This window comes from Streptomyces sp. NPDC012637 (assembly GCF_042954805.1).
Classification (GTDB): domain Bacteria; phylum Actinomycetota; class Actinomycetes; order Streptomycetales; family Streptomycetaceae; genus Streptomyces.
This window is the reverse complement of record NZ_JBIBDS010000014.1, coordinates 1-57,671: the sequence shown is the minus strand read 5'-3', so window position 1 is coordinate 57,671 and position 57,671 is coordinate 1. Positions and strand designations below refer to the sequence as shown.

Below are 57,671 nucleotides of genomic sequence, written 5' to 3'. Positions count from 1 at the left end.
TTCTGGTACTCGACGCCCTTGTGGACGAGGAGGGTGGCGTCGCCGCCGTCGTCGAGGATCATGTTGGGGCCTTCGCCGCCGGGCCAGGTCAGCGCCTGCTCCGTGCACCACCAGTACTCCTCCAGGGTCTCGCCCTTCCAGGCGAAGACCGGGATGCCGGCCGCGGCGATCGCGGCGGCCGCGTGGTCCTGGGTGGAGAAGATGTTGCAGGACACCCAGCGGACCTCGGCGCCGAGCGCGACGAGGGTCTCGATGAGGACGGCGGTCTGCACGGTCATGTGCAGCGAGCCGGTGATCCGGGCGCCGGCCAGCGGCTGGGCCTCCGCGTACTCCTTGCGGATCGACATAAGGCCCGGCATCTCGTGCTCGGCGAGGGTGATCTCCTTGCGGCCGAACGCGGCCAGCGAGATGTCCGCGACCTTGTAATCGTGGTTGTGGTGGTCGGGAGACGGCATGTCAACTCCAGTCGTCAGGCGGCGGTGAGCAGGGAAGAGGTCCGTCCGGGAACGAGGTTGCGGTGGATCTCCACCGCGGCGGACGAACTGTTGAGCGTGATGTAGTGCAGTCCCGGCGCGCCCTCGGCGAGCAGCCGCTCGCCCATCGCGGTCGCGTGGTCGACGCCGATCCGGTGCCCCTCCTCGGGGCGGCCGCGGGCCGCCTCCAGGCGCCGGGCGAGCTCGGGCGGGAAGGCGGCGTTGCTCAGCTCGGCGAAGCGCCGGATCTGGTCGTAACCGGTCGCCGGCATGATCTCCGGGATGATCGGGGTGTCGCAGCCGGCCGCGGCGACCCGGTCGCGCAGCCGCAGGTAGTCCTCCGGGTCGAAGAACATCTGGGTGACGGCGAAGTCCGCCCCGGCCCGGCACTTGGCGACGAAGTGCTTGATGTCGCTCTCCCAGGAGGACGAACGCGGATGGCGCTCCGGGAAGGCGGCCACGCCGACGGTGAACGAGCCGACGCTCTTGAGGAGTTCGACCAGCTCGGCCGCGTACGTGAGCCCCTCGGGATGCGGCACCCACTCGCCCTGTGGGTCGCCCGGAGGGTCGCCGCGCAGCGCGAGCACGTCACGGATCCCGGCGTCGGCGTAGCGGCCGACGATCCGCCGGAGCTCGGTCACCGAGTGGCCGACGGCGGTCAGATGGGCGATCGGCCGGAGCGTGGTGTCGGTCAGGATCCGCTCGGTGATGGAGACCGTGCGGTCGCGCGAGGAGCCGCCCGCGCCGTACGTCACGGAGACGAAGTCCGGCGCGAGCGCCTCCACGCGCCGGATCGCGTCCCACAGCGTCCGCTCGCCCTTCGCCGTCTTCGGAGGGAAGAACTCGAACGAGAACGACCGCCGTCCGCCGGCGAGCAGTTCGCCCAGCGAGGTCATCGGCCGCCTCCCGCGTTGAAGTAGGTCGCCTCGGGGTGGTGGACGACGAAGGCGTCGGTGGACTGCTCGGGGTGCAGCTGGTACTCCTCCGACAGCTCCACCCCGATGCGTGCGGGGTCGAGGAGGGCGGCGATCTTGGCGCGGTCCTCCAGGTCGGGGCAGGCGGGGTAGCCCAGCGAGTAGCGGCAGCCCTGGTACTCGGTGCGGAACATGGCGGCCATCGACGCCGGGTCGGCCCCGGCGATGCCCCACTCCGCGCGGACGCGGGAGTGCCAGTACTCGGCCAGGGCCTCGGCCAGCTGGACGGACAGGCCGTGGAGTTCGAGGTAGTCGCGGTAGGAGTCGGCGGCGAACAGCCTGGCCGTCTCCTCGCCGATCCTCGACCCGACGGTGACGACCTGGAGCGCGACCACGTCGACCTCGCCGGAGTCCTCGGCGCGGAAGTAGTCGGCCAGGCAGAGACGGCGGCCCCGCTGCTGACGGGGGAAGGAGAAGCGGGTCCGCTCGCCCCCGTCCTCGTCCAGGACGATCAGGTCCTCGCCCTTGGACACGCAGGGGAAGTAGCCGTAGACCACGGCCGCTTCGAGGAGCTGCTCGGTCTGCAGCCGGTCCAGCCAGCCCCGCAGCCGCGGCCGGCCCTCCGACCCGATCGTCTCCTTGTCCTTCAGACCCCACTGCCCCTTGAACAGCGCATCCTCGTCCAGCCAGCTCGCGTACTCCGCCAGCTGGATGCCCTTCACCACGCGGGTGCCCTGGAACGGCGGCGCCGGGACCGGATTGTCGGCGGCCACGTCCGAACGGCCGGCAGGTTCGGGCGCTTCGGCCCGCGGTACGGCCGTGGCCTGGGCGGCCACCCGCCGTCCGCGCAGCTCGGGCAGTGCGGCACCGGGGACGCCGCGCTTGACGGAGACCAGGGCGTCCATGAGCCGGAGGCCCTCGAAGGCGTCGCGGGCGTAGCGGACCTCGCCGTCGTACAGCTCGTGCAGGTCCTGCTCGACGTACGCCCTGGTCAGCGCCGCCCCGCCCAGGATCACCGGGAAGCGCCCGGCCAGTCCGCGGCCGTTCAGCTCCTCCAGGTTCTCCTTCATGATCACCGTGGACTTCACCAGCAGACCCGACATCCCGATGACGTCCGCCTGATGCTCCTCGGCGGCCTCCAGGATCGCCGACACCGGCTGCTTGATCCCGATGTTGACCACGTTGTAGCCGTTGTTGGACAGGATGATGTCGACGAGGTTCTTGCCGATGTCATGGACGTCGCCGCGCACGGTGGCGAGCACGATCGTGCCCTTGCCCTCGGCGTCGGACTTCTCCATGTGCGGCTCCAGGTACGCCACCGCGGTCTTCATCACCTCGGCCGACTGCAGCACGAACGGCAGCTGCATCCGACCCGAGCCGAACAGCTCACCGACCGTCTTCATGCCGTCCAGCAGCACGTCGTTGACGATCTCCAGAGCGGGACGCCCGGACAGCGCCTCGTCGAGGTCGGCCTCCAGGCCCGCGCGCTCGCCGTCGACGATCCGCCGCTTGAGCCGCTCCTCCAGCGGGAGCGCGAGCAGCTCCTCCGCCTTGGACGCCTTCACGGAGGCGGAACTGACGCCCTCGAAGAGATCGAGCAGCCGCTGGAGCGGGTCGTAACCCTCCCGCCGCCGGTCGTAGACGAGGTCCAGCGCCGCCTCGCGCTGCTCCTCCGGGATCCGTGCCACCGGCAGGATCTTCGACGCGTGGACGATCGCCGAGTCCAGGCCCGCCCTCACGCACTCGTCCAGGAAGACGGAGTTCAGTACGGCGCGGGCGGCCGGACTGAGACCGAAGGAGATGTTCGACAGGCCCAGGGTCGTCTGCACGTCCGGGTGGCGCCGCTTCAGCTCGCGGATCGCCTCGATCGTCTCGACGCCGTCCCTGCGCGACTCCTCCTGGCCGGTGCCCAGCGTGAACGTCAGGCAGTCGACCAGGATCGCGGACTCCGCGATCCCGTAGTCCGTGGTGAGCTGTGCGATCAGCCGCTCGGCGATCTCGACCTTCTTCTCCGCCGTCCGCGCCTGGCCCTCCTCGTCGATCGTCAGCGCGATCAGCGCGGCACCGTGCTCACGGGCCAGCCCGGCGATCCGGCCGAAGCGGCTCTCGGGGCCGTCGCCGTCCTCGTAGTTGACCGAGTTGAGCACCGCACGGCCGCCCAGCTGCTCCAGACCGGCCCGCAGCACCTCCGGTTCGGTGGAGTCGAGGACGATCGGCAGCGTGGAGGCGGTCGCCAGCCGGCCCGCGATCTCCCGCATGTCCGCCGCGCCGTCCCGGCCCACGTAGTCCACGCACAGGTCCAGCAGATGGGAGCCGTCGCGGATCTGGTCGCGGGCGATCTCCACGCACGCCTGCCAGTCGCCGGCCAGCATGGCCTCGCGGAACCTCTTCGAGCCGTTGGCGTTGGTCCGCTCGCCGATCGCCAGGTACGAGGTGTCCTGGCGGAACGGCACCGCCTGGTACAGCGACGCCGCCGCGGCTTCCGGGCGCGGCGCGCGCGGCGCCAGGGCCCGGCCCCGTACCCGCTCCACCACCGCGCGCAGGTGCTCCGGCGTCGTGCCGCAGCAGCCGCCCACGAGCGACAGGCCGTACTCCCGGGTGAAGGTGTCGTGGGCGTCGGCCAGTTCCTCCGGCGACAGCGGGTAGTGGGCGCCGTCCCTGCCGAGCACCGGAAGGCCGGCGTTCGGCATGCAGGACAGGCCCACCTGGGCGTGCCGGGCCAGATGACGCAGGTGCTCGCTCATCTCGGCCGGCCCGGTGGCGCAGTTCAGGCCGATGAAGTCGATGCCGAGCGGTTCCAGGGCGGTCAGCGCCGCCCCGATCTCCGAGCCGAGCAGCATCGTGCCGGTGGCCTCCACCGTCACCTGGGCGAAGACCGGCAGGTCGAGCCCGGCCTCGGCCAGGGCCTGCTTGCAGCCGAGGATCGCGGCCTTGGCCTGGAGCAGGTCCTGGCTGGTCTCCACGAGCAGCGCGTCCGCGCCGCCCGCGACCAGTCCGGCCGCGTTCTGCCGGTAGCCCTCGCGGACCACGTCGAACGTCGTGTGGCCGAGGGTCGGCAGCTTGGTGCCGGGGCCGATCGAGCCGAGCACCCAGCGGGTCCGCCCGTCCCGCGCCGCGAACGCGTCCGCGGTCTCACGGGCGATGCGGGCGCCGGCCTCGGACAGTTCGTGGATCCGCTCGGTGATCCCGTACTCGCCGAGCGCCGCGTGGTTGGCGCCGAAGGTGTTGGTCTCCACGCAGTCGACGCCGACCGCGAAGTAGGCCTCGTGCACCGACCGGACGATGTCCGGGCGGGTCACGTTCAGGATCTCGTTGCAGCCCTCCAGGTGCTGGAAGTCCGCCGCGCTCGGGTCCTGCGCCTGGAGCATGGTGCCCATGGCGCCGTCGGCCACCACGACCCGGGTGGCCAGGGCCTCGCGCAGCGCCTCCGGTGCGCGTGCCATCAGCCGGCCACCTCCGCGAGTCCCGTCGGGCCCGGGAGTCCCGGGGCGATCTCCTCGGCCGCCTCCGTGCCGTACGCGGCGGCGACGCGGTCGAGCAGGGCCCGCGCGGACAGCGCGTACTCCTGCGTGCCGACCGACTCCAGGACCGTGGTGGCCAGGGCGCAGCCCAGGCGCGCGGAGCGCTCGAGCGGCCAGTCGCGGGAGATCCCGGCGAGGAATCCGGCCCGGAAGGCGTCGCCGACGCCGGTCGGGTCGGCGACCTCGTCCGCGGGCACGGCCGGCACGGTGAGCGCGGGCTGCCCGGCGCGCCGGACGGCGACGCCGTCGGCGGCGAGCGTGGTGACCCAGGTGCCGACGCGGGCCAGGACCTCGGCCTCGCTCCAGCCGGTCTTCTCCAGGAGCAGGGCGGTCTCGTACTCGTTGGTGAACAGGAAGCGGGCGCCGTCCACCAGTTCCCGCACCTGTCCGCCGTCCAGCCGCGCCAGCTGCTGCGACGGGTCGGCGGCGAAGGGGACCTGGAGCTCGCGGCAGGTACGGGCGTGCCGCAGCATGGTCTCCGGGTCGTCCGGCGACACCAGGACGAGGTCGAGCCGCCCCGTCCGGGCCAGGACCTCCCGCAGGTCGATCTCCCGGGCCTCCGCCATCGCCCCGGCGTAGAAGGTGGCGATCTGGTTCTGGGCGAGGTCCGTGGTGCAGACGAAGCGGGCGGTGTGGAGGGTGTCGCTGATGCGCACGTGATCGACGATCACGCCGTGCTGCTTCAGCCACACCTGGTAGTCGGCGAAGTCGAGGCCGGCCGCGCCGACCAGGACGGGCGCGAGCCCGAGCCTGGCCAGCCCGAAGGCGATGTTGGCGGCGACGCCGCCGCGCCGTACCTCCATGCCGTCCGCGAGAAAGGACAGCGAGACGCTCTCCAGACGGTCGGCGAGCAGCTGGTCGGCGAACCGGCCGGGGAAGGTCAGCAGATGGTCGGTGGCGATCGAGCCGGTGACAGCGATACGCACCGGGTACCTCCTCGGGTCCTTGGGGGAGTCGGGAGTCGGAGTGGGGTGGTCAGACGGCACGCGCCGCGGCGGCCAGCTTCTGCGCGCGGTCGGTGCGCTCCCAGGTGAACTCCGGCAGCTCGCGGCCGAAGTGCCCGTAGGCGGCGGTCTTCGCGTAGACCGGACGCTTCAGGTCCAGGTCGCGGATGATCGCGGCCGGACGGAGGTCGAAGACCTCGAGGACCGCGTGCTGGATCCGGTCGAGCGGGACGCTCTCGGTGCCGAAGGTCTCCACGAACAGGCCCACGGGCTCGGCCTTGCCGATCGCGTACGCGACCTGCACCTCGCACCGCTTGGCCAGCCCGGCGGCGACCACGTTCTTGGCGACCCAGCGCATCGCGTACGCGGCCGAGCGGTCCACCTTCGACGGGTCCTTGCCGGAGAAGGCACCGCCGCCGTGACGGGCCATGCCGCCGTACGTGTCGACGATGATCTTCCGGCCGGTCAGGCCGGCGTCGCCCATCGGGCCGCCGATCTCGAAGCGCCCCGTCGGGTTGACCAGGAGCCGGTAGCCCTCGGTCGCGATCGACAGCTCCCGGAGCACCGGCTCCACCACCAGCTCGCGGACGTCCGGGGCGAGCAGCGAGTCCAGGCCGATGCCCGGCGCGTGCTGGGAGGAGACCACCACGGTGTCCAGGCGCACGGCCCGGTCGCCGTCGTACTCGATGGTGACCTGCGTCTTCCCGTCGGGGCGCAGGTACGGCAGCGTGCCGTCGTGCCGGACCTCGGCGAGGCGGCGGGACAGCCGGTGCGCGAGGGAGATCGGCAGCGGCATCAGTTCGGGCGTGTCGTCGCAGGCGTAGCCGAACATCAGGCCCTGGTCGCCGGCGCCCTGCCGGTCCAGGTCGTCCACCTCGTCGCCCTGGCGGGCCTCGTAGGCGGTGTCGACGCCCTGCGCGATGTCCGGCGACTGCGCGCCGATGGACACCGACACGCCGCAGGAGGCGCCGTCGAAGCCCTTCGCGGAGGAGTCGTAGCCGATGTCCAGGACGGTCTCGCGGACCAGGGTCGCGATGTCGGCGTACGCCGCGGTGGTGACCTCGCCGGCGACGTGCACCTGGCCGGTGGTGATCAGGGTCTCCACGGCGACGCGGGAGGACGGGTCCTGGGCGAGCAGCGCGTCGAGGACCGTGTCGCTGATCCGGTCGGCGATCTTGTCGGGGTGGCCCTCGGTGACCGACTCCGAGGTGAACAGACGACGTGTCACGGGAGATGCTCCTTGGGTGTCGGGGAGGTGCGGGAGGAGGACGCGCCGCCGCTCACTGGGCGGGAGCTCCGGCGGCCGGTTCGAGTCGGTGCACGACCTGGGTGAGGCGCATCTCGCCGCCGGTACGGAAGGGCTGGAGACGACGTCGGTTGTCGACGTGCGCCGCGCTCGTCTCGAAGACGCGGAAGGCGGGCTCGTCGGTCCAGTCGGTGATGACCCAGTAGACCCCGCCGTCCTCGACGTCCCGGATCAGGGTCTGGCCGAGGTTGGCGGGCTCGGCGGCGATGCGGGTGCCGATCTCGAGCCAGGTGCGCTCGAACTCCCGCTCCGTGCCGGGGCGGATCTCCATCCTGAGCAGCACCCGGAAGGGCGGGCGCGGCCCGGCGCCGTGGTCCATGGCGAAACTCCTCGCTCGGTTCGGTGACTCGGTCGTGGCACCGTGCCGACACCGCATCGAGGAGTGCTCAAGACCCGAGCCAGCCCGTCACGGGTCACCGGCCCTCCGGCCGCCCCCGTGCCCGCACCCGCCGAGCCGCCCCCGTACCCTCACCAGCCGAGGACCTGGTCGCCCCGCCGGAAGGTGCCGCTGGGGCCGTCGTCCGGCAGCAGCGCGGCGTCCACGACGTCCACCGCGGCCTCCTCGGCGCTGCGCCGGCCGCCCGGCATCATGCGGGTCCGGGTCGGCCCCGGGTTGACGGCGTTCACCAGGACTCCCGTCCCCTCGGTGGCGGTCGCCAGCATCTGCGTCAGACCGTTCAGACCGGCCTTCGACACCGCGTAGCCGGGGCTGCCGGCGAACAGGCCGTTGCTGAACGAGCCGGTGCCACTGGACACGAACACCACCCGGCCCCAGCCGCGTTCGACCATGGCGGGCACGAACGCCTGCGCCACCCGCCAGGAGCCCAGCAGGTTCACCTCGAGGGTCCGCTCCACCACGTCCACCGGCACCGACAGCGGATCGCCCGTGCCGTCCTCCAGGAGCACGCCCGCGTTGCCGACCAGGACGTCCACCGGACCGACGGCGTCCCTCGCCCGCGTGACGCTCTCCGGGCTCGTCACGTCGAGCACGCGGCCCTCCGCGCCCGGACCCAGTTCACGGGCGGTGGCGGCCGCGGCCCCGGCGTCCCGCGCGGTCACCACCACCCGCAGTCCCCGCGCGAGCAGTTCAGCGGCCACGGCCCGGCCGAGGCCGCGGTTGGCCCCGGTCACGAGCGCCACGCGCCGATCCGACATCACGTCTCTCCCCTCACCGGTGTCATGTCGGCCGGATCGTGCCGTCCGCCCCTCGACTTCCGCTGGTGCCCGAGGAGTTCACGAGGGCGTCCGCGGCGGGCTCCAGCGGGCTTCGAGGCGGGTGCTGAACCATCCACGCGTCCCGTCATCAGGAGAAAGGACTTTGTCGGTGACGACTCACACTTCCGCTTCGGATGCGTCCAGCCCCGAGGGTCTCATCCGGCTCGGTACCGCCTTCTGCGACGCCAAGATCCTGCTCAGCGCGCTGGAGCTGGACGTCTTCTCGACGCTCGCCGCGAAGCCGCTGACGCTGTCGGAGCTCTCCGACGTGATCGGCCTGCACCCGCGCGGAGCCCGCGACTTCGTCACGGCCCTGGTCACGCTCGGCGTCCTGGAGGCCGACGGCGAGCACTACCGCAACAGCCCCTCCGCGGACCGCTTCCTGGACCGCGGCAAGAACTCCTACGCCGGCGGCTTCCTGGAGCGCGCCAACAACATGCTCTACCCGGCGTGGACGAACCTCACCGACGCGCTGCGCACCGGCGAGCCCCAGGTGAAGGGCAAGGACGGCGACATCGTCGCCCAGATGGCCGACAGCCGGGAGCACCTCGACCAGTTCCTCGCCATGATGGACTCCCTCAACAGCCAGGTCGCGCCCAAGCTGGGCAAGGCCTTCGACTGGGCGGGCCGCACCGACTTCGTGGACGTCGGCGGCGCCCGGGGCAACCTCTCCGCGCTGCTGATCGCCCAGCACCCGCACCTCACCGCCAAGGTCTTCGACCTGCCGCACGTCGCGCCCGCCTTCGACGACCACATGAAGCGCCTCGGCACCCAGGACCGGATCTCCTTCACCGGAGGCGACTTCTTCAAGGACCCGATGCCGTCGGGCCAGGTGCTCGTCATGGGCCACGTGCTGCACAACTGGTCCGCCGAGCAGCGCCTCGGCCTGATCCGCAAGGCCTACGAGGCGGTCGAGCCGGGCGGCGCGCTGCTCGTGTACGACCGGATGGTCGACGAGCGGCCCGCGGACCTGGTCAACCTGCTGATCAGCCTGGACATGCTGCTCGTCACCCACGGCGGCTCGGAGTACTCCGTCGAGGAGTGCCGGGGCTGGATGACCGAGGTCGGCTTCAGCCGCACCGAGGCGAAGGTGCTGAGCAACACCGACTCGCTGGTCATCGGCCACAAGGAAGGGTGACCCGGCCATGCGACTGGGGATCAACCTCGTACCCGAGGACTGCGCCCGCACCGCCCAGGAGGCCGAGCGGCTCGGCTTCGACGTCGCCGCGGCTCCCGAGGGCTTCCGCTCCGACGCGATCTCGGTGCTCGGCTGGGTGGCCGCGCGGACCAGCCGGATCGGTCTGCTGTCCACGGTCATCCAGATCCCGGCGCGGACCCCGGTCGCCATGGCCCTGGCGGCGGCGACGCTGGACGGCCTCTCGGGCGGCCGGTTCCGCCTCGGCCTCGGCATCTCCAACAGCCATGTCACCGAGGGCTGGCACGGCACCCCGTTCGCCCGGCCGCTCGCCAGGACCCGGGAGTACGTGGAGGTCGTGCGGCGCACCCTGGCCCAGGAGCCGGTGACGTACGAGGGCCGGCACTTCGCCCTGCCGCTGCCCGGCAGCGACGCCGGCCCGTTCCGGCTGCCGGGCCCGGTCCGCGGCGACCTGCCGGTCTACCTGGCCGCGGTCGGCACCCGCAGCCTGGAGCTGACCGGTGAGATCGCCGACGGCTGGGTGGGCGTCTTCTGCACGCCCGAGCACGCCAAGCGGGCGCTCGACGCGCTCCGCACCGGCCGCCGCAGGGCGGGCAGGGAGATGGACGGCTTCGACGCCTTCCTGTCCGCCCCGGCCGCGGTCGGCGAGGACGTCGCTGCCGCAGCGGCGCCGATCCGGCCGTACGTCGCCCGGTTCATGAGCCTCGGCGACCGGGAGAGCAACTTCTACTTCCGGCTCGCCGCCCAGATGGGCTACGAGGCGGCGGCCGAGGAGGTGCAGGACCGGTTCCGGGCCGGTGACGCGGCGGGCGCCGCCGCGGCGGTGCCGCTGGAGTTCATCGACTCCACCTCGCTCCTCGGTTCGCCGTCCCGGATCGCCCGGCGGCTCACCGAGTACGCGGCGGCCGGGATCACGACGCTCGGCATCTCGCCGTACGCGGACACGACCGAGGCCCGGACCGCGGTCATGGAGACGGTGGCCCGGGCGCACCGCGAGGCCGGTCTGCCGGGACGGGAGGGGTGAGGCGAGCGATGCGGGTGCTGTTCGTCAGCTGGGCCTGGCCGACCCACTTCTATCCCATGGTGCCGCTGGCCTGGGCGCTGCGGGCGGCCGGCCACGAGGTGCGGGTGGCCACGCCGCCCGGTCTCGCGGCGCACGTCACCGCCGCCGGGCTGCCCTTCGTGCCGGTCGGCCGCGACCTGGACGCGGTGGCCCGGATCCGCGAGTACATCCCGGGCCGGGCGGCCGGCACGCCCGGCCGCGGGCCCCGCGCGGTGTCGCTCTTCGCCGACCTGGCCGAGGCCATGGCCGACGACCTGGTGGCGTTCGCCCGGGCCTGGCGCCCGGACCTGGTGGTGCACGAACCCACCGCGTACGCGGGGCCGCTCGCGGCCGCGGCCTGCGGCGCCCGCGCCGTACGGATGCCCTGGGGCGCCGACCTGATGCACCGGCAGGCCACCCTGGACGCCGAGGCACGCGAGCTGGCACCGCTGTTCGCACGCTTCGGCCTGGAAGGACCGGACACCCTCGGCGCGCTCACCGTGGACCTCTGCCCGCCCGCGATGCAGGTGCCCGAGGAGTCCCGGCCCGGCCCGCTGCACCGGCTGCCCATGCGCTACGTGCCGTACAACGGCGCGGGCCGGGTGCCGGTCCCGCTGCCGCCGGCGGAGCGCCGGCGGCCCCGGGTCTGCGTCACCTGGGGCACCACGGTCGGCCGGCTCGACGGGTCGATGTTCCTGGCCGGCGAGGTGGTCGCCGCGCTCGACGCGCTCGACGTCGGAATCGTCGTCGCGGTCGACGGGGCGCAGCGCCGGCTGCTCGGAGACCTGCCCGAGCGGGCCAAGGTCATCGAGTCGGTGCCGCTGCACTGCGTCCTGCCGCACTGCGACCTGGTCGTCGCCCACGGCGGCGCGGGCACCATCCTGACCGGCCTCGCCCAGGGGCTGCCGCAGCTGGTGGTGCCGCAGCTGATCGACCACACCTTCAACGCCCAGCGGTTCACCGCGACCGGCGCCGGGCTCTCGCTCGGCCGGGACGAGGCCCACCCGGAGGGCCTGCGCGCCGCCGTCCTCGAACTCCTCGAACAGCCCGCGTACCGCAAGGCCGCCGAGGAGATCAGGGCGGAGAACGACCGCAGACCGACTCCGGCGCGGGTCGCCGCACAGCTCGCCCGGTTCGCCGGGTCCGCCGAGCCGCTCCACTCCGCCACGTCGGCCGGCTCCGCCCAGTCCGCCGGCTCCGCCACGTCGGCCGGCTCCGCCGAGTCCGTCGCATCCGCCCTGTCCGTCGAAGGAGGCCGGCCGTGCTGATCGGAGTGGGACTGCCCGCCACCGTCCCCGGCGCCGAGGGGGAGCGGATCACCGACTGGGCCCTGCGCGCCGAGGGCCACGGCTTCTCCACCCTCGGGGTGCTCGACCGGCTGGTGTACGACAGCTACGACCCGCTCGTCGCCCTGACCGCGGCCGCGGCCGTCACCCGCCGGATCGGCATCGCCACCACGGTGCTCACCGCCCCGTACCGCAACAACACCCCCCTGCTCGCCAAGCAGGTCGCCTCCCTCGACCGGGTCAGCGGCGGCCGGCTGACCCTGGGTCTCGCCGCGGGTAACCGCGACGACGACTTCACCGTCTCGGGCGTCGACCCCGCCGTACGCGGCAAGCTGCTCGACGCGATGCTCGCCGAACTGCGCGAGACCTGGCGGGGGGACGGCCCCGGCGCCGTCGGCCCGGCCCCGCAGGGCGAGGTGCCGCTGATCCTCGGCGGCACCTCCGCCGCGGCCTTCCGCAGGACGGCGCAGTACGGCCGGGGCTGGATCGCCGGCGGCAGCTCGCCCAGCGGCTACCGGGCCAACGCCGAACGGGTGGAGGCCGCCTGGCTGCGGCACGGCCGCACCGGACGCCCGCACCTGATGACCCTGCTCTACTTCTCGCTCGGCCCCCGGGCCGAGTGGCTGGCCCAGCGCTACCTCATGGACTACTACGCCTTCTCCGGCCGCGCCGAGTCGATCGTCACCATGGCGCTCACCGAACCGTCCCGGCTGCGGGCGGCGGTGACGGCCTACCAGGACGCCGGCTGCGACGAGATCGTCTTCATGCCCTGCGACGCCGGCCCCGACCAGCTCGACCGCCTCGCGGACGCCGTGCTGTAGTCCGCGCCCGTTCCGCCCCGGCTTGCCACCGCCCCACCGGACGCCGTTCCGCTCGCGGAGCGGCGTCCGTCGTGCTGACCACGCTCACAAGGAGGACCCATGACCGCCGAGAGCACCGAGCGGACCTTTCCGCTCCCCGTGCCGGACCCGCTGGAGCCCGCGCCCGCCTACGCCGAGCTGCGCGGCTCCGAGCCCGTCGCGCCGGTGACGCTGCCGACCGGGCACCGGGCCTGGCTGGTGACCCGCTACGAGCACGTACGGCAGGTCCTCGCCGACCCCCGGTTCAGCAAGGCGGCGCTGACCGCTCCCGACGCGCCCCGGCTGCTGCCGGTCGCCAAGGGCTCCAAGTCGCTGTTCACCATGGACCCGCCGGAGCACACCCGGCTGCGCAAGCTGGTCGCCCGCGCCTTCACCGCCCGGCACATCGAGCGGATGCGCCCGCACGTCAAGGAGATCACCGACCGGCTGCTCGACGGGATGGCCGCCGGCGGCGGGCCCGCCGACCTGATCGCCCACCTGGCCCAGCCGCTGCCGATCACCGTCATCTGCGAACTGCTCGGTGTGCCGCTCGCCGACCAGGACCGGTTCCGGGTCTGGTCGGACGTGATGCTCTCGATATCGGCCCACTCGCCGGACGCGGTGATGGAGGCCCGGCGCGGCCTCAACGGCTACCTCGGCGAGCTGATCGCCGCCAAGGCGAAGGAGCCCGCGGACGACCTGCTCACGCTCCTCATCGAGGCCCGCGAGGAGGACGGCGACCGGCTCTCCGAGGAGGAGCTGCTCGCCTTCGGCCACACCCTGCTCGTCGCCGGCTACCACGCCACGACCGGCGAGCTGGTCGGCGCGCTGATCACGCTGCTGCGCGAGCCGGAGCTGTGGGCGCGGCTCGTCGCCGACCGCTCGCTGGTGCCGGGCGCCGTGGAGGAGCTGCTGCGCTTCTCGGTGGCGGGCGGCGGCGCCGGCGCCATGCGCATCGCGACCGAGGACGTCGAGCTCGGCGGGGCGGTGATCCGCAAGGGCGACGCGGTCCTTCCGGCGATCACTTCGGCCAACCGGGACGAGGAGGTCTTCGAAGGGGCGGAGCGGGTCGACCTGGAGCGGCAGAGCAACCCGCACCTGACGTTCGGCCACGGCCTGCACCACTGCCTGGGCGCCCAGCTCGGCCGGATGGAACTCCAGCTGGCCCTGGAGGGCCTGCTCGACCGCTTCCCCGGACTGCACCTCGCGGTCCCGACCCGGGAACTGACCTGGGTGTCCGGGATGGCCTTCCGCCGCCCGGCGCAGCTCCCCGTGGCCTGGTGACGCACGCGGCACCCGCCCGCACCACACGGAAGCTCCCCCGTCCCGGCCGGGACGGGGGAGCTTCCGTGTGCGGACCGGCGCTCAGATGGCCAGGTCGAGCCCGTACGACGAGATCCACTCGTCGAGGTGCAGCGCCATGTCGATCTCGATGCGGGTCAGCCCGGCCGAGGCCGTCGCGTCGCGGCGCACGTCCTCGACGACCGTCGGGTTGAGCAGCGGCAGCACGGCCGAGTCGCCGCCGGCCACCAGCTTGGCGAACCGCTCCTGGACGTAGCGGTCGTAGGCGGCGTCGTTGGAGATCGGGTAGCCCGTCTTGGGACGGTTGAGCACCGCCTCCGGCAGCAGGTCCTTCGCCGCCGCCCGCAGCAGGCTCTTCCACTGGCCGTCGAAGGTCTTGAACTCGAACGGCGCGTTGAAGACGTAGTCCTGCAGCCGGTGGTCGCAGAACGGCACCCGGACTTCCAGACCGACGGCCATGCTGAGCCGGTCCTTGCGGTCGAGCAGGGTGCGCATGAAACGGGTCAGGAAGAAGTACGTCGACTCCCGGAACTGCCGGGCCCGCCCGCTCTCCCCGGGCATCCGCGGCACCGCGGCGGCCGCCTGCCGGTACTGCTCCGCCTGGTAGCCGCGGACGTCGACCCGGGTGGTGACCGGGCCGAACAGGGCCGGCATGCCGAGGTTGTGGGCGAGGCTCCACGGCAGGGTGCCGGGCTGCCCGTACTCGGGGTGGTGGAACCACGGGTAGCCGCCGAACAGCTCGTCCGCCGACTCGCCCGTCAGCGCCACCGTGGAGTGGCCGCGGATCGCCCGGAACAGCAGGTACAGCGAGATGTCCATGGAGCCGGGACCGGCGATGAGCACCGGCCAGTCCAGCGCGTGGACCACCGCGCGGCGGGTCGGGGCGTCGATCATCTCCGCGTTGCCGAGGAGGATGTGCCGGTGGTCGGCGCCGACGTGCTCGACGACCTGCCGGACGTACGGCGAGTCCGCGGTGGGATGGGTCAGGTCCGGCTCGAAGTTGTCCAGGTAGCCGACGAAGTCGACGTCGAACGAGCGGACCTTGCCGCTGCCGTCGCGCTGTTTGGCGAGCGACGCCAGGGCGGTCAGCGTCGAGGAGTCGAGCCCGCCGGACAGCATCGTGCACAGCGGCACGTCGGAGACGATCTGCCGGGTGACGATGTCCTCGAGCAGCTCGCGCACCGTACGGATGGTGGTGGGCAGGTCGTCGGTGTGCTCGTGCGCCTCCAGCTGCCAGTAGCGGCGCAGCCGGTGGCCGTCGCGGGAGACCCGCAGCACGTGCCCCGGGGCGAGCTCGGGCATGCCGGCGATCACGCCCGCGCCCGGTGCCTTCACCCCGCCGAACAGCTCGCGCAGCCCGTCGGCGTCGACCGTGCGGCTCGCCTGCGGATGGGCGAGGATCGCCTTCGGTTCGGAGCCGAACAGCACGCCGCCGCCCGGCAGCAGCTGGTAGTACAGCGGCTTGATGCCGACGCGGTCGCGCACCAGGAGCAGCTCCTCGGTGCGCGCGTCCCAGATCGCGAAGGCGAACATGCCGTTGAGCCGGTCGACGAAGGACTCGCCCCACTCCAGGTAGGACCGCAGCACCACCTCGGTGTCGCTGCGGGTGGTGAAGCGGTGCCCCTTGAGGACGAGTTCCTCCCTCAGCTCGCGGAAGTTGTACACCTCGCCCGCGTACGTCAGGGCGGCCTGGACCCGGCCGCCCTCCTCGGCGACCATGGGCTGCCGTCCGCCCTCCAGGTCGATGATGGCGAGCCTGCGGTGGCCCAGTGCGGCGTGCGGAGCGATCCACACGTCGCCGGCGTCGGGGCCGCGCAGGGTCATGGTCGTCGTCATCTCCCGGACGACGGCGGCCTCCTGACGCAGATCACGTGCGAAGTCCACCCAGCCGGCGATCCCACACATGCGAGCACTCTCCTTTGCTCTGTCCCGGCCGCGGCCGGTCAGCCGTCGACACCGAACCGGGTGCCGACCGCCGTGGACTGGACTTCCATCAGGACGTTCCCGCCGGCGTCGAGGGCCTGGCCCGTGCCGGTCGAGATGAACGTGCCGTCGGCGGCGAACCGCGCCGTGTGCCGGATCCGCAGCTCGCTCAGCAGGCCGCCGTCGGCGTTCGGCCGCAGGCCCCGCGTCACGTACACGAAGCCGTCGTCGGTCCACTCCCAGGTGCCGATGCCGGTGTGCGTGTGCCGGTGGGTCTGCAGGATCAGCTGCCCGTCGGAGCCGAACGAGTAGTGCGCGTGCTCGACGTCGGGCACGCCCTCGATGGTGACGGTCACCGACCAGCTGCCGACCGGTGACGGCCGCCGGTCCTTGCGGCGGCGCCCGCGGCCCTCGTCGTGGGCCACGGCCGGGGCCGCGGTGCCTACGGCGAGCGCCGAGCCGAGGAAGCCGGCCCGTCTGAGCAGGGAACGGCGGGTGCTGCGCTGGGGTGTCATGGTCGTGCCTCTCTCGTCGCGCGTTCCGCGGCCGCCTCCGGGGCGGCCTCGACCGGCCGGCCGGTCGCCAGGTCGGTCAGGGTGATCGCCTCGGCCGGGCAGGCCTCCGCGACGTCGATCAGCTCCGGGTCGGGGGCGACCGGCCCGGCCGCGGGCCGGGTGCGGTGGTCCTCGCCCACGGAGAAGTACCGGGGTGCCGCCGCGGCGCAGATCCCGCTGCGGCGGCAGGACTTGTGCACCGAGATCTGCCACTGCTCGCCCATCGCGGCCCCCCGGCTCACCAGGTCACCGGCAGGTTGACGAGCGCGCGGGCGGTGAGCCCGGTCTTCCAGGTCAGCCAGTCGGACCGCACCGCGAGCCGCAGCGTGTCCGGCACCCGCTCGATGAGCGTGCGCAGCGCGATCTGCATCTCCAGGCGGGCGAGCTGGGCCCCCAGGCAGTGGTGGATGCCGTAGCCGAAGGACAGGTGGACGTTCGGGGCGCGCTCGACGTCGAAACGGTCCGCGTCGGCGAAGACGTCCTCGTCGTGGTTGGCGGAGCCCAGCGAGGCGATCACGGCCTCGCCCTTCCTGATCTCGGTGTCACCTATCGTCAGGTCCTCGGTGGCGACCCGGAGCTGGGTCCCGGTGAAGACGAACGGGTTGAACCGCAGCAGCTCCTCGACCGCGCCGGGGATCAGCTCGGGCTTCTTGCGCAGCAGCTCCAGCTGGTCCGGGTGGTGCAGCAGCGTGAACAGCGCGGTGCCCAGCGAGTTGGCGGTCGACTGGTGCCCGACCGTCATGATGATCATCGCGAAGTCGAGCAGCTCCTCCTCGGACAGCTGCTGCCCCTCGTCCCGGGCGTGCACGAGCACGCTCAGCAGGTCGTCGGCGGGCTCCTCGCGGCGTTGCTCGATCAGTTCGCGGAGGTAGCCGATGATCGAGCCGCGGGCCTCCCTCACCTCCTCGACGCTGTGGCCGCCGAGGCTGAAGATGACCTCGCTCCAGGCGTGCAGCCGGTCCACGTGGTCGTAGGGCACGCCCAGCAGCTCGAAGATCACCTTGATGGGCAGGCTGAGCGCGTAGCAGGACATCAGGTCGACCGGGCGGGGAGCGACCAGGACCAGACGGATCTGCTCCTCGGCGAGCTCCTCGATCCGCGGGCGCAGCGCCTCGACCCGGCGGGCGGTGAACGCCTGCATCACCAGGCGGCGCAGCCGCGAGTGGTCCGGGGCGTCCATGCCCAGGATGGTCTTCGGACCGGGCGTGGTGTTGCCCATCCGCGGCGCCTCGGGCGCCTCGGCGGCGGCCCGGCTGAGCCGCGGGTCGACCAGGGCGGCGCGCACGTCCGCGTAACGGGTCAGGAGCCAGGCCCGGTCGCCGGTGGGAAGCGTCACCCGGGCCACCGGAGCCCGCTCGCGCAGCCGGCGGAACTCCTCCGGCGGCTCGAACGTGTCCGGCGCCGGGAAGGGGAAGGCCGGCGGTGCCTCGTCGATCGACATCGGAATCCCTTCATGTGCGGGGGAGCGAGCAGGGTGGTGCGCGGACAAGCGCGCGGGCAGCCCCTCCGTCGCGAAGACCCGGAGGTGCCGCCCGTCACGCGTGGGGTTACTTCTTGACGCCGACCACGAGGATGTCGTTGGTGTCGAGCAGCTTGGCGGAGGTCTCCGCGAAGCCGGCCTCGGTCATCCAGGAGCGGCAGTCGTCGACCCGGTACTCGGAGCCGCCGTGCGTGACGACCAGCATGGTGAGGCTGGTCAGCAGGTTGTTCAGCGGGCTGAGCTCGTCGTCGAGCATGGGGTCGTAGACCAGCAGCGAGCCGCCCGGCTTCAGGGCGTCGAACGCCGACTTGATGAGCTGCTTGCGGCGCTCGGGCGACCAGTCCTCCAGGACGTGGCCGATGATGACGACGTCCGCCGTCGGGACCGGGTCGGCGAAGAAGTCGCCGCCGTGGAAGGCGATCTTGTCCTTCAGGCCGAGGCCGCCGATGTGGTCCTCGTACGCCGGCTCGACGGCCGGCAGGTCGAAGACCGTGGCCTTCAGGTGCGGGTGGGCGTCGATCAGGGTGGCGGCCAGGTTGCCCCGGGCACCGCCGACGTCCGTGACGGTCTTGACCTTGCTCCAGTCGAAGGCCTTGGCGAGCTCCGGGCCGACGGCCCAGTTGAGCGCGTCCATCATGGCGACGAAGTCCCGCATCTGCTCCTCGGAGCGGTACAGGTGCTTGAACATGTTGTCGTCGCCGTGGCCCTCGATCTGGGACTCACCGGTCTTCAGCGACTCGGTGAAGCCGCCCCAGGCGCCGTACAGCACGCTGTTGGAGCGGCTGAGGAAGCGCCCGACGTACGTCCGCCGGCCCTTGACCAGGTGGGTGTCGGCCGCCTGGGTGTTGCCGTATCGGCCGTTCTCGCGCGACAGCAGGCCCAGCTTGACCAGGGCGTTGAGGAACTCCCGGGCACCGCGCTCGTGGAGGCCGAGCTTGGTCCGGATCTCCTCCTCGGTGGCCGGCCCGCTGTCGCTCAGCACGGTGAACAGGTCGAGCTCGTTCGCGGTGAGCAGGATCTTCGCGCTGCCGAACGCCATGCCGAGCTGGATGATGCCGTTCAGGTCCAGGGATCCCTGCTCTTCACGGGTCTTGGTCATGCGCCGGTTCCTTTCCGGTGGTGTCGTGGCCGCGCCCGGTCTGGTGTGCACGCCCGGTGAACAGTCCGGACGTGGTGAGCACGCCCGGTGAACTATCCGGACGGGACCTCAATCCGAACTGGAATCCCGATGGACCGGCGCTCGCGGCGAATCGCTCGAGCGACACTCCAGTCGCGATCTCCAAGCTGGGGTGCGGTGCCCGCGTGTGCGCGGCGCGGCCCCTGACGTGTCGACACCGGCGCAGCGCCGGAAAGGACGGGAGTTGCCATGGAACTCGGCCTGAAGGACAAGGTCGTACTGATCACCGGCGGCAGCGGCGGCATCGGCCGCCCGCTCGCCCGAGCCTTCGCCGACGAGGGCGCCAAGGTCGCGCTCACCTATCTCAGCCGGGTGGAGAACGCCAAGGCGGTGGCCGCCGAGATAGCGGACGGCGGCGGCCTGGCGCTGCCCGTCCACCTCGACCTGACGGACCCGGCGTCCGTGCGCCGCGCGGTCGCGGAGGTCACCGAGGAGTGGGGCGGCATCGACGTCCTGGTCGTCAACGCCTCGGCCTCCGGCGGCCCCAGCCCGCACGCGCCCGCCTTCGACGAGATCCCGGCCGAGCAGTGGCTGCCGCCGCTGCGGGCCGAGGTGGAGGGCGCGTTCCACACCGTACAGGCGACGCTTCCGGCGATGAAGCCCCGCGGCGGCGGCCGGATCGTCTTCATGTCGGCGGCGATCGTGCAGCGCGGACTGAAGGGCGCGGAGGGCTACGCGGCGAGCAAGTCGGCCCTGCACGGTCTGAGCCGCACGCTCGGCACCGAGCTGTTCGAGCACGGCATCCTCTCCAACGTCGTCGCGCCGGGACCGGTGGTGACGGAGGGCCTCCTGGAGAAGCTGCCCGAGGAGGTACGCGGCCGGGTCGCCGGACTCGACTCCGAAGGGGCCCGGGCCGCGCTCAACAAGGCCATGCCCTTCCTGCACTTCTCCACCGTCGAGGACGTCGTCAACGCCACCCTGTTCCTCGCCTCCCCGGCGAACGGCAACATCACCGGCAACGTGCTCTACGTCGACGGCGGGCACTGATGGCGGGGAACGGACCGGGCACCGCCTTCAGCCCGCTGGGCGCGCTGCAGGAGCTCCGGCCCTTCCAGTGGTCCGCCGGTCTGGTGGCCCGCGGGATGGCCGAACTGCGGATCGCCGACGCGGTCGGTGACGGGCGGCGCACCACCGACGAGATCGCGGAGGCGATCCGCGCGCACCGGCCCAGCCTGGAGCGCTTCCTGCGGGTGTGCGAGCTGCACCGCCTGGTCGCACCCGCCGCCGGCTCCGAGGACGTCCGCCGCTGGGAGCTGACCGCGGCCGGCCACCTGCTGCGCTCGGACGTGCCGAACCTGCGCGGCTTCAGCATCGCCGTCAACGCGCCCGGCATGACCCGCCCCTGGGAGCTGGTCGCCGACGTGGTCCGCACCGGTTGCCCGGCCACCCGCACGGTGTGGGGCGTGGACCACTGGGAGTACTACGCGGCCAACCCCGACGAGGCCCGCAGCTACGCCGAGACCTGCGCCTCGCTCTCCGTCGAGGCGGCGGAGGCGCTGGTCGCCAGCTGCTCACTGGCGGGGGAGCGGGAGATCGTGGACGTCGGCGGCAGCCCCGGCACGGTGCTCGCCCGGCTCCTCCAGGAGGTCCCCGGGGCGCGCGGCGTGCTGCTCGACCTGCCGTGGGCGGTCGGCTTCGCGCGGGAGACCTTCGAGAAGGACGGCCTGGCGGACCGCGTGGAGCTCGTGGCCGGTGACTTCCGGCACGAGGTTCCCGCCGACGGCAGCCTCTACCTGCTCAAGAACGTGCTGTGCGACCTCGACGACGAGTCGGCCGCGCAGCTGCTGGAGAACTGTGCCAAGGCCGCCGGCCAGGGCAGCCGGCTGGTGCTCCTCGACTGGGAGTACACCGATCACTCCTCCCACGTCCACGCCAACGACGTGGAGTTCATGGTGCTCACCGGTGGCCGGGCGCGCACCGAGGAGGAGTACCGCGGGCTGCTCGCGGCCGCGGGCTTCGAGAACTGCCGCCGGCTGCCGCTCGTGGGCCACGAGCGGGCCCCCATCGCACTGATCGAATCCGTCCGGGCCTGACAAGGTCCTTGCTGAATAAGGTGGTTGAGGATGTCAGCTGATCCGGCAGTGGACCGGGTGGACGCCTGCGAGGGCGCACCCGTGATCGGCCCGCCGCCCGCCCAGGCCGTGGCCGAGCTCGGCTGGGGCATGTGGGCCAGCGCGGTGGTGCAGGCGGCGGCCCAGCTGCGGCTCGCGGACGCGGTCGGCGACGAGCCGGCCTCGGTCGAGGAGATCGCCGCCGCGGTCGGCGCGGACGTGCCCGCGCTGACCCGGCTGATGCGGGCCCTGGTGGGCTTCCGCATCTTCCGTCCGGCCGCGCCCGGCCGTTACGCGCACACCGAGATGTCGCGGGCGATGCGCTCGGACGCGCCGGGCTCGGTGACCGACATCATGCTCACCGGCTCGCACTGGGGCTGGGAGATGTGGGGCAAGCTCGCCGAGAGCGTCCGCTCGGGCCGGTGCGCCTTCCAGGAGACGTACGGCAAGGACCTGTTCACGTACTTCCACGAGGACGACAACGCGGCCGGAGAGATGTGCCTGAACGGGTACGCGGCGCAGTCCCGGGCCATGAACCCGGGCGTGGTCGCGGCGCTCGACCTGGCCGGCGTGGACACCCTGTGCGACGTCGGCGGCGGCCACGGCAGCCTGCTGAAGTCGCTGCTCGAAGGCAATCCGCACGTCAAGGGCGTGCTGTTCGACCGGCCGCACGCGATCTCCGCGGCGCTGCCCGAGCTGCGCGAGGGCGGCCCGCTGGGCGGACGGACCGAACTGGTGACCGGTGACTGCTTCCAGAGCGTGCCCGAGGCGGACGTGTACGTGATCCGCCAGGTGCTGCACATGTGGGACGACGACGCCTGCCACACGGTGCTGACCAACTGCCTCAAGGCGGGCCGCCCCGGCGGTCGCGTGGTGCTGCTCGAACAGCTGGTGGCCGATCCGCCGGAGACGCCCTGGGACGCCCTGATGGACCTTCACATGCTGCTCGTCATGGGTGGTTGGGAGCGTACGGCCGAGGAGTACGGCGCGATGTTCGAGCGCGCCGGATTCGAGTTCGCCGGGGTGGTGCCGAGCGGCACTCCGCTGCGTCTGGTGGTCGGCCGAATACCCGGGTGACGGGGCGGCGGCTGGTGCGTACGCTCGTTACGCACCAGCCCGCAACCGCCCGTCCCGGGGCCTCACTTGGCCGCGGCAGCCCGCTTGGAGCCCTTGGCGGCACTCTTGCCGGCCCGGAGCTTCACCGCCTCGTCGTGCGTGATCGGCGCGGCGGACCGGACGAAGTCGAGCACCGTCTCCAGCTCGCTCTCGGTGAACCGCTCGCACAGCTCGGCCAGTGAACTGCCGAGCGATTCGAACAGTGGGAAGACCTTCGCCTCCAGGTTGGGCATCGGCGTGACGAGGACGCGCCGACGGTCCTTGGGATCCCGGTCGCGACGGACGTGACCGGCCGCCTCCAGGCGGTCGATGACCCCGGTGATGGCTCCGGTGGTCACGCCGTTCTCCTCGGCCAGCTGCCCGGCCGCCATCGGGCCGCGGGCCACCAGTGCTCCCAGACAGTTCAGGTCAAGCACGCTCAGCCCCAGCCGGTCGGCGACCGCCTGGTGGAAGAGCACCGAGCGGCTCACCAGGGTGCGCAGTTCCTGGTCCACGGCCGCGGCCAGCTGTGCCCGGTCCACCCGATCCGCATGTTCCGCGCTTGACATACGCCCCGTCCTTCCAGTTACCTTGCCTCATCGTTATCTCAGCAACTAAGATAACGAGTCAGAAAGACTCCTGCCTAGTAAGCATCCGAGTTGCTGATTGTCTGGCCAGTCTAGATCAAAGAGAGGTGCACCATGTCGAACCCGTCCGCGGCGGCCCCGCCCGTCGAGGGGGACCCGAAGCGCAAGGTCGCACTGATCGTGGTGCTCTTCGCCGCGTTCATGGACCTGCTCGACTCCACGATCGTCAACGTCGCCATCCCGTCGATCCAGACCGACCTCGGCACCGGATACGCCACCGTCCAGTGGGTCGTCGCCGGCTACCTGCTGTCCTTCGCCGTCCTGCTGATCCTCGGCGGACGCCTCGGTGACATGTACGGCCGCAAGAAGCTCTTCCTCACCGGCGTCGCGGGCTTCACCATCGCCTCCGCGCTGTGCGGCTTCGCCGGCAGCCCGGGGATGCTGGTCGGCGCCCGCGTGCTCCAGGGCGCCATGGCCGCGCTCATGGTCCCGCAGGTGCTGTCCATCATCACCGCGGCGTTCCCGCCCAAGGAGCGCGGAGCCGCCCTCGGCGCGTTCGGCGGCGTGGCCGGCCTCGCCACCGTCGGCGGCCCGATCATCGGCGCCCTCCTGATCGACGCCGACCTGTTCGAGCAGGGCTGGCGCATGGTCTTCCTCATCAACCTGCCGGTCGGCCTCCTGCTCTTCCTCGCGGCCTCCGCCGTCATCCGCGAGTCCAAGTCGTCCGAGTCGATCAAGCTGGACGTGGTCGGCACCCTGCTGCTCACCGCCGGACTCCTGCTGCTGCTCGTCCCGCTCGTCCAGGGCCGTGAGCTCGGCTGGCCGCTCTGGACCTTCGTCGCCATGATCGCCTCGGTCCCCGTGCTCGCCGTCTTCTGGTCGTACCAGCGGCGACTCGGCGACAAGGGCCGCCCGGGCCTGATCGTGCCCTCCATGTTCCGCAGCCGCTCCTTCACCGCCGGCATCATCGCCAACACGGTGTTCTTCGCGGTCACCATCGGCCACTTCCTGATCTTCATCCTCTTCCTGCAGAACGGCCTCGGCTTCTCCGCCCTGCGGGCCGGCCTCACCGGAGTCCCCTGGTCCTTCGGCGTCAGCTTCGGCGCGGCCTTCTCCGCCACCGTCCTCACCGCCAAGCTCGGCCGCAAGGTCATGGTCATCGGCGCGGTCCTGCTCGCCGCCGGCCTGGCCGCGATCTCCCTCACCATCCAGCTGCGCGGCGAGGAGATCGGCTCCTGGTCGCTGCTCCCGGCGCTGCTCGTCGGCGGCCTCGGAATGGGCATGATCATCGCGCCGATCCTGGACTTCATCCTCACCGACGTCCCGCCGGAGCACGCCGGCTCCGGATCCGGTGTCGTCAACGCCTTCCAGCAGGTCGGCGGCGCCCTCGGCATCGCGGTCATCGGCGCGGTCTTCCTCGGCTTCCTTGGCGGATCCGCCGACACCGCCGCCAAGGACGCCGGCGGGCAGCTGCGCACCGCGCTGGTCCAGACCCAGGTGTCCGAGGACCAGCAGCGACAGCTCACCGACGCCTTCCAGACCTGCTTCACCGAGCGCACCAAGGCCAAGGACCCCACGGTCGAGCCGGCCAGCTGCGCACCGCTGACCCAGGTCACCGACCCGCAGGCCGGCGCCGCCATCGGCGCAGCCGCCCAGGACGCCCGCCGCGAGGTCTTCTCCACCGCCCTGCAGCGCACCATCTACGCCCAGATCGGCCTGACCGCCCTGGTCCTGCTCCTGGTCCTGCTCCTGCCGAAGCAGGCCAGGCACCACGACGAGGCCTGGGAGGAGACGGCGGAGCCCGGCACCGAGCCCTCCGGACCCGGCGTCGCCGAGCCCCGCACCGCCTGACGACCGACCGAGCACGACCCGCCCGAGCACAACCCGGTTCGGCACGACCCGCGAGCGCACCACCCACCGTCCCGGCGGCCGCGCCCCCTCGGCGACCGCCCGGACGGGCCGGGCCCGGCCCCACCGAGCCGGCCCGGCCCCCGGCCTCCCGGGCCCTGGTCCACCGCCCCGCCCAGCCGTCCCACCGGGCCCGGCGCCCTCCCGCACCGCCCCGCTTCCCCCGCACCCGACCGACCGTCCCGAACGGAGAGGTACCCATGACACCCGCTCCCACCGAGCAGACGCCCGTCCTGATCGTCGGCGGCGCCGTGGTCGGCCTGTCGACCGCGCTCTTCCTGGCCCGCCGCGGCATCCGCCCGCTGCTCGTCGAGCGCCACCCCGGCGCCCTGGGCCACCCGCGGGCCCGCGTCATCAACCCGCGCACCGTCGAGGTCTTCCGGTCCGCAGGCCTGGAGGAGGAGATCTTCGCCGACCGCTCGCTCACCTCCGAGCTCAGCGAGAAGCTGATGGTCCGCGCCGAGACCCTGGCCGGCCCGGAGATCTTCTCCGCCCCCATGCAGGACGAGGCGCCCGAGCTGACCTCCGAGGTCACGCCCTGCACCTGGTGCTCCATCGACCAGGACCGCCTCGAACGCCTCGTCGCCCGCCGCGCCGCCGAACTCGGCGCGGAGCTGCGCTGGTCCACCGAACTCGTCGGCTTCGAGCAGGACGAGGACGGCGTCACCGCGACCCTCCGCGACACCGCCACCGGCACCGAGACGACCGTACGGACGCAGTACCTGATCGGCGCCGACGGCGTCCGCAGCACCGTGCGCGAGGCCGCCGGCATCGCCGTCGAGGGCCCCGGCACCCTGATCCACACCGTCAGCGTGGTCTTCAAGGCCGACCTCACCGAACCCCTGCGCGGCCGCGACCTCGGCCTCGGCTACTTCGACCAGCCCGACACCGGCACCCTGCTCATGCCGCTGGACGGCTCCCGCTGGGTCTTCTACACCCCCTACCACCCCGATCGCGGCGAGCGCCTCGAGGACTTCGACGAGGCCCGCTGCGTCGAGGCGATCCGCGCCGCGATCGGCGTCCCGGACCTCGCCGTCGAGGGCCTGGAGGTCCAGGTCGAGAAGACCGGGCAGAAGATCCTCGGCTTCGAGATCTCCGCCGGGCTCGCCGAGCGCTACCGCCAGGGCCGGATCCTCCTGGTCGGCGACGCCGCCCACACCATGCCGCCCACCGGCGCCTTCGGCGCCGCGACCGGCATCCAGGACGCCGACAACCTCGCCTGGAAGCTCGCCTCCGTGCTGCACCGCACGGCCGGGCCCGGGCTCCTCGACTCGTACGAGGCGGAGCGCCGCCCCGTCGCCCGCTTCACCATCGACTACGCCCTCGCCGAACTGCAGGAGCGCTCGCACGACGGAGAATCCGACGGCCGCCCCAGCTACGCGGCGGCCATCCTCGGTCAGCTCTACCCGGGCGGCGCGCTGCTCCCCGAGGACGGCGACGGCGCCGAGGACGGGGCCGCCCTGCCGCCCGCGCTCGACCCGCGCGTGCTCGGCCGGCCCGGCACCCGCGCCCCGCACGTCACCGTGCGCTGCCGTGGCAAGGAACTGTCCGCCCTCGACCTGTTCGGCGAGGCGCCCGTGCTCCTCACCGGCCCCGAGGGCACCGGCTGGGAGCACGCCGCGGGACCGGCCGCGCAGCGGCTCGGCATCGACCTCGACGTGTACCGGATCGGCGGCGAGTTCGTCACCGACCCGGCGGGCGACTGGGCCTCCCGTTACGGCGTGGACGCCGACGGCGCGGTGCTCGTGCGCCCCGACGGCTTCGTGGCCTGGCGCTCGGCCGGCGCGGCCGACGAACCGCAGGCGCGCCTCGAATCGGTCCTCGCGCAGGTCCTCGACCGCGCACCGCGCGCCTGACCCGCGCCCACACCACGTACGGCAACCACAGCACGCACAGCACGACCAGCACGACACGAACGGAAGGAACCGACGATGACCACTCAGGAGAAGACCTTCGACGGCGCGCTCGGCGCGGTCACCACCGGCACGCTCAAGTTCGTCGGCGGCGCGTCCGAACTGACGCTGGCCGCCGAGCCCAAGGACAGCGAGCACCTCTACCAGGGCACCTTCTCCGGCCTCGTACCGGAGATCGACACCACGGCGGGCGTCGTCACGGTCCGCTACCCGCGGCGGCTGCACCCGTTCTCCGTCCGCCGCCACAGCGGCAGCCTCACCCTCCACCCGACCGTGTCCTGGGCGATCGAGGTCGACGGCGGCACCGGACGGCTGACCGCCGACCTCTCCGGCCTCGTCCTGACCCGGCTCGACCTCGGCAGCGGCGCCAGCCACGTGTCCATCTCGCTGCCCCGGCCGCGCGGCACCGTACGCATCCGCGTCGCCGGCGGCGTCAGCAACGTCAGCCTGCGCCGTCCCCAGGACGTCGCGGCCCGGATCGCCGTCAGGGGCGGCGTCTCCCAGCTGACCTTCGACACCCAGCACCTGGGCGCCGCGGGCGGCGGGGCCACCTTCGCCGGACCGACCTACGACACCTCCGAGGACCGCTACGACATCGAGGTGCTCGGCGGAGCCAGCGCCCTCACCGTCGACCGGGCCTGACCACCACCCCACCCGTCGAGGGACCTGCCCGAGGGCCGTGAGCGCCCCCGGGCACGTTCCACTGATCGGAGCAAGGAATGTATCTCGCGATCTCCATTTTCGACTTCATCGTCTCGTTGGTGCTCTTCCCGGTCTGGCTGCTGGCCGCGCTCACCGTCCGGCGACTGGCCACCCGGCCGGACACCAGGCGGCTGCGCCGCGGCGCCCGGATCGCCGTCGTGTTCACCGTGCTCGGCTTACTGCTCGCCGCCGGCCGGCTGCTGACCTTCTCCCAGATGGCCGGCATCAACTGGGACCTGGTCGGTGACCGGCGCGCCGTCACCACGCTGCTGCTGCTCCTGCCCGGCGTGCTCGCCACCCTCGTGCTCAGCCTCCCGAAGGTGTGGTCGGCGGCCCGGCGCCGCGGCCCCGAGGACCCCAAGGCCCTCGTCGCGCCGCGGATCACCGTGCCGCCGCAGCTGGCGGCCTTCGGCGCGCTCGGCGGCTTCTTCGAGAAGTTCCTGCCGCCGGACCGCTCCGCCGCGCTCAACTACCCGGTCTACGGGCTGATCCTGGTGGCCGGCGCGAGCTGGCTGGTCCTCCGCGGCCGCCGCCGGGCGGAGCGGATCGCCGGCGGTACGACCGCCCCGCAGCGCACGCGCGGCCGCCGGGTCGCGGTGCGGCTCGGCACGACCGTCGTGGTCCTCGGCGTCATCGGCACCCTGCTCACCCTCGAGTCCCAGCGCAGCCGCTTCCCCGACACCTTCTCGATGATGAAGGGCACGATGGACTACGGCGGCGGCACCACCTTCGCCGCCGACGGCCACGGCGGACACCACGGCGGCTCCGCAGGCACGAACACCAACGCCCTCGGCGTCCACGGCAACCACGCCGGCCACTCCGCCGGCGCCAAGGCCGCCGCCGTCAGCGTGGACGCGCTCAAGGGTCCCAAGACCGGCACGCCGGACCGCCGGTTCACCCTCACCGCCCAGGAGGCCAAGATCAAGCTGGCCTCGGGCCGTACCGTCGACGCCTGGAGCTTCAACGGACAGATCCCGGGTCCCGAACTGCGCATGAAGCAGGGCGAGCTCGTCGAGATCACCCTGGTCAACAAGCTGAAGGACACGCCCGTCAGCACCCACTGGCACGGCCTCGACGTCCCCAACGGTGAGGACGGCGTCGCCGGCGTCACCCAGGACGCCGTCCAGCCCGGCGGCACCTACACCTACCGCTTCCGCGTGAAGGAACGCGGCACCTTCTGGTACCACTCGCACCAGTCGTCCTCCGAGCAGGTCCAGCGCGGCCTGTTCGGCCCGATGGTCATCGACCCCGTGCAGCAGCCCCGGCCGGTCGACCAGGACGTCACCGTCCAGGCCCACACCTGGGACACCTCTCAGGGCTCCGTGACGGCCCTCGGCACCTCCGACACCCTGGAGCACCGCACCGCGCGCCCCGGCCAGAAGATGCGGCTCCGCCTGATCAACAGCGACATCCTGACCAGGACCTTCACCCTCACCGGCGTCCCGTACACCGTCACCTCGATCGACGGCATGGACATCAACCAGCCCGGCGAACTGACCGGCCGCCGCCTGGTGATCGCCGGCGCCGGACGCCTCGACGTCGAGTTCACCATGCCGAACACGCCGGTCCGGCTGGCCTCCGAGGAGTCCCCGGACGCGGGCATCGCCTTCTCCGCCGACGGCAAGGGCACCGTGGAACCCAAGTTCGACGGTGAGGAGTTCGACAAGACGACGTACGGCAAGCCGGCCTCCCAGCCCTTCGACGCGAACAGCTCGTACGACCGCACCTTCGACCTCGTCCTCGACGAGTGGCTGGGCTTCTACGACGGCACCTTCGCGCTCCGCCAGACCATCAACGGCCGGGTCTTCCCGGACGCCCCGATGCTCATGGTCAAGGAGGGCGAGCTGATCCGCGTCCGCTTCCTCAACCGCGGCCAGGAGGACCACCCGATGCACCTGCACGGCCACCACGTGCTCGTGCTCAGCCAGAACGGCAAGCCGGTGACCGGCAGCCCGATCTGGCAGGACACCGTCCTGGTCCGCCCGGGCGAGGCCTGGGAGGTCGCCTTCAAGGCCGACAACCCGGGCATCTGGATGGACCACTGCCACAACTTCACCCACGCCCAGCTCGGCATGGTCATGCACGTCGCGTACGAGAACGTCACCACCCCGTACACGGTCGGCGGCAAGTCCGGCAACCGCCCGGACTGACCCGACCCACACGACGCACCGGAAACACGGAACCGCACCGAGGGAGGCCGGCCGGCCCGGCGGGCCTCCCTTCGCCGTACCCCGAACCCGAGAGGCAATCCCGTGGACGACGTGCTGGTACTCGCACGCCTTCAGTTCGCGATCACGGCCATCGCACACTACGTCTTCGTCGCCCTCACCCTGGGCCTCGTCACCTACCTCGTGATCATGCAGACCCGCTGGGCCGTCACCGGCAAGGAGGAACACCGCCGGCAGACCCGCTTCTGGGGCCAGCTCTACCTCGTCAACTACGCCCTGGGCATCGGCACGGGCATCGTGATGGAGTTCCAGTTCGGCCTGGTGTGGAGCGGACTCACCCACTACACCGGCAACGTCTTCGGCGCCCCGCTCGCCATCGAGACCCTCGTCGCCTTCTTCGCCGAGTCCACCCTGCTCGGACTGTGGATCTTCGGCTGGGACCGGATGGGCCGGGTGGCGCACACCGTCGTCCTGTGGCTGGTCGCGCTCACCGCCTGGTCCTCGGTCTACTTCGTTCTCACCGCCAACGGCTTCCTCAACCACCCGGTGGGCTACGAGATCGTCGACGGCCAGGTCCGGCTCACCGACTTCACGGCCCTGCTCACCAACACCAACGCCCTGTCGGCGGCCGCGCACATCATGGCCGGCTCGATGGTCACCGGCTCCTTCTTCGTCGTCGCCGTCAGCGCCTGGCACCTGCGCAGGCGCACCGGCCACGAGGAGTTCTTCTGGTCCTCGATGAAGCTGGCCCTGCCGCTCGCGCCGGTGTTCGTCGCGCTGACGGCCGCGCTGGGCGGCGTGCAGATCGGCTTCTCCGTGGAGCAGACGCCGACGAAGTACGGCGAGCGCTCACCCGAGACCGCGGCCGTGATCCGCGACTTCACCGAGCGCTTCGGCCCCGACGAGTACCTGCCGCCGGGAATCAGCCGCACCGCCGAGGTCTTCATGGTCATCCCGGCGCTCTTCATGGGCGCCGTCACGATCCTCGCCATCCTGTTCATGATCAAGCGCAACCTGATCCGCCGCAAGGTGCTGCTGTGGCTGCTCACCGCGGCACTCGTCCTGCCGTACCTCTCGAACGTCTCCGGCTGGGTCTTCCGCGAGGTGGGCCGCCAGCCCTGGGCGGTCTACGGCGTGCTGAAGACCGAGGACGCGATCACGCCGGGCCTCACCTCCGGCACCGTCCTGACCTCGCTGCTGGTCTTCGGCGGCCTGGTGGCGCTGCTCGTGCTCGTCGACTGGGCACTGCTGTTCCGCTTCGCGCGGCGCGGCCCCGACGCGACCCAGCTGGGCAGGCCGCCCGAGGAGGACACCGAGGGCCCGGGCGGGGCCCCGGTACTCCCGGCCCAGACCACCGCCGACCCCTCCTCGCCCCCGTCCCCCTCCTCGCCGACCATCCGCACCTTCTGATCGCGCCGACCGCGCTGGAGTTCATCGTGTGGCACATCATCTGGTACGCGTTGCTGGGACTGCTCCTGGCCGGCTACCTCGCCCTCGACGGCATCACCCTCGGCACCGGACTCGTCGGCCGTGTGCTGGCCCGTGACGACGCCGAGCGGCGCACCGTCGCCGCCGCCACCGGCCCGTTCTTCCTCGGCAACGAGGTCTGGCTGATCGCCGCCGGCGGCATCGTCCTGGGCGGCTTCCCCGGCCTGGAGTCCAGCGTCATCAGCGGGATGTACCCGCTCGTCGTGCTCGCCGTCGCGGCGCTGCTGGTGCGGGAGGCCGCGACGCAGTTCCGCCGCCGGGTGCCGGGCGCCCGCTGGCGGGGCTTCTGGGACGGCCTGGTCCTGCTCACCTGTCTGCTGCTCGCGCTGACCTGGGGCGCGCTCGCCGGCGCCCTGCTGGGCGCGCTGCCGCTGCGGGGCGGCCACCTCGACATCGACCCGGGCCTGCTGCTGCGTCCCGTACCGGTCCTGTCGGCGCTGACCGCGGTCGCCGTCTTCGCCCTGCACGCCACGGTGTTCCTCGCGGTCCGCACCGAGGGCGCCCTCGCCGTGCGCGCCTCGCGCGCCGCCGGCCGGCTCGCGCCCGTGGCGGCGGGGCTCGCGGTCCTCACCGCGGTGGCCGCCGTCGCCGACGGGAACGCGCGCGACGGCCTGCTCAGGCCGCTGCCCGCGGCCCTGTTCCTCCTCGCCGCCGTCGCCGCCCTGCTCCTCGCCCCGCGGCTCGCTGCCCGCGGCCGCCGCCGGGCGCCGCTCGTCAGCGGCTTCGCCGCCCTGGCGCCCGTACCGCTGCTCGGCGCGACCCACTACCCGCAGGCCCTGGTCAGCGGCGTCGGCCCGCACGAGAACCTGTCGGTCGCCGGGGCCGCCGCCGACCCGTCGACGCTCGGCGTCGTCGGTCCGGTGGTGCTGCTCGTGCTGCCCGTCCTGCTCGCCTTCCAGGCGATGCAGTGGTGGGCCTTCCGCGGCAAGGCGGACGACCGCTCCCCGGCGTACTTCTGACGAGCCGGACCCGAGCGAGGTCCGAGGACGGCCGGGTTTCCTTCAGGGAGAGGGAAACGGCTCCCGGAGCGGATCCCCGGAGCGAGTCCCGCAGCGGATCCCGGGGCGTCCCGGGCCCTCCGGGGCAGGACGGCTCGCGGGGACCGGGGTGCGGCCCGGCCCCCGCCGCCGTACGACTCCTGCGCTCCGGCCCGTCCCCTCGACCCGCGGCGCCCGGTACATCCCCCGGCCGGGCGCCGCGCGCATTCCTCCCCTTCCCGCGGTCTTCGGCCGGTGGCCTCGGCTGCGGTCCTCCGACAGGGGCGTCGGCCGGCTCTGTAGCGGTCCTCGGCCGCGGCCCTCTGCGGCCGCCCCCTCCCACGGCCTCCCGAGCCATCCTCGAGCCGTCCCCGAACCGGCCCGGCCAGATTCTCCGGACGACCGTCCGACGGCAGCACAGCCGCACGTCCGCAGGGAGGAAACCATGGCCGCCCCGATCAGACCGCCCGCCGCCGACGCGCGGTTCCAGCAGACCGGAACCGCCCCGCAGCCGGGCGAAGCCGCCCGGCGCCCCGGGCCGTTCGGCCGGCCGCGCTGGTTCACCACGCTCTTCCTCACCGACGTCTGGGAGCGCTTCAGCTTCTACGGGATGACCGCGGTCCTCGTGCTGTACGCGACGGAGGACACGGCGCGCGGGGGACTCGGCCTCGCCGCGGGCGACGCCGGAATCCTGTTCGGCGCGTACATGGCGGCCGTCTTCCTGTCCTCCCTGCCGGGCGGCTGGATCGGCGACCGCATCCTCGGCACCCAGCGCGCCGTCCTGTACGGCGGCGTGCTGATCGCCCTCGGCCACGTGTCGATGGCCGTGCCGGTCACCGGCTCCGTCTATCCCGGCCTGGTGCTCATCGCCGGCGGCACCGGACTGCTCAAGCCCAACATGGCCGGGCTGCTCGCCGCGTTCTACGACCGCGAGGACCGTGCCGGACGCGACGCCGGCTTCGCCGTCTTCTACATGAGCGTCCAGGTCAGCGCCCTGATCTCGCCGCTCGTCGTGGGAGCCCTCGGCGAGGGCGTGAACTGGCACCTCGGCTTCGGTGTCGCCGCCCTCGGCATGGGTGCCGGACTGCTGCAGTACGCCCGGGGCATCCGGCACTTCGGCGAGATCGGCCGCGCGCCGGAGCGCGCCGCGACGCCCGCCGAACGCACCCGGGTGCTGCGCGTCGCGCTCGCCGGCCTCGCCGTGGTCGTCCTCGCGTACGGCACCGACATCGCCCTCGGCTCCTTCCGGATGCCGCATGTCATGGTCCTCGTCGGCCTGTTGGCCGTGGCGTCGCCGGCGATCTGCTTCTGGCGGCTGCTGCGCAACCCGCTGCTCACGGCCGTGGAGCGGATCCGGGTCCGCACGTACATCTGGCTGTTCCTGGTCTCGGCGGTGTTCTGGGCGCTGTTCCTGCAGGCCGGCTCCGCCTTCTCGCTGTTCGCCAAGCACTCCACCGACCGCGAGGTCTTCGGCCGTACCCTGCCCGCCAGCTGGTTCCAGTCCGCGATCCCGCTGTTCGTGCTGATCCTCGCCCCGGTGTTCGCCTGGCTGTGGACCCGCGCGGGCGACCGGCTCTCGACCGCCGCCAAGTACGCCATCGGCATGGGCGCCACGGCCACCGCCTACCTGGTGATGGCCTCCGCCGCCACGCTGGCCGCGGGCGGCGCCCAGGTGTCGCCGCTCTGGCTGCTCCTCGCCTTCGTGCTGCTCGCCGCCGGCGAGGTCTCCTTCGGCCCGGTCGGCATGAGCGCGTCGACGGCGATCGCCCCGGCCACCTTCGTCAGCCAGATGGTGGGCCTGTTCTGGCTCTCCGGCGCCCTCGGCGGCGGCATCGGCGCCAACGCCCTGAAGGCGTCCGGCGACCGCGTCCCGGGCCCGGGCTTCTTCCTCGGCCTTGCCGCCGCGGCCCTGGCGACCGGCGCCGTCCTCCTGCTCCTCCGCCGCCCCCTCACCCGCCGCCTCGGCGTCTGACCGGGCGTTCCGCCCCTCACCACCGCGCGCGGGTCACCGGCCCGGACACCGGTGACCCGCGCCCGTTCCCGAGCGCGCGCCCCCTCCCGTACAGGGAGCCGTTCCGCGCGCGTCCGTTCCCGTGGCTCAGGCCGTACCCCGGCTCTCCCAGCGGTCCCGGAACCAGGCCAGCGTCTCCACGAGCAGTTCCCGGTCGCGGTCCTTCTCCAGCGAGGAGAGCCGGAAGCCCGGGCGCAGCTCCAGCTTGCCCTCCGGGATGGAGACGCCCTCCAACGCGTTCAGGCGGCCGAGCAGTTCGAGCCGCAGCGCGCGGTCGGCGAAGGGCTCGCGCGCCGCCAGGTGCTGGAACACCACCTCGGCCGTGCCGCCGCGCCCGCCGCCCGGGTAGAACACCAGCGGCCAGATCCCGCGCCCCGGCGGGCCCGCCTCCCCGAGCATGAGGAACGCGCTGGTGGTGACCCGGCCCGTGCCGTGGCCGATCCAGCCGCCGAGCTCCTCGCCCCACCCCGCGCAGCGGGGCCGGCCACAGGGCGACCGCACGGTCGGCCAGTTCGTCGGCGCGGGCCAGGATCTCCTTCGTCCCCCAGCGTTCGGTGGCGGCGATCCGGCGGTTCATCAGAGGGGCACCTGGAACTGCTGGGCCCTGCCCTGGACGAGATCGGCGAACAGTGTCTCCTTCGCCTGCACGGTTTCCCCCCTGCGGTCGGTCCGGCCGCCCGGCACGGCGCGCCGGGAACGACCATAGGCCCTGTCCGCCGGACGGGCGGCGCGGGCGGGGGAACCGCGCGCTCACTCGGCCGGGTGGATCCGGCGCGGCCAGTGGGACGCAGGGCGGCACGGTCCGTCGGGCGGGGGCGGACCGGGCCGGAAGGTGTGGGTGCGTTCCCCGTTCCCGTACGCCACGAAGACGGAGGTTCCTCCCCGTATGACCCCCCACGCACACCTCAGGCAGGCACGGCGGCGCCGTGGACCGGGCGGAAGGGCCACCGCCCTGGTCGCGCTCGGACTGGTGGCCACCCTCGCCCTGCCCGGCACCGCGCTGGCCGCGCCCGGGGACCTGGACCCGGAGTTCGGGACCGACGGACGGGTGACGACACCCGTGACCGGATACGCGGAAGGCCACGACATCGCCCGGCAGCCCGACGGCAGACTCGTCGTGGTCGGCACCAGCGAGGCGGGCTTCACGCTCGCCCGCTACGAGGAGGACGGCGACCTCGACCCCACCTTCGACGGGGACGGCATCGCGACCAGCGACTTCGGCGGCGGCAGCCACTCGGCCAACGGGGTCGCCCTGCAGCCCGACGGCAAGATCGTCGTCGTGGGCACCACCGAGGTCGTCGACGAGGGCGGCGGCTGCTGCTTCTTCTCCGTGGCCCGGTACAACGCCAACGGCAGCCTGGACACCGGCTTCGGCGACGCCGGACTCGTCCGGGTCGAGGAGTTCGGCGGGTCCGCCGACGGCGCCGACGTGGCGCTGCTGCCCGACGGGCGGATCGTCGCCGCCGGCAAGGGCGGCGGCAGCGGCTTCGCGCTGGTCCGGCTGAACGGCCTCGACGGCAGCCTCGACCCCAGCCTCGGCGGTGACGGCGCCGTGGTCGCCGGCTTCACCCCTTCCTCGCCCCAGGACGCCGGCGGCATCGCCCGCCGCCTCACCCTCCAGCCCGACGGCAAGGCCGTCTCCATCGGCTACGTCGGCAGCACCGCCTTCGACATCGGCCTGGCCCGCTACAACACCAACGGCACCCTGGACAGCACGTTCAGCGGCGACGGCATGGTCACCGCCGACTTCGGCGGCACCGAGTTCGGCAACGCCGTGGCCGTCCAGCCGGACGACAAGATCGTCGCCGCGGGCTCCGGCGGCTCCGGTGTCGCCCTGCTCCGCTACAACGCCGACGGCAGCCCGGACGCGGGCTTCGGCACCGCGGGCCGCACCTCGGTCGCCTTCCCCGGCGACGGCGGGTCGGCCAACGCCATGGCGCTGCAGACCGACGGCAAGATCGTCGTCGCCGGCCTCGCCGACGACCCGGACAGCGCCGAGGCGAACGACTTCGGCGTCGCCCGCTTCACGTCGAACGGCACCCCGGACACCGGGTTCGGCGGCGACGGCTTCGCCGTCACCGGCTTCGGCGACTTCGACGAGGCGCGCGGGGTACTCGTGCAGCCGGACGGAAAGATCGTCGCCGCCGGTTACGGCGCCGGCTTCGCCTTCGCCCTCGCCCGCTACCAGGGCGGCGGCGGCACCCCGCCGCCCACGCCCCAGGCCGACCTGACGGTGAGCAAGAGCGGCCCCACCGGCGTCAGCATCGGCGACCGCGCCACGTACAAGGTGACCGTCACCAACTCCGCGGCCTCCACCGCCACCGCGACCGGCGTCACCCTCACCGACACCCTCTCCGGTGCCGGCGCGACCCTGGTCTCCGCCACCACGACCCAGGGCACCTGCACCACCACCGCTACCAGCGCCACCTGTGCCCTCGGCTCGCTCGCCGTCGGCGCGAGCGCCACGGTCACGGTGACCGCCGAACCCCGTGCCGTCGGCACCCTCACCGACACGGCCACGGCGAGCGGCACCCCGCAGGACCCGAGGGGCTCCGACAACACCGCCACCGCGACCACCTCGGTCAACAACGCGCGCGGCTGCACGATCATCGGCACGAGCGGCACGGACACCCTGAACGGCGGGTACGGCAACGACGTCGTGTGCGGCCTCGGCGGCAACGACACCATCCGCGCGAACTACGGAAACGACACGGTGCACGGCGGCTTCGGCAACGACAACGTCGACGGCGGCTTCGGCGACGACACCCTGATCGGCGACCAGGGCAACGACATCCTGACCGGCTACTACGGCAACGACCGCCTCACCACCACCGACGGCGTCTCCGGCAACGACACCGCCAACGGCGGCTACGGCACGGACACCTGCACCACCGACCCGGGCGACACCCGCGTCAGCTGCCCCTGACCCCGCCGCCCGCCCTCGTCCCCCCGCCTCCCGACCCCGCCGGCCGCCCTCCTCCCGCTGCCTCCCGACCCCGCCCCCTGACCTTGGCGTCCCGGCCCGGACGAGGATCATTGAACGTCCGGGCCGAGACGGTTCGTGTCGGTGTTGGGCCGAACGGGTGAGGAACGGGAGGATGGGCGCATGAGTAGGTACGAGAGGTACGACGTCACCGACGAGCAGTGGGAGGGCCTGGCACAGGTCGTGCCCCTGCGCGGCCGGGACGAATGGCCGTCCAGGGTGGACCACCCCACCATCCCCGACCAGTACGAGGCCGCCGAACAGCGCCGCATGGTCGTGCTGCGGGTCCAGGTCTTCGCCGACGCCCGCGAGGTCGCCGAGTACCTCATCGCCCAGATCCCCGTGCTCCTCGACCTCACGAGCGCGGACACCGAGGTCGCCAAGCGCATCCTCGACTTCAGCAGCGGCGTCGTCTTCGGACTCGGCAGCGGCATGCACCGCGTCGACCGCAACGTCTTCCTCCTCGCCCCGGCCGGCACCGAGGTCGAGGGCGCGGCGGACGAGAACGCCGGGGGCACCGAGGACGCCGACGAGGGCGCGATCCCTCGTTCGTAGGAAGGTCGTCCAGCCGTAACGGTTCGTCGTCCGGGCGGCTGCGTACCGTCCGGACATGACCACCACCGGCGGCACCGCCCCCGACCGCACGTACCGCCCCACGGCCGGCCGCACGCCCGGTCCCGCGGCGCCCGGGTTCGTCCCCTCACAGGGACGCGCCCGCGGCCCCGCCCCCGCCACGGGACCGCTGCCCGTACCCGCCCCGGCCTCCGCCGCGCGGGGCGGCGGGCGCGGTCCGCTGACGGGGGCCCGGCCCGCCGTCACCGAACTGCGGCTCTCCGCCTTCGGCCCGCACCGCGGGAACGTGCTCCCGCTCGCACCCGTGACCGTGCTCCGAGGCCCCAGCGGCAGCGGCAAGTCCACCGCCCTGCGCGCGTACGAGGTGCTGGCGCTGCTCGGCGCGGGCGCCGGGCTCGCCGAAGCACTGCCCGACGCGGCCGACCTGGTCCCGGAGCGGGCCCGGCCCGACGCGCAGGGCAGGCGCGGCTTCCGGATCGGCTGCACCGTCGACGGCCCCGCGGGCCCCGTCCACCTCGACCTCGCCGTCCAGGTCGAACCCGCCCTGCGGATCGTCGGCGAACGCCTCACCGGCCAGGGCCGCACCCTCCTCACCACCGCCCTGCGCGACCCCGGCCGCGGCACCGTCCACGCCGAATGGCACACCGCAGGCAGCACGCCCGTCACCCGCGCGCCCTTCCCTGACGACCTCCTCGGCACCGCCCTGCTCCCGCTGCGCGTCGCCGGCAAGACCCAGGGACAGCGGGACGTCCTCGCCGCCGCCGAACAGGTCGTCGTCGGGCTGCGCTCGGTCTTCCCCTGCGACCCGCGGCCGCGGCGGATGCGCGCACCCGTGCCGGTGGGCGCGGGCCGGCTGCGGCGCGACTGCCGCAACCTCGCCGAGGTGCTGCACCGCACGGCCCACGAGTGCGCCCGCCGGCACGCCCGCCTCACGGCGCTCGCCGCCGCGGCCTGCGCGGGTCCGGTGTCGGCCGTCGGCTTACGCGAGACCGCGGACGGCTCCCTCGTCCAGGCCGTCCTCGAACGCGCCCACCGCGGGTCGGTGCCGGCCACCCCGCTGAGCCGCCTGGGCGACGGCGAACTGCGCTGCCTCGCCCTCGGACTCGTCCTGCTCACCGGCCCCGGGGTGCTCGCGATGGACCCGGTCGCCGAGGTGCCCCAGGCCATGCAGACCCTCACCGTCCTCGCCGACGGCCTCGACCGCGACCTGGACGTCCGGCAGGCCCGCGCGCTGCTCGCCCTCGCGGCGGAGATCTGCGCGAGCGGCCATCTGCGGCTCGTCGCGACGGTGGGGGAGGGCACCGAACTCCCGGCGGCCGCGGCGGCAGGGGATGCGGACGTGGTCTCGGTGGTAGACCTGGGGCGTGACCGAACATGACGTGCCCGGCCTGCAGCGCCGCCTCGCGGACTTCGCCGCGGCCCGCGACTGGCAGCCCTACCACACCCCGAAGAACCTGGCCGCGGCGCTGAGCGTCGAAGCCGCCGAACTCCTCGAGATCTTCCAGTGGTTGACGCCCGAGCAGGCGGCCCGGGTGATGACCGACCCGGACCGGGCGCACCGGGTCACCGACGAGGTCGCCGACGTCCTCGCCTATCTGCTCCAGTTCTGCGAGGTGTTGGAGATCGACGCGCTCGCGGCACTCGCGGCCAAGATCGACCGCAACGAACTCCGCTTCCCGGTGCGCGGCGGCCGCACAGAGGACGCCGAGGGTCCCGGGGACTCCGATCGTCACTCTTCGGAGTGATCGAGTTTTCCCCACCGGGCCTCCTGTCCACAGATTTCCGAATTCCCCTGGTGTTTGGGCTCAGTCGGCCTCACGCTGGGTAATGGAATGAGTGAGCGGTAAGCACGGTAAGTCCGGGGAACGGGGGCGGCGTTGATGGAAGCGGAGCGATTGATCGCGACAGGTCGGCATGCGCTGGCAGAGAGCCGTGTGGCGCTGGACGTCGTGGCGGAGGCCTGGCAGGCCCAGGCCCTCGCCCAGGCGATAGGAAGTCATCTCGCGCTCTGCGGCCCGCTGGAGCTGCGGAGCGAGGCACGGGGGCTGAGCGAGACGGTCGGCGGGCGCGGTTCGGTGGACCACCCCGTCCTGCGCACCGGCGGGCTGCGCGCCACGCAGCTGACCGGCGTCGGGGACGCGCGCGGTGCCCTGACCGCGCTAGGCGCGCTCCTCGGCGAGGTGGGCATCGCCCTCGTGGGCGTGGCCTGCGCCACGGACGAGGAAGGACTCTACTGGCAGTGCATCGAGGCCATCGACGCCGCCGACGAGGCCGGCGACCGGGTCCGCGCGATGCTCCGCCGCCTCGCCGTCCGCGACCGCGACCGCCCGCCCGACCCGGCCCGAGGCCGAGCGGGCCCGGCAAGCCGCTAGGTGCCCTTGCCGCTTGCTGCGGCGTACTCCCGTTCCGCTACGAGGCGAACGCCCTCGTAGCGGCCATCAACAAGTGGCTGCGACCCGCCCCTTGAGAAGGACGGCCCAAGGGCCCGTGCCCTGCCGGCCAGTCGCCATCGCGCATGGCGGCTCTGCCACGCAGACGGGCCCGGCTGGGCCGCACTACCCGCCCAGCCTGCTGCGGCGTCCCCCGTCACGGCCCCGCGCCCCGCTGCCGCGGCGGTCGCCGCCGTCCGGCAGCGGTCGCGAGGCTGCGTCGCTACTTCACCGGCTTCCACACCGTGCAGCCCTCGGACGTGAACTGGCCGTCCGAGGCGCGGATCGTGATCGTGATCTTCCGCGCGGAGGTCGCGAAGTTGTTGTCGATGATGTCCCCGGACTCCGACGTCCGCTCCCAGTAGCAGTTCTCCATCTTCCCCTCCGCCCGGTACGTGCCCGGCGGGATCGTCTGGTCCCCGCCGTCGGCGGCCGGCTTCGACGACACCACGTACGTGCCGTTGCCGAACCACCGGTCGTACTTCCCCGACACCGCCTGCTTCAGGACCGCCGACCACTTCGGGCACAGCTTCGGGATCCCCGCCTGCAGGATCGCCTTGCCGTCGTCCTCGAAGTTGCCCGACTCCGCCAGCCACTGGGGCCGGGACGTGGAGTCCGCCCCGCTCGTCGGCAGCGACTCGCAGATGTCCTCCACGAACGCCGAGGCCGAGCCCGCGTACAGGTCGTCGACCTCCCAGCCCTTCTCCGCCGCCAGGGCGTCCAGCTCCTCCTGCGGGGTCGCCGGCGTGCTCGGCGCCTCCGTGACCGGCTCCTCCGTGGTCGGTTCGACGGCCACGTCGACCGGCGGCGTCTCGCTGACCACCGCGGGATCCGCCCCCGACCCCTTCGCCGAGTCGCCGTCACCCCCGGAGCACCCGGACACCAGCACCACCGCGGCAGCCATCACGACCGCGGCCCCCACCCTGCGTACATGTCTCATGCCGTGAATATGCCACCGGGCCCAGACCTGGGGGATCAAGACCAGCCGGATCGCGATCACCGCGACGACGGCACCGGGCCGGACTGGGAGCGGGAGCACCCATCGGCATGCCCCGTTCGCCGGGCTGGCGGGCCCGAGTCCCGGCCCCTCACGCTGAGCTGACGCGGCTTCGGCCGTCCGTCCACCGGTGCCTCGTACGCCGGCCAGACCCTCGCCGGGCGCTGCTGACCAGGGACGACGCAAGGCTGCTCGTACGGAAGAATTCTTACAGCCGATTCCCGCAGGGGAATTCGGGTCGCTTGCTACGCGGGAAAACACGCCGCCGAGAGCGCGGAAAGCCGGTTCGGAACGCCACGGGAAATCCCGTAGAGCCGCTACGAAGGTGGTACTACCTTGCTAGATTGGCGTCACGGACCCGGCGCACTGGACAGTACGCTGGGTCGTACATGAGGAGGCCCCGAGACGGCATGCCGTCCCGGGGCCCGAGAAGGGCCCTGATCAGGGGGCTCCGTCGCGGTCGATCAGTGCCAGCAGGTGGCCGCCTGCTGAGATCAGCGACAGAAGGAGCCTCACGTTCAGGGCCTTCTTCTTGCGCGGCTTCTTGTGTCGAGCCATGTCACCTCCCTTCCGATGCGAAAGGGACTTCTGACTCGTGACGCGATCGCCACTGCAGACATGAACTTACGCTGCGTCAAGGGTCTGCCGGGTGCTGTTGATCAGGATTGACAGTTCCCGATTCGACTCGATCACCGGCGACCAGCTGACGGAACTCCTCCCGGTGGTCGAGCCCGGCGGCGTGCCGCCGGGCTCGCCGGTGGCACGGATGTCGTGCTCCCATGTGGTCGCGAAGCACAGGGCGTTTCCGTCGAGGGAGAGCGTGCGGAACTCGGGGCGGCAGGGTGCGCTGCCGAGCAGGCCGGGGCGGCACCCTTGCCGTGATCCCCATCGTGCCGCCTCCGCCGACCGGCACACCGGCGGGGCGAGTCCGGCCCGGACTGGGGCTAGGCGGGGGTGTCGTCCCGCTGCGCCGTCGGGCGGGAGCCGGCGGAGGACTGGAGGTCGGCGTCGAGCTGGGACAGGTCGGCGTTCAGGGCCGCCATCAGTTCCTCCATCTGCTGCAGCAGCCCCTTCGGGGCGCCGCCCGACGACTGGACGGGCTGCTCCGGCGCGGCTTCCTGGGACATGGCGGCCTCCTCGGCCCGGGGTCCTTCGGTGCGGGAAGGGCCACCAGAGAGAGCGACGCACCGGCAACGGCCGCCGGCGCGCGGGCCGGGCGGTCCGGCTCCGCCCGAGCCAACGACCCCCGCCCGCTCCCGGTCACTGGCCCGCACGGACGCCGCCCGCCAGGGGGTGGATATTCACCCGACCGTGCCGGTGGAGATCATCCGCTGACGAAACGGTTGACGCCGTGGACGGGAGCAGCGGGGCGGAGGGAGGGGGAGGAGCCCGGGGCGGGCGCAATCGGGGCTTAAGGGGGGTGGGTGAGGATGGCTCGTTCTCAGGGAAGCCGATGCGAGGAGTGCAGGGATGACGGGGCTCATGGTCGACAGCGACGCGTGGATCAGGCGGTTCCATCCGCCTGCGGCGGGGGAGCCGGAGCGGACCCCGCTGGTCTGCTTCCCGCACGCGGGTGGGTCGGCCGCCTACTTCCACGGGCTCTCGAGGCTGTTGGCCCCCGCCGGGATCGAGGTGCTGGCCGTTCAGTATCCGGGGCGGCAGGACCGCAGGGGCGAGACCCCGATGGAGGACGTGCGGGAGATCGCGGCCGCCGTCGTCGCGGCGATCACGCCGTGGGCGGCGGGGCGCCGGCCGGCGTACTTCGGGCACAGCATGGGTGCCGCCGTCGCCTTCGAGGCGGCGCGGCTGAGCGAGCCCTCGGTGCTGTTCGCCTCCGGGCGGCGCGCGCCGTCGACGCACCGGGCGGAGGCCTTCCACCTGCTCGACGACGACGCGCTGATCGCCGAGACGGAACGGCTCAGCGGGGTCTCGTCGGAGCTGCTCGCCGACCCGGAGATGCGGGAGCTCGTGCTGCCGCCGCTGCGGGCCGACTACCGGGCGATCGAGACCTACCGCCCGGAGCCGGACGCCGTCGTCCGGGTACCCGTCGAAGTGGTCGTGGGTGACCGGGACCCGCGGGTGAACGAGGAGGAGGCGCGTGCCTGGCAGGCGCACACCACGGGGGAGTTCGGCTGCACGATCGTCCCCGGCGGCGGGCACTTCTACCTGGCGGACCGCACCGACGAGCTCGTCGCCCTGATCACCGGCAGGCTCGCCCGGCTGCCGCGCTAGCGAAGAACCGCCCGCCGGGACCGGGCCCGCCCGGGACCGTGGCGGGCACCTTCGGCCCGTCGGTCCGTGCCTGCCCGGGACCGTGGCGGGCACCTTCGGCCCGTCGGTCCGTGCCTGCCCGGGACCCTGGCGGGCGCCTTCGGCCCGTCGGGCGGGTGCTGGCGGGCGCCTTCGGCCCGTCGGGCCGGGCGCCCGGGGTCCTGGCGTGCACCTGGGGCGGCCCGGGCCCCAGGCAGGCCCCTTCGGCCCGGCGGGCCGGGCGCCCGGGGCCCTGGGCACTCTCGGCCCGCCGGGCCTGGCGCGCCCAGAGCCCTGGCGCGCCCAGAGCCCTGGCGCGCCCAGAGCCCTGGCGCGCCCAGAGCCCTGGCGCGCCCAGAGCCCTGGCGCGCCCAGAGCCCGGCGGACCCTCTCGGCCCGTCGTGCGCGTCCTGGCCGAGTGGGTCAGGATCGCGGCGGCCAGAGGCCGTCGATCAGGACCGTCAGGACCTGGTCGGCCTCGTCGGGGGCGTGTTCCCGGGTCCAGGCCGCCGCGGCGATCAGCGCGAACAGCGCGGCCGCCGAGATGTCGTCCCGTACCTCGCCGGTCCGCTGCGCCCGCTCCAGGAGCTGCTGACCTGACGACTGCATCGACGTGCAGGCGTTGTTGAGCTCGGACGTCTCGTCCTTGAGGCTGTCCATCAGCAGGGTCACGAGTCCCCGGTACGTGGTGGCGTGCGCCACCGCCGCCCGGACCCAGGTCGCGAGGGCCTCGCCGGCCGGCTCCGTGGCCAGCAACTCCCGTGCGGTACCGCCGAGTTCGGAGAGGCTGTCCCGGAGCATCGTCTCGAGCAGCGCCTCCCGGGTGGGAAAGTGGCGGTACAGCGTCGCGTTGCCCAGGCCCGCCTGCTTGGCGATGTCGTCGAGCGAGGTGTGGATGCCGTGCTTGTCGAAGGCCTTCCTGGCCTCGGCCAGGAGTCGCTCGTAGTTGCGGCGGGCGTCTGCGCGCATCGTGCTGTCTTCTCCTCAGCCGTGCTCGAACGGTGCCGCCGCCGTCGGTGACGGCAGCGGCACCATAAGCGGGGTATAGCCCCGATTCTATCCTGCCTCCCCGCCGATCTCCCTGCTCAGCCGGGCGGCCAGCTCCGCGGGCGTCGGATGGTCGAACGCGAGCGTCGCCGCGAGCTCCAGACCCGTCGCCTCGGCCAGCAGATTGCGCAATTCGAGTCCGGTGAAAGAGGTGAAGCCGGTCTCCAGGAAGGTGGCGTCCGGAGCGATCTCGGCGACCGAGTCGTGCCCGAGCACGGACGCCGCCGTGGACAGGACCAGCTCCAGGAGCTCCGCCTCCCGCTCCGCGGGGGCGAGCCCGGCGAGGTTCCGGCGCGGGACGGGGCCTCCGAGGGCATCGACGACTTCGGAGTCGCCGTCCCGCGCCGGGGTCGAGAGGGCCGCCGGCTCCTCGGCGAGCCGTACGGCCGGGGCGTGCAGCCAGTACGGACGCCGCTGGAAGGCGTACGGGGGAAGGGGCACCCGCCCGCCCGCGGGGGCGAGCCCGGCCCAGTCCACCGGGCGGCCGTGCGCCCAGGCCAGGCCGAGAGCCGAGAGCAGCGTCCGCGGTTCGGGGCGGTCGCCCCGCAGCGCCGGGACCAGGACCGGCGGTTCCTTGCGCAGGCTCTGCGCGGTGAGCGCCGCGAGGACGCCGTCCGGGCCGAGCTCCACGTACAGCCGGACGCCCTCGTCCTCCAGGTGCCGGACGCCCGGGTGGAAGCGGACCGCCTCGCGGACGTGCCGCACCCAGTAGTCCGGGTCGCCCAGTTCCTCCGCGCTCGCCGGCCGGCCGGTCAGGTTGGAGACCAGCGGGATCACCGGCGGTTCGAAGGACAGCGCCGCGACGGCCTCGCGGAACTCCTCCAGGACGCCGTCCATGTGGTGCGAGTGGAAGGCGTGGCTGACCCGCAGCCGCTTGGTCTTGCGGCCCTGCGCCCGCCAGTGCGCCGTCGCCTCGGCCGCCGCGTCGGCGTCGCCCGAGACGACCACCGACCGGGGCCCGTTGACCGCCGCGATCGAGAGGCGGCCCGCGAAGCCCTCCGCGCCCCCCGCCAGGAAGGCCTCGACCTCCTCCTCCGAGGCCTGCAGCGACACCATGGCGCCGTCGCCGCGCGCCGACTCCATGAGCCGGCCGCGGACGGCCACGAGCGCCACCCCGTCCTGGAGCGTCAGCACGCCCGCCGCGTACGCGGCGGCGAGCTCGCCCACCGAGTGCCCGATCACGAAGTCCGGTACGAGACCGTGGTGTTCCATCACCCGGAACAGCGCCGTCTCCAGCGCGAACAGGGCGGCCTGCGCGTACCGCGTGCGGTCGAGCAGCGCGGCCTCGGGCGTGCGGGGCGCCGCGAACACGACGTCCCGCAGCGGCCGTTCCAGGTGCTGGTCGAACAGCGCGCACACCTCGTCGAAGGCGGCGGCGAACACCGGGTGGGAGCCGTACAGTTCGCGGCCCATGCCGAGGCGCTGGCTGCCCTGGCCGGTGAAGAGGAACGCGGTGTGCGCACGGCGCTCGGTTCTGCCCCGGACGACGGCCGCGGACCGGCCGCCGGACGCGAGCTCCTCAAGGCCCCGCAGCAGGGCCTCGCGGTCCTCGCCGAGGACGACGGCCCGGTCCTCCAGGGCCGGCCGGGCGGCCAGGGTCCGCGCCACCTCGGCGGCGGTCGGACCGGACCGCTCCGTCAGATGGTCGAGCAGCCGGCGTGCCTGCGCGGCCGGGGCTCCGGCGCCACGGCCGGACAGCGGCCAGGCGAGCAGCGGGAGCGCGGCACCCGCGTCGGTCCCGGAAGTCCCGGCGGCCTCGGCGGCCGCCGGCGTCCCCGGGGCACCGGCCGGTTCCGCGGCCTCCGCGTCCTCCGGCTCCTCCTGCGGGGCCTCCTCCAGGATCAGGTGCGCGTTGGTGCCGCTGATCCCGAAGGAGGAGACGCCGGCCCGGCGCGGCCGGCCCTCCTCGGCCGGCCACGGGCGGGGCGCGGACAGCAGCCGGACCGCGCCCTCCGACCAGTCCACGTGGGGTGTCGGCTCGTCCGCGTGCAGGGTGCGGGGCAGGACGCCGTTGCGCAGGGCCATCACCATCTTGATGACGCCGCCGACGCCGGCCGCCGCCTGGGTGTGACCGATGTTCGACTTGAGCGCGCCCAGCCACAGCGGCCTGTCCGCGGAACGCTCCTGCCCGTACGCGTTGATCAGGGCCTGTGCCTCGATCGGGTCGCCGAGCGTGGTGCCGGTGCCGTGGGCCTCGACGGCGTCGACGTCGGCGGGGGCCAGCCGGGCGTTGTCGAGGGCCTGGCGGATCACCGCTTCCTGGGCGGGCCCGTTGGGCGCCGTGAGGCCGTTGCTCGCGCCGTCCTGGTTGACGGCGCTGCCGCGGATGACGGCGAGCACCTCGTGGCCGTTGCGGCGGGCGTCGGACAGCCGCTCCAGGACGACCAGGGCCGCGCCCTCGCCGAAGCCGGTGCCGTCGGCGCCGGCCGCGAAGGACTTGCAGCGGCCGTCGGCGGACAGGCCGCGCTGCCGGCTGAACTCGGTGAAGAGGCCGGGCGTCGACAGGACCGTCGCGCCGCCCGCCAGGGCGAGCGAGCACTCGCCCTGGCGCAGGGCCTGGACGGCCAGGTGGATGGCGACCAGGGAGGAGGAGCAGGCGGTGTCGACGGTGACGGCCGGGCCCTCGAACCCGAAGGTGTACGCGATGCGGCCGGTGGCCACCGACGGCGCGGTGCCGTTGCCGATGAAGCCCTCCACCTCCTCCGGGATGCGGGGGAGCCGTGCCGCGTAGTCGCTGTACATCAGTCCCGCGAAGACCGCCGTCCGGCTGCCCCGCAGCTCGCGCGGGTCGAGCCCGGCCTGTTCGAGGGCCTCCCAGGTGGTCTCCAGGAGCAGCCGGTGCTGCGGGTCGGTGGCCAGCGCCTCGCGCGGGCTGAGTCCGAAGAAGCCGGCGTCGAACTCGGTGGCGTCCGGCAGGAAGCCGCCGTTGCGGGTGTACGAGGTGCCGGAGCGGTCGGGGTCGGCGTCGTACAGCGCGTCGAGGTCCCAGCCGCGGTCCTCCGGGAAGCCGCCGATGGCGTCGGTGCCGGAGTCCACGACCCGCCACAGGTCCTCGGGGCCGCGCACGCCGCCGGGGTAGCGGCAGCCGATGCCGACCACGGCGATCGGCTCCCGCGCCGCGGACTCGGCCTCGGCGAGCTTCTGCCGCGTCTTGTGCAGGTCCGCGGTGATCCACTTGAGGTACTCGACCAGCCGCTCCTCCTGGGAGGCGGGTTCGGCGGTGGTGTCCGTCCCGGTGCTGTCCGTCCGGGTGGTGCTGTCCGTAGTCGTCGGCGTCGTCGTCACTTCGACCGGGCCTTCCTGCCGAATTCGCTGTCGATGAGGTCGAGGAGGTCGCTCGCCGAGGCGGACTTGATCCGGGCGGCCACGTCCTCGGGGCCTGCCTTCGGGGAGTCCGCCGCCGCGGCCGCCGTGGAGGCGGAGGCCTCCAGGCCGCTCAGCAGCTCCCGCAGTCGCCTGCCGACCTCCGTACGGGTGTCGGTGTCGGCCTCCGGTGTCAGGGCGAGGGCCTTCTCCAGGGCGTCGAGCCCGGCGAGCGGGTCGGCGCCGGCGGCCGGGTCCGTGCCCGGCGCGGCCGCCGCCTTCGCCGCGGCCTCCTCCGCCCGGGTGCGCAGCAGCGTGGCCAGCGCTGCGGGCGACGGGTGGTCGAAGACCACGGTCGCGGGAAGCCGCAGCCCGGTGGCCGCGCTCAGCCGGTTGCGGAACTCCACGGCCGTCAGGGAGTCGAAGCCGAGCTCCTTGAACGAGTGGTCGTCGTCGATGAGGCCGGTGTCGCTGTGGCCGAGGACGAGCGCGGCGGTCTCCCGCACCAGGTCCAGGACGAGGCGCTCGCGCTCCTTCTCCGGTACCTGGCCGAGGCGTTCGGCCAGGGAGCCCGACGGCGTCGCGGCGGCGGCCCGGCGGGCGGGCGCCGGGACGAGTCCGCCGAACAGCGGCGGCAGGAGCCCGGCCCCGGCGCGGCGCCGGAGTTCGGCGCGGTCCAGGCGGGCGGCGACGACGGCGGCCGGCGCGCCGGCCAGGGCGCGGTCCAGGAGGGCGAGACCGTCCTCCGCCGTGAGGGGTACGACGCCGTCGCGGCCGAGCCGGTCGCGTTCCCGCCCGTCGAGGTGACCGGTCAGCGCGCTGCCGTCGGCCCAGAGTCCCCAGGCCAGGGAGAGCGCGGGCAGGCCGAGGGCCCTGCGGCGCACGGCCAGTCCGTCCAACAGGGCGTTGGCGGCGGCGTAGTTGCCCTGTCCCGCGTTGCCCACCACGCCGGCGAGCGAGGAGAACAGGACGAACGCGGCGAGCGGCAGCTCGCGGGTGAGCTCGTGCAGGTGCAGCGCCGCGTCGGCCTTGGCGGCGAGCACGGTGTCGAGCCGCTCCGGGGTCAGCGACTGGATCACGCCGTCGTCCAGGACGCCCGCCGCGTGCACGACCGCCGTGAGCGGGCGGTCGGCGGGGATCCCGGCGAGCAGCGCGGCGAGTGCGTCGCGGTCGCTTGCGTCACAGGCCTCGATCCGCACCTCCGCGCCCAGCGCGGTGAGTTCGGCGGCGAGTTCCGTGGCGCCCGGGGCGGCGGGGCCGCGCCGGCCGGTGAGCAGCAGGTACCGAACGCCGTGGCCGGTGACGAGCCGGCGGGCGACGAGCCCGCCGAGGGTGCCGGTGCCGCCGGTGACCAGGACGGTCCCGTCCGGGTTCCACGGCCGGGCCCCGGCTCCGGCGTCGGAGCCGCTGCCGGGCCTCGGCGTGTCCGGCAGCGCGGTGAGCCGGGGCGCGTACCAGGTGCCCTCGCGCAGGACGAGTTCGCTCTCGCCGGGGCCGGTGCCCGCGGCCAGGGCGCGCAGCGAGGCGTCCGTGCCGTCGTGGTCCACCAGCGCGATCCGGTCCGGGTTCTCGCTCCGCGCCGTGCGCAGCAGGCCCCACGCGGCGGCGGCCACCGGGTCGACGGTGTCGCCGTCCCGTACCGCGACCGCGCCCCGCGCGGCCACCAGGAGGCGTCCGGCGGCCAGGCGCTCGTCGGCCTGCCAGTCGCGCAGCAGCGCGAGCAGCGGGTCGAGCACGGCCCGGACGTCGGCACCCGTCGGGACGGTGCCGAGGGTCCCCGTGCCGGCGGTCCCGGTGCCGGTGGTCCCCGTGCCGGCGGTCCCGGTGGTGGGAAGGACGGCGACGACGGTGTCCGGCAGGCGCAGCGCGCCGTCGGCGACGGCCGCGCCGAGCTCGGCCGGGCCGGCGAACACGGGCGCGTCGCCGAGCGCCGCGGCGATCGGGCCGCCGTGCTCCCCGAGCACCGCCCACGCGCCCTGGACCGGACCGGTCGGGGCCGCCGGAGCGGCCTGACCGGCGGCCGCCCAGTCGACCGCGTACAGCGGCAGGTCCGCCGCGCCCCGCGAGCGCAGCGCGGCCAGCTCGGCGGCCGGCAGCGGACGCAGGGCCAGCGTCTCGACGTCGGCGACGGGCGCGCCCTCCGCGTCGGTGAGCCGCAGGGCGACCGACGTCCCGCCGGTCCTGGTCAGCCGCACCCGCAGCGCCTTCGCGCCGGTGCGGTGCAGCCGCACGCCGCCGAAGGAGAACGGCAGCAGGATCTCCGCGGAGTCCCCGGAGCCGTCCGCGTCCGCCTCCCCGGAGCCGTCCGTGCCGGCCGGCGCGAGCGCCAGCGGGTGCAGGGCGGCGTCGAGGAGCGCCGGGTGGACGGAGTGGCCGGTGACGTCGGCGTCCTCGGGCAGCTCGACCTCGGCGTAGAGGTCGTCGCCGTCGCGCCACAGCGCGGTGAGGCCCTGGAAGAGCGGCCCGTACGCGTAGCCGCGGGCGAGCAGCTCCCCGTACGCGTCGCCGAGGTCGACCGGTTCCCCGGCCGGCGGCCAGGCCCGGTGCCCGGCGGATGCCGGGCCGGCGGGGGAAGCGGCGCCGAGCGTGCCGGTCGCGTGCCTGACCCAGTCCGCGTCGTCACCCGTCCGGGAGTGGATGCCCAGCGGCCTGCGGCCCGCCTCGTCCGGCGCGCCGACCGTCACCTGGAGCACCGCCGCGCCCTGTTCGGCGAGCGTCAGCGGGGCCTCCAGGGTGAGGTCCTCGACGCCGTCCGCGCCGGTGCGGTCCGCCGCGTGCAGCGCCAGGTCGAGGAAGCCCGTGCCCGGCAGCAGCGCCGTGCCCTCGACCGCGTGCTCGGCGAGCCACGGGTGGGTGCGCAGGGAGACCCGGCCGGTGAACACGATCTGTCCGGAGTCGGCGAGCGGGACGCTCGCGCCGAGCAGCGGGTGCCCGGCCGTGTCCAGGCCGAGGCCGTCCGCGTCGACGGCCGCGCCGGTCCCCTCCAGCCAGTAGCGCTGCCGCTGGAACGGGTACGTCGGCGGTCCCGCCGGGTCCGCGGGCGGCACCGCCGGCCGCCACGCGGCGGGCGAGGTGCCGGTGACGTGCGCCTCGGCGAGCGAGGTGCCGAAGCGGTCGAGGCCGCCCTGCTCGCGGCGGAGCGTGCCGAGCGCGACCGCCGCGGCGCCCGCCTCCTCGACGGTGTCCTGGATCGCGGGGACCAGCACGGGGTGCGCGCTGACCTCGATGAAGGCGGTGTGCCCGGCGGCGAGCAGCCCGCGCACGGTCTCCTCGAAGAGCACCGGCTCGCGCAGGTTGCGCACCCAGTACTCGCCGGTGAGCTCGGTGCCCGCGAGCGGGCCGCGCGTGACCGTGGACCAGAACGGCACGTCCGTGGCGCGGGGTTCGATCCCGCCGAGCAGCTCGCGCAGCTCGTCGCGCAGCGCGTCGACGTGCGGGGAGTGCGAGGCGTAGTCGACGGGGATCATCCTGGCCCGGAAGCCCTCGTCGGTGAACTGCTCCTTGAGCGTCTCCAGGGCCTGCGGGGCGCCCGAGACGACGGTGAGGGCAGGGCCGTTGACCGCGGCGACGTACGTGTCGTCGATCAGCCGCTCCCGCACCACGTCGGCGGGCAGCTGCACCGACAGCATGCCGCCGGTGCCCGCGAGCCGGGTGATGGCCCGGCTGCGCAGCGCGGCCACCCGGGCGGCGTCGGCGAGGCTGAGGGCGCCGGCGAGGTAGGCGGCGGCGATCTCGCCCTGGGAGTGGCCGATCACCGCGGCGGGCTCCACGCCGTGCCGGCGCCAGAGCCGGGCGAGCGAGACCATCATCGCGAACAGCGCGGGCTGCACGACGTCGACCCGGTCGAGCGGGGCGGCGTCGGGGTCGCCAGCGAGGACCGCGGTCAGGTCCCAGTCGGTGTGCGGGGCGAGCGCTTCGGCGCACTCCCGTACGTACCCGGCGAAGTCCTCGCTGTCGCGCATGAGTTCGCGGCCCATGGCGAGCCACTGGCTGCCCTGGCCGGGGAAGACGAACACGGCGCGGCCGGGCTCGTGGCCCACCGTCGTGCCGGTCACCAGGCCGGGCACCTCCCGGCCCCCGGCGAGCGCGTCGAGACCGGCGAGCAGCGCCGTGCGGTCGCTCGCGTCGACGACGGCGCGGTGGTCGAAGCGGGTGCGGGCGGCGAGCGCGCCCGCGACCTGCCGTACCGGGACCTCGGGGTGTCCGGTGGCGTACGCGTGGAGCAGGCGGGCCTGGTCCTTCAGGCCCTCGGCGGTCTTCGCCGACAACAGCCAGGGCAGGTCCGGGAGTTCCGTCTCCTCGATGGCGTCGGTCTCCTCCGGTGCCTGCTCGATGATCACGTGGGCGTTGGTGCCGCTGATGCCGAAGGACGAGACTCCGGCGCGGCGCGGCTCGTCGCCCGCGGTGCGCCACGGCTGCTCCTCGGTGAGCAGGCGCACGGTGCCGTCGGACCAGTCGACGTGCGTCGTGGGACGCTCGACGTGGAGCGTCTTCGGCAGCCGGCCGTTGCGTATCGCCATCACCATCTTGATGACGCCACCGACCCCGGCCGCCGCCATCGTGTGGCCGACGTTGGACTTCAACGAGCCGAGCCAGAGCGGGTGTTCGGCGTCGCGCTCGCTCCCGTACGTGTTGATGAGCGCCTGCGCCTCGATCGGGTCGCCCAGACGCGTGCCCGTGCCGTGCGCCTCGACCGCGTCGACCTGGTCGGCGGTCAGGCCGGCGTTGGCGAGGGCCTGGCGGATCACCCGCTCCTGCGACGGCCCGTTCGGCGCCGACAGGCCGTTGCTCGCGCCGTCCTGGTTGGTGGCCGTGCCCCGCACCAGGGCGAGGACCGGGTGGCCGTTGCGGCGGGCGTCGGACAGCCGCTCGAGGAGCAGCAGACCCGCGCCCTCGCCCCAGCCGGTGCCGTCCGCGGCGTCCGAGAACGCCTTGGCGTGACCGTCGGGCGACAGCGCCCGCTGCCGGCTGAACTCGACGAAGCTCGTCGGACCCGCGAGGACGGTCGCGCCGCCCGCCAGGGCCAGCGAGCACTCGCCCTGCCGCAGCGACTGCGCCGCCAGGTGCAGCGCCACCAGCGACGACGAGCACGCCGTGTCCACGGAGACCGCGGGACCCTCGAAACCGAAGGAGTAGGCGATGCGGCCGGAGGCCACGCTCGCCGTGGTGCCGGTCGCCAGGTAGCCCTCGACCGCCTCCGGTGCCTGCCCGAGCCGGGTCACGTAGTCGCCGGCGACGACGCCCGCGAACACGCCCGTGTCGCTGCCGCGCAGCGTCGTCGGGTCGATCCCGGCCCGTTCCACGGCCTCCCACGCCGTCTCCAGGAGCACCCGCTGCTGCGGGTCCATGGCCGTCGCCTCGCGCGGGTTGATCCCGAAGAAGGCCGCGTCGAAGCGGTCGGCGCCGGTGAGGAACGCGCCGCGCCGCGTGTACGAGGTGCCGGAGCGGGTCGGATCGGGGTCGTACAGGGCCTCCGTGTCCCAGCCGCGGTCCTCCGGGAAGTCGGTCACCGCGTCCGTACCGGACAGCACGAGCCGCCACAGGTCCTCCGGCGAGGCGACGCCGCCCGCGTAGCGGCAGGCCATGCCGACGATCGCGATCGGGTCCTCGTCGGCCGGCACCGCCGCGGCCGGCGTCGCGCGCCGGGCGGCCGGGGCCGCGGCCGGCTCGGCGTCGCCGAACAGACCGGTGCGCAGGTGCGCCGCGAGGGCGGCCGGCGTGGGGTGGTCGAAGACCAGCGACGACGGCAGCCGCAGCCCGGTGGCCGCGTTGAGCCGGTTGCGCAGCTCGACCGCCGTCAGCGAGTCGAAGCCGACGTCCTTGAACGCCCGCTCCGGGGCCAGCGTGTCACCGGCGCCGTGCCCGAGCACAGCCGCCGCCTCGGCCCGCACGAGCGCGAGGAGCTGCCGGTCGCGTTCGGCCGGGTCGACGGCCGCGAGCCGCTCCGCGAGCGACCCGGCACCCGCCGGGGCCGGCCGGCCCGCCGCCGCGCGCCGGGTGCGCGAGCGCACCAGGCCGCGCAGCAGCGGAGGCAGGGTGCCCGCCTCGGCGCGGGCCCGCAGCGCGGGCGGGTTGAGCCGCAACGGGACGAGCAGCGGCTCGTCGGTGGTCAGCGCCTCGTCGAACAGCGCGAGGCCCTGCTCCGGGTCGATCGGCGCGAGGCCCGCGCCCGCGAGCCGGGCCAGGTCGCCCTCGTCCAGCGCGCCGGCCATGCCGCCGCCGTCCCCGCCCTCGGTCCCGTCCGCGCCCCACAGGCCCCAGGCGAGCGAGACGCCCGGGAGACCGTTGGAGCGGTGGTACGCGGCGACGCCGTCCAGGAAGGAGTTGGTGGCCGCGTAGTTGGACTGCCCGGCGTTGCCGATGACGCCGGCGAACGAGGAGAACATCACGAACGCGGCCAGGTCCAGGTCGCGTATCTCGTCCGTGATCAGCCAGGCCGCGTCCTGCTTGGAGCGGGCCACCCGGTCGAGCCGCTCCGGCGTCATCGACTCGATCGTGCCGTCGTCGAGCACACCGGCCGTGTGCACGACGGCGGTCAGCGGGTGCGCCGGGTCGACCGACGCGAACAGCCGCCGCACCGACGCCGGGCTTCCCATGTCGCAGGCGACGACGGTGGCCCGCGCGCCGAGCTCCGCGAGCTCGGCGACCAACTCGTCGGCGCCGGGCGCCTCGGGGCCGCGCCGGCTCGTCAGGAGCAGGTGCCGGATCCCGTGCCGGGTGGCCATGTGGCGGGCGAGGAGCCGCCCGAGGGTGCCGGTGGCGCCGGTCACGAGGACCGTGCCGTCGGGGTCCAGGGCGCGCGGCAGGGTGAGGACCACCTTGCCGGTGTGCCGGGCCTGGCCCAGGTGCCGGAAGGCGTCCCGGGCCCGCCGGACGTCCCAGGCCTCCACCGGCAGCGGGCCGAGCCGGCCCGCCTCGAACAGCATGAGGAGATCGGCCAGCATCTCCTGGATCCGGTCGGGGCCGGCCTCCATGAGGTCGAACGAGCGGTAGACCACGCCCGGGTGGGCCTGCGCCACCTGCTCGGGATCGCGGATGTCGGCCTTGCCCATCTCGATGAACCGGCCGCCGCGCGGCAGCAGCCGCAGCGAAGCGTCGACGTACTCGCCGACGAGCGCGTCGAGGACCACGTCCACGCCACGGCCTTCGGTGGCGGCCAGGATCTCCCGCTCGAAGTCGAGGGTGCGGGAGTTCGCCAGATGGGCGTCGTCGAAGCCCTGGAAGCGCAGCGCGTCCCACTTGGCGGGCGAGGCCGTGCCGTACACCTCCAGCCCCAGGGCGCGGGCGATCTGCGTCGCGGCCATGCCGACACCGCCCGCGGCGGCGTGGATCAGCGCCGTCTGCCCGGCGCGGGCGTCGGCCAGGTCGGTCAGCGCGTAGAGGGCGGTCAGGAACACCACCGGCGTCGCGGCGGCCTGGGTGAACGACCAGCCGGCCGGCACGCGGGAGAGCAGCCGGTGGTCGGTGACCGCGACCGGTCCGGCCGCGCCCTCGGTGAACAGGCCCATCACGCGGTCGCCGGGCGCGAGGCCGACGACGCCGGGACCGGTCTCCAGGACGTATCCGGCGCCCTCGCTGGCGATCGGCGCCTCGCCCGGGTACTGGCCCAGGGTGATCAGGACGTCGCGGAAGTTGAGGCCCGCGGCCCGCACCTCGACCCGCACCTGACCCGGGGCGAGCGGCGCGTCGGGTGCCTCGGCGGGCAGCAGTGCCAGGTTCTCCAGGGTGCCCTTGGCCGTCGCGCCGAGCCGCCAGCCCGCGCTGCCCGCCGGGACGGGGAGGCGCCCCTCGGGCGCGTTCGGCGTCAGCCGGGCGGCGAGCACGGTGCCGCGGCGGAGCGCGAGCTGCGTCTCGTCGGGCGTGTCCAGCGCCGAGCCGAGCGACCGGTACGAGGCCTCGTCCCGGTCCACGTCGACCAGCAGGAACCGGCCCGGGTGCTCGGTCTGCGCGGAGCGCACCAGACCCCACACGGCCAGGCTCTGGTCCCGGATCGACTCGTCGTAGCGGGTGGAGACCGCGTTGCGGGTGACGACGACCATCCGCGAGCCGGCGAACCGCTCGTCGGCCAGCCAGCGCTGGATCAGCCCCAGCATCCGGTGCGGCGCCTCGCGGGCGATCGCCACCGGGTTGTACGTGCCCCGGGGCGGACGCCCCGGCGTGAACGGCACGAGCACGTCGGCCGGTACGGGCCCGTCGGCGGCTGCCAGCGCGTCGAGGTCGGCGTACCGCACGGCACCGTCCCCGAGGGCGTCGGCGACGCCGATGACGTCGGGCCCCACCACCGCGCGCACGGCCGCGGCGGCCACGGCGTCGTCCGCCGCACGGGCCTCGGCGGCGCCGGGCACGGGCCGCCAGTCGACCCGGTACAGGGCGTGCGAGCCGTCCCCGGACGCGGCGGACGCGGCACCGACGTCGGCCGGACGGATCAGCAGGGCGCCGACGTCGATGACGGGGCCGCCCTCGGGGTCGTCGGCGGTCAGCGTGACCGTGTCGGTGCCGGACCGGGTCAGCCGGACCCGCAGCCGGGCGGCGCCGGTCGCGTGCAGGGTCACGTCGGACCAGCTGAACGGCAGCCGCACCGTCTCCGGGGTGCCGCCCACCAGGTCGAGCAGCAGCGGGTGGAGCGCGGCGTCGAGGAGCGCGGGGTGCACCGGGTGGCCGAGGGCGTCGGCCTCCTCGGGCAGGTCGATCTCGGCGTACAGGTCGTCGCCGTCGCGCCAGGCCGCCGTGAGGCCCTGGAAGGCGGTGCCGTACGCGTAGCCCTGGGCGTGCAGTTCCTCGTAGAGGCCGGTCAGGTCGGCCTGCTCGCCGGGCGGCGGCCACGGCAGGGAAGCACGGGCCGCCCCGGTGCCGCCCGGGGCGGCGGAGAGGGTGCCGGAGGCGTGCCGGGTCCACGACTCGGCGTCCTCGGCGCGCGCGTGGATCGTGAACGCCCGGCGGTCGGTGCCGGCCGCCGCCTCGACCACCAGCTGCAGCTCCACCGACCCCTTCTCGCGGAGGACGAGCGGTGCTTCGAGCGTGAGGTCCTCGAGGGCCGGCGTGTCGGTGTGACCGGCCGCGTGGAGGGCCAGGTCGGCGAAGGCGGTGCCGGGCAGGAGGACGGCGCCGGAGATGGTGTGGTCGGCGAGCCAGGGGTGGGTGCGCAGCGAGATCCGGCCGGTCAGGACCAGCTGGTCGCTGTCCGCGAGGGTGACGAGGGCGCCCAGGAACGGGTGTCCGGCGGAGACGAGCCCGGCGGACGTCACGTCGGACCCGGCGCCGTTCGTCCGCTCGACCCAGTAGTGCTCGTGCTGGAAGGGGTAGGTGGGCAGGCCTTCGGGGATGCGGGTGGGGGCCGCGGGCTGCCAGGTGGTGGGGGTGTGGCCCGCGGTGTGGAGGCGGGCGGCGGCGGTGGCGAGGGTGGTGGGTTCGGGTGCGTTCTTGCGCAGCGTGGGCGCGAGGACGGCGGGCTGGGTGAGCGTGTCCTGGGCGAGCGCGGTGAGGACGGCGTCGGGGCCGAGCTCCAGGTAGCGGGTGGTGCCGTTGGTTTCGAGGTGCTGGATGCCGGGGTGGAAGCGGACGGTTCCGCGGATGTGGCGTGCCCAGTAGTCGGGGGAGCGGAGGTCGTCGCCGGTGGCCGGGAGGCCGGTGACGTTGGAGATGACCGGGATCTTCGGGGTGTGGAAGGTGAGGCCGGCGACGGCGGTGCGGAACTCGTCGAGGACCTCGTCCATGTGGGCCGAGTGGAAGGCATGGCTGACCGTCAGGCGCTTGGCGCGGCGGCCGAGAGCGGTCCAGTGCGCGAGGGCCTCGGCCACGGCGTCCTCGTCACCGGAGAGCACCGTGGAGTCCGGGCCGTTGAGCGCGGCGACGGTCAGTCGGCCCTCGTACTCGGCCAGGAAGGTCGTGATCTCGTCCTCGGTGGCTTGGACGGCGAGCATGGCGCCGTCGTTGCGGGCGGCTTGCATGAGGCGGCCGCGGACGGCGACGAGGGTGACGGCGTCGGTGAGGTCGAGGACGCCGGCGGCGTGGGCGGCGGCGATCTCGCCGATGGAGTGGCCGATGAGGGCGTCGGGGG

Annotated in this window: 40 protein-coding genes (1 of these 40 running past the window's edge); 21 read left to right on the top strand and 19 right to left on the bottom strand. The window is 73.7% G+C overall.

The genetic code is table 11. The annotated features are described in order from the left end of the window. The 7 genes from ahcY to ACFY8W_RS36740 all read right to left on the bottom strand — a co-directional run. Positions 1–455, bottom strand: the beginning of a protein-coding gene (gene ahcY / locus ACFY8W_RS36770; protein WP_391115290.1) for an adenosylhomocysteinase. The gene continues 961 nt to the left of window position 1, outside the view; only the first 455 of its 1,416 coding nucleotides appear in the window; its start codon is at positions 453–455; the stop codon falls past the left edge of the window. Positions 456–469: 14 nt separating this feature from the next. Further along, entirely contained in the window at positions 470–1,369 is a 900-nt protein-coding gene (gene metF, locus ACFY8W_RS36765) for a methylenetetrahydrofolate reductase [NAD(P)H] (protein ID WP_391115288.1), read from the bottom strand. Further along, entirely contained in the window at positions 1,366–4,830 is a 3,465-nt protein-coding gene (gene metH / locus ACFY8W_RS36760; protein WP_391115286.1) for a methionine synthase, read from the bottom strand. Before metH ends, metF begins: the two co-directional genes overlap by 4 nt. Then, entirely contained in the window at positions 4,830–5,834 is a 1,005-nt protein-coding gene (locus ACFY8W_RS36755) for a PfkB family carbohydrate kinase (RefSeq protein ID WP_391115283.1), read from the bottom strand. Before ACFY8W_RS36755 ends, metH begins: the two co-directional genes overlap by 1 nt. A 49-nt stretch (positions 5,835–5,883) precedes the next feature. After that, entirely contained in the window at positions 5,884–7,080 is a 1,197-nt protein-coding gene (gene metK / locus ACFY8W_RS36750; protein WP_391115280.1) for a methionine adenosyltransferase, read from the bottom strand. Between the two features lie 52 nt (positions 7,081–7,132). Further along, on the bottom strand, positions 7,133–7,477 hold the full coding sequence (locus tag ACFY8W_RS36745) for an antibiotic biosynthesis monooxygenase (protein ID WP_391115277.1): 345 nt from the start codon (positions 7,475–7,477) through the stop codon (positions 7,133–7,135). Between the two features lie 149 nt (positions 7,478–7,626). After that, positions 7,627–8,313, bottom strand: coding sequence for an SDR family NAD(P)-dependent oxidoreductase (locus ACFY8W_RS36740; protein WP_391115274.1), 687 nt, complete (start codon positions 8,311–8,313; stop codon positions 7,627–7,629). Positions 8,314–8,482: 169 nt separating this feature from the next. Here ACFY8W_RS36740 and ACFY8W_RS36735 point away from each other — a divergent pair, with 169 nt between their 5' ends. The 5 genes from ACFY8W_RS36735 to ACFY8W_RS36715 all read left to right on the top strand — a co-directional run bounded on the left by ACFY8W_RS36735 (position 8,483) and on the right by ACFY8W_RS36715 (position 13,980). Then, positions 8,483–9,511, top strand: coding sequence for a methyltransferase (locus tag ACFY8W_RS36735; protein ID WP_391115271.1), 1,029 nt, complete (start codon positions 8,483–8,485; stop codon positions 9,509–9,511). Positions 9,512–9,518: 7 nt separating this feature from the next. Then, complete coding sequence (locus ACFY8W_RS36730; RefSeq protein WP_391115270.1) at positions 9,519–10,553, top strand: LLM class flavin-dependent oxidoreductase; 1,035 nt, start codon at positions 9,519–9,521, stop codon at positions 10,551–10,553. Between the two features lie 8 nt (positions 10,554–10,561). After that, complete coding sequence (locus ACFY8W_RS36725; protein WP_391115268.1) at positions 10,562–11,839, top strand: nucleotide disphospho-sugar-binding domain-containing protein; 1,278 nt, start codon at positions 10,562–10,564, stop codon at positions 11,837–11,839. Further along, entirely contained in the window at positions 11,833–12,678 is an 846-nt protein-coding gene (locus tag ACFY8W_RS36720; RefSeq protein ID WP_391115266.1) for an LLM class flavin-dependent oxidoreductase, read from the top strand. Before ACFY8W_RS36725 ends, ACFY8W_RS36720 begins: the two co-directional genes overlap by 7 nt. A gap of 99 nt (positions 12,679–12,777) precedes the next feature. Continuing rightward, positions 12,778–13,980 carry a cytochrome P450 gene (locus ACFY8W_RS36715; protein WP_391115264.1) on the top strand — a complete coding sequence of 401 codons (1,203 nt, stop codon included), beginning with the start codon at positions 12,778–12,780 and terminating at the stop codon, positions 13,978–13,980. An 81-nt stretch (positions 13,981–14,061) separates the two neighbouring features. Here the strand turns inward: ACFY8W_RS36715 and asnB are convergent, their stop codons facing one another. From asnB to ACFY8W_RS36690, 5 genes are all read right to left on the bottom strand, one after another. Continuing rightward, positions 14,062–15,903, bottom strand: a complete 1,842-nt coding sequence (gene asnB / locus ACFY8W_RS36710) for an asparagine synthase (glutamine-hydrolyzing) (protein WP_391115262.1) — start codon at positions 15,901–15,903, stop codon at positions 14,062–14,064. A gap of 38 nt (positions 15,904–15,941) precedes the next feature. After that, the gene (locus ACFY8W_RS36705; protein ID WP_391115260.1) at positions 15,942–16,436 is read right to left on the bottom strand and encodes a hypothetical protein; all 495 of its coding nucleotides are present in this window, start codon (positions 16,434–16,436) and stop codon (positions 15,942–15,944) included. Continuing rightward, positions 16,433–16,717 (bottom strand): ferredoxin, encoded by a 285-nt coding sequence (locus ACFY8W_RS36700; protein WP_391115258.1) that lies wholly within the window; start codon positions 16,715–16,717, stop codon positions 16,433–16,435. The genes ACFY8W_RS36705 and ACFY8W_RS36700 overlap by 4 nt, the downstream gene beginning before the upstream one ends. After that, positions 16,714–17,916, bottom strand: coding sequence for a cytochrome P450 (locus ACFY8W_RS36695; RefSeq protein WP_391115255.1), 1,203 nt, complete (start codon positions 17,914–17,916; stop codon positions 16,714–16,716). The genes ACFY8W_RS36700 and ACFY8W_RS36695 overlap by 4 nt, the downstream gene beginning before the upstream one ends. A gap of 106 nt (positions 17,917–18,022) precedes the next feature. Next, positions 18,023–19,054 carry a methyltransferase gene (locus tag ACFY8W_RS36690; RefSeq protein WP_391115253.1) on the bottom strand — a complete coding sequence of 344 codons (1,032 nt, stop codon included), beginning with the start codon at positions 19,052–19,054 and terminating at the stop codon, positions 18,023–18,025. Positions 19,055–19,321: 267 nt separating this feature from the next. Between ACFY8W_RS36690 and ACFY8W_RS36685 the strand changes: the two genes are divergently transcribed. From ACFY8W_RS36685 to ACFY8W_RS36675, 3 genes are read left to right on the top strand one after another with little or no spacing between them, the layout of a single operon-like run. Further along, positions 19,322–20,119, top strand: a complete 798-nt coding sequence (locus tag ACFY8W_RS36685) for an SDR family oxidoreductase (RefSeq protein ID WP_391115250.1) — start codon at positions 19,322–19,324, stop codon at positions 20,117–20,119. Beyond that, positions 20,119–21,165 carry a methyltransferase gene (locus ACFY8W_RS36680; RefSeq protein ID WP_391115247.1) on the top strand — a complete coding sequence of 349 codons (1,047 nt, stop codon included), beginning with the start codon at positions 20,119–20,121 and terminating at the stop codon, positions 21,163–21,165. Before ACFY8W_RS36685 ends, ACFY8W_RS36680 begins: the two co-directional genes overlap by 1 nt. Before the next feature lie 30 nt (positions 21,166–21,195). Continuing rightward, entirely contained in the window at positions 21,196–22,260 is a 1,065-nt protein-coding gene (locus ACFY8W_RS36675; protein ID WP_391115244.1) for a methyltransferase, read from the top strand. A gap of 62 nt (positions 22,261–22,322) precedes the next feature. On the opposite strand, the gene ACFY8W_RS36670 is transcribed toward ACFY8W_RS36675, so the two are convergent. Beyond that, on the bottom strand, positions 22,323–22,847 hold the full coding sequence (locus tag ACFY8W_RS36670) for a MarR family transcriptional regulator (protein ID WP_391115241.1): 525 nt from the start codon (positions 22,845–22,847) through the stop codon (positions 22,323–22,325). 132 nt (positions 22,848–22,979) lie between these two features. Between ACFY8W_RS36670 and ACFY8W_RS36665 the strand changes: the two genes are divergently transcribed. From ACFY8W_RS36665 to ACFY8W_RS36635, 7 genes are all read left to right on the top strand, one after another. Then, on the top strand, positions 22,980–24,716 hold the full coding sequence (locus ACFY8W_RS36665; protein WP_391115238.1) for a DHA2 family efflux MFS transporter permease subunit: 1,737 nt from the start codon (positions 22,980–22,982) through the stop codon (positions 24,714–24,716). 257 nt (positions 24,717–24,973) lie between these two features. Continuing rightward, the gene (locus ACFY8W_RS36660) at positions 24,974–26,629 is read left to right on the top strand and encodes an FAD-dependent monooxygenase (RefSeq protein ID WP_391115235.1); all 1,656 of its coding nucleotides are present in this window, start codon (positions 24,974–24,976) and stop codon (positions 26,627–26,629) included. Between the two features lie 75 nt (positions 26,630–26,704). After that, positions 26,705–27,328: a hypothetical protein gene (locus ACFY8W_RS36655; RefSeq protein ID WP_391115232.1), complete on the top strand. Its 624-nt coding sequence runs from the start codon at positions 26,705–26,707 to the stop codon at positions 27,326–27,328. 77 nt (positions 27,329–27,405) lie between these two features. Continuing rightward, a complete protein-coding gene (locus tag ACFY8W_RS36650; protein ID WP_391115230.1) occupies positions 27,406–29,538 on the top strand; it encodes a multicopper oxidase domain-containing protein in 2,133 nt (710 codons plus the stop codon). A gap of 111 nt (positions 29,539–29,649) precedes the next feature. Next, a complete protein-coding gene (locus tag ACFY8W_RS36645; protein ID WP_391115227.1) occupies positions 29,650–30,966 on the top strand; it encodes a cytochrome ubiquinol oxidase subunit I in 1,317 nt (438 codons plus the stop codon). Between the two features lie 26 nt (positions 30,967–30,992). Continuing rightward, positions 30,993–32,003: a cytochrome d ubiquinol oxidase subunit II gene (gene cydB / locus ACFY8W_RS36640; protein WP_391115224.1), complete on the top strand. Its 1,011-nt coding sequence runs from the start codon at positions 30,993–30,995 to the stop codon at positions 32,001–32,003. A 463-nt stretch (positions 32,004–32,466) separates the two neighbouring features. After that, on the top strand, positions 32,467–33,993 hold the full coding sequence (locus ACFY8W_RS36635; RefSeq protein WP_391115221.1) for an oligopeptide:H+ symporter: 1,527 nt from the start codon (positions 32,467–32,469) through the stop codon (positions 33,991–33,993). Between the two features lie 126 nt (positions 33,994–34,119). On the opposite strand, the gene ACFY8W_RS36630 is transcribed toward ACFY8W_RS36635, so the two are convergent. Beyond that, a complete protein-coding gene (locus ACFY8W_RS36630) occupies positions 34,120–34,533 on the bottom strand; it encodes a hypothetical protein (protein WP_391115219.1) in 414 nt (137 codons plus the stop codon). 385 nt (positions 34,534–34,918) lie between these two features. Between ACFY8W_RS36630 and ACFY8W_RS36625 the strand changes: the two genes are divergently transcribed. From ACFY8W_RS36625 to ACFY8W_RS36605, 5 genes are all read left to right on the top strand, one after another. After that, positions 34,919–36,958 (top strand): calcium-binding protein, encoded by a 2,040-nt coding sequence (locus ACFY8W_RS36625; protein WP_391115217.1) that lies wholly within the window; start codon positions 34,919–34,921, stop codon positions 36,956–36,958. 180 nt (positions 36,959–37,138) lie between these two features. Then, the gene (locus tag ACFY8W_RS36620) at positions 37,139–37,570 is read left to right on the top strand and encodes a cell division protein SepF (protein WP_391115215.1); all 432 of its coding nucleotides are present in this window, start codon (positions 37,139–37,141) and stop codon (positions 37,568–37,570) included. Positions 37,571–37,625: 55 nt separating this feature from the next. After that, positions 37,626–38,966 (top strand): ATP-binding protein, encoded by a 1,341-nt coding sequence (locus ACFY8W_RS36615; protein ID WP_391115212.1) that lies wholly within the window; start codon positions 37,626–37,628, stop codon positions 38,964–38,966. After that, positions 38,953–39,333: a MazG-like family protein gene (locus tag ACFY8W_RS36610; RefSeq protein WP_391115210.1), complete on the top strand. Its 381-nt coding sequence runs from the start codon at positions 38,953–38,955 to the stop codon at positions 39,331–39,333. The genes ACFY8W_RS36615 and ACFY8W_RS36610 overlap by 14 nt, the downstream gene beginning before the upstream one ends. 135 nt (positions 39,334–39,468) lie before the next feature. Continuing rightward, positions 39,469–39,960 (top strand): DUF6099 family protein, encoded by a 492-nt coding sequence (locus ACFY8W_RS36605; protein ID WP_391115208.1) that lies wholly within the window; start codon positions 39,469–39,471, stop codon positions 39,958–39,960. A gap of 280 nt (positions 39,961–40,240) precedes the next feature. Here the strand turns inward: ACFY8W_RS36605 and ACFY8W_RS36600 are convergent, their stop codons facing one another. Next, positions 40,241–40,957 carry a hypothetical protein gene (locus ACFY8W_RS36600; protein WP_391115205.1) on the bottom strand — a complete coding sequence of 239 codons (717 nt, stop codon included), beginning with the start codon at positions 40,955–40,957 and terminating at the stop codon, positions 40,241–40,243. 1,001 nt (positions 40,958–41,958) lie between these two features. Further along, on the bottom strand, positions 41,959–42,141 hold the full coding sequence (locus ACFY8W_RS36595) for a hypothetical protein (protein ID WP_391115202.1): 183 nt from the start codon (positions 42,139–42,141) through the stop codon (positions 41,959–41,961). Between the two features lie 343 nt (positions 42,142–42,484). On the opposite strand from ACFY8W_RS36595, the gene ACFY8W_RS36590 reads away from it, so the two are divergent. After that, entirely contained in the window at positions 42,485–43,246 is a 762-nt protein-coding gene (locus tag ACFY8W_RS36590) for an alpha/beta fold hydrolase (protein ID WP_391115199.1), read from the top strand. Positions 43,247–43,687: 441 nt separating this feature from the next. Here the strand turns inward: ACFY8W_RS36590 and ACFY8W_RS36585 are convergent, their stop codons facing one another. From ACFY8W_RS36585 to ACFY8W_RS36575, 3 genes are all read right to left on the bottom strand, one after another. Next, positions 43,688–44,233: a TetR family transcriptional regulator gene (locus ACFY8W_RS36585; RefSeq protein ID WP_391115198.1), complete on the bottom strand. Its 546-nt coding sequence runs from the start codon at positions 44,231–44,233 to the stop codon at positions 43,688–43,690. Between the two features lie 87 nt (positions 44,234–44,320). Continuing rightward, the gene (locus ACFY8W_RS36580) at positions 44,321–47,596 is read right to left on the bottom strand and encodes a beta-ketoacyl synthase N-terminal-like domain-containing protein (RefSeq protein ID WP_391115194.1); all 3,276 of its coding nucleotides are present in this window, start codon (positions 47,594–47,596) and stop codon (positions 44,321–44,323) included. Then, on the bottom strand, positions 47,593–57,657 hold the full coding sequence (locus tag ACFY8W_RS36575; RefSeq protein ID WP_391115386.1) for an SDR family NAD(P)-dependent oxidoreductase: 10,065 nt from the start codon (positions 57,655–57,657) through the stop codon (positions 47,593–47,595). Before ACFY8W_RS36575 ends, ACFY8W_RS36580 begins: the two co-directional genes overlap by 4 nt. Positions 57,658–57,671 lie beyond the last annotated feature (14 nt).

Bases quoted from the DNA above. Each gene is read 5' to 3' on its own strand.
- ACFY8W_RS36685 (WP_391115250.1), top strand. From the start codon at position 19,322: ATGGAACTCGGCCTGAAGGACAAGGTCGTACTGATCACCGGCGGCAGC.
- metH (WP_391115286.1), bottom strand. From the start codon at position 4,830: ATGGCACGCGCACCGGAGGCGCTGCGCGAGGCCCTGGCCACCCGGGTC.
- ACFY8W_RS36715 (WP_391115264.1), top strand. From the start codon at position 12,778: ATGACCGCCGAGAGCACCGAGCGGACCTTTCCGCTCCCCGTGCCGGAC.
- ACFY8W_RS36655 (WP_391115232.1), top strand. From the start codon at position 26,705: ATGACCACTCAGGAGAAGACCTTCGACGGCGCGCTCGGCGCGGTCACC.
- ACFY8W_RS36675 (WP_391115244.1), top strand. From the start codon at position 21,196: ATGTCAGCTGATCCGGCAGTGGACCGGGTGGACGCCTGCGAGGGCGCA.
- ACFY8W_RS36725 (WP_391115268.1), top strand. From the start codon at position 10,562: ATGCGGGTGCTGTTCGTCAGCTGGGCCTGGCCGACCCACTTCTATCCC.
- ACFY8W_RS36680 (WP_391115247.1), top strand. From the start codon at position 20,119: ATGGCGGGGAACGGACCGGGCACCGCCTTCAGCCCGCTGGGCGCGCTG.
- ACFY8W_RS36695 (WP_391115255.1), bottom strand. From the start codon at position 17,916: ATGTCGATCGACGAGGCACCGCCGGCCTTCCCCTTCCCGGCGCCGGAC.
- ACFY8W_RS36585 (WP_391115198.1), bottom strand. From the start codon at position 44,233: ATGCGCGCAGACGCCCGCCGCAACTACGAGCGACTCCTGGCCGAGGCC.
- ACFY8W_RS36620 (WP_391115215.1), top strand. From the start codon at position 37,139: ATGAGTAGGTACGAGAGGTACGACGTCACCGACGAGCAGTGGGAGGGC.
- ACFY8W_RS36690 (WP_391115253.1), bottom strand. From the start codon at position 19,054: ATGACCAAGACCCGTGAAGAGCAGGGATCCCTGGACCTGAACGGCATC.
- ACFY8W_RS36705 (WP_391115260.1), bottom strand. From the start codon at position 16,436: ATGACACCCCAGCGCAGCACCCGCCGTTCCCTGCTCAGACGGGCCGGC.
- ACFY8W_RS36590 (WP_391115199.1), top strand. From the start codon at position 42,485: ATGACGGGGCTCATGGTCGACAGCGACGCGTGGATCAGGCGGTTCCAT.
- ACFY8W_RS36615 (WP_391115212.1), top strand. From the start codon at position 37,626: ATGACCACCACCGGCGGCACCGCCCCCGACCGCACGTACCGCCCCACG.
- ACFY8W_RS36745 (WP_391115277.1), bottom strand. From the start codon at position 7,477: ATGGACCACGGCGCCGGGCCGCGCCCGCCCTTCCGGGTGCTGCTCAGG.
- ACFY8W_RS36730 (WP_391115270.1), top strand. From the start codon at position 9,519: ATGCGACTGGGGATCAACCTCGTACCCGAGGACTGCGCCCGCACCGCC.
- ACFY8W_RS36600 (WP_391115205.1), bottom strand. From the start codon at position 40,957: ATGAGACATGTACGCAGGGTGGGGGCCGCGGTCGTGATGGCTGCCGCG.
- ACFY8W_RS36660 (WP_391115235.1), top strand. From the start codon at position 24,974: ATGACACCCGCTCCCACCGAGCAGACGCCCGTCCTGATCGTCGGCGGC.
- ACFY8W_RS36670 (WP_391115241.1), bottom strand. From the start codon at position 22,847: ATGTCAAGCGCGGAACATGCGGATCGGGTGGACCGGGCACAGCTGGCC.
- ACFY8W_RS36625 (WP_391115217.1), top strand. From the start codon at position 34,919: ATGACCCCCCACGCACACCTCAGGCAGGCACGGCGGCGCCGTGGACCG.
- ACFY8W_RS36665 (WP_391115238.1), top strand. From the start codon at position 22,980: ATGTCGAACCCGTCCGCGGCGGCCCCGCCCGTCGAGGGGGACCCGAAG.
- ACFY8W_RS36605 (WP_391115208.1), top strand. From the start codon at position 39,469: ATGGAAGCGGAGCGATTGATCGCGACAGGTCGGCATGCGCTGGCAGAG.
- ACFY8W_RS36635 (WP_391115221.1), top strand. From the start codon at position 32,467: ATGGCCGCCCCGATCAGACCGCCCGCCGCCGACGCGCGGTTCCAGCAG.
- metF (WP_391115288.1), bottom strand. From the start codon at position 1,369: ATGACCTCGCTGGGCGAACTGCTCGCCGGCGGACGGCGGTCGTTCTCG.
- ACFY8W_RS36650 (WP_391115230.1), top strand. From the start codon at position 27,406: ATGTATCTCGCGATCTCCATTTTCGACTTCATCGTCTCGTTGGTGCTC.
- ACFY8W_RS36740 (WP_391115274.1), bottom strand. From the start codon at position 8,313: ATGTCGGATCGGCGCGTGGCGCTCGTGACCGGGGCCAACCGCGGCCTC.
- ACFY8W_RS36595 (WP_391115202.1), bottom strand. From the start codon at position 42,141: ATGTCCCAGGAAGCCGCGCCGGAGCAGCCCGTCCAGTCGTCGGGCGGC.
- asnB (WP_391115262.1), bottom strand. From the start codon at position 15,903: ATGTGTGGGATCGCCGGCTGGGTGGACTTCGCACGTGATCTGCGTCAG.